The organism is Pantoea rodasii (genome assembly GCF_002095465.1).
Taxonomy (GTDB): domain Bacteria; phylum Pseudomonadota; class Gammaproteobacteria; order Enterobacterales; family Enterobacteriaceae; genus Pantoea; species Pantoea rodasii.
The window spans coordinates 287387-345057 of sequence record NZ_MLFP01000002.1 but is presented as its reverse complement, the minus strand read 5'-3'; the positions used below and the strand labels follow the sequence as shown (position 1 = coordinate 345057).

Sequence of the window (57671 nt, the reverse complement as noted above, 5' to 3'; positions counted from 1 at the left end):
CTGCATCAGCGTTTCCCGCTGCTGCACCCGCCGCTGCGGCATCACCGCCACCGCTCGCCTGTGCGCCATTGTTCCCGCTGCTCAGCGTATCAATCTGCTGATAGAGCTGCTTTTGGCGCTCAATCACCTGATTCAGTTGATAGCTGTTCTGCTGGATTTGGCCGCGCAGCGAATCGATATCGCTTTGGTTGTCACTCATCTGCTGCTGCAACTGCTGCAGAAGCTGAGCCTGGGCATTGGAGATACGTTCGAGATTGGTGACACGGTCTTCGACCGAGCCTGAGCCAACGTTACTGATTGACGCCTGGGCATTAGCGGCCCAGGGGGCCGCTACGCCAACCAGTAACGACAGACTCAATAGTTGAAGTCTGAAGTTACTAATCATGTGAGTCTCTTAGTAAACCAGTACGGCACGACGGTTTTTAGCGTAAGCCGCTTCGTCATGACCCGGTACAGCTGGTTTTTCTTTACCGTAAGATACGATAGACATCTGGTCAGCAGATACGCCTTTACCCTGCAGGTACATTTTAACTGCGCTAGCACGACGTTCGCCCAGGGCGATGTTGTACTCTGGGGTACCGCGCTCATCCGCATGACCTTCGATGGTCACTTTGTAAGACGGGTTGCCACGCAGGAATGCCGCGTGCTGATCCAGCATCTGAGCGTAGTCAGAAGCCACGTCATACTTGTCCAGACCGAAGTAAACGATGTTGTTCTGCTGCAGCTGCTGCATCTGCAGACGCGCTTGCTCATCAGAAGACATGTTGCCGTTCTGGCCAGCACCGTAAGCGCCGTTGTCTGCGCCCATACCAGTCTGGTCGTTGTTGTTGTTTTTGTGCGAGCTACATGCAGCTACCGCGATCACCGGCAGAGCCAGCATCAAACCCTTCAGCACTTTGTTCAGTTGCATTTCTTTATCCTATTATTTTGTTTGCTATACATCGTCATCCCCCGCTATGCAGGGGAGCCATGCATTACAGATACGGCGACCAGGCAGGGAATTTGACCTGTCCATCGGTTGCCGGAAGACGCGCTTTGAAACGCCCATCTGTTGAAACCAACTGCAACACGGAACCCATCCCCTGAGTAGAGCTATAGATTACCATCGTGCCGTTAGGCGCCAGACTTGGCGTCTCATCCAGGAACGTGTCCGTTATTGTTTGAACGGCTCCCGTTACCAGATCCTGTTTGGCGACATGCTGAGCACCACCGGCGCTGCTGATCATCACCATTGTTTTGCCGTCGGAAGACACATCCGCATCCTGGTTCTGAGAACCTTCCCAGGTAATACGTTGTGGCGCACCGCCGTTAACTCCAACTTTATAAATCTGAGGCGCACCCGCCTGATCCGAGGTGTAAGCCAGCGTCTGGCTGTCCGGGAACCAGGTCGGTTCAGTGCTGTTATAGCGACCATCGGTCACTTGACGCGTCTGACCTGAGGCCAGATCCATCACATATAAATTCAGGCTACCGGTTTTAGACAGCGCAAATGCCAGTTTCGAACCGTCCGGCGAGAAGGCCGGTGCACCGTTGTGGCGCGGGTAAGAAGCAACCTGACGGATGGCACCGTTGGCCAGCGTCTGTACCACCAGCGCTGATTTACCGCTCTCAAAGGTCACGTAGGCCACTTTGCTGCCGTCTGGAGACCAGGCCGGTGACATCAATGGCTGCGGTGAACGGTGAACCACGAACTGGTTGTAACCGTCGTAATCTGATACGCGCAGCTCATACGGGAACTGTCCGCCGTTGGTTTGCACCACGTAGGCGATACGCGTGCGGAATGCACCTTTGATGCCAGTCAGCTTTTCGAACACTTCGTCACTGGCGGTGTGTGCGGCATAGCGCAACCACTGCTTAGTCACTTTGTAAGAGTTCTGCGCCAGCACGGTACCCGGTGCACCACCGGTGTCCACCAGCTGGTAAGCAATTTGGTAGCTGCCATCTGGGTTAGGGGTAACCTGACCCACGACAACCGCATCAATACCCAATGCGCTCCAGGCGGCAGGCTGAACTTCCTGCGCGCTGGCTGGCTGTTGTGGCAAACGCGAACGGTCGAGCGGGTTGAATTTACCGCTGTTACGTAAGTCTGCAGACACAATGCCGCCAACGTCTTCCGGTGCCGCGCCAGGGCCAGCCCATTTGAACGGCACCACACCAATTGGACGTGCGGTGTTCACGCCCTGCGTAATTTCAATGCGCACTTCTGCGTGCAGCATCGCTGCCCACAGCAGTACAAAAAAACCTAAGGTGACTCGAAGTGCCTGCTTCATCTTTTCTCCCTTATCTGAACCTGAGTTCCCGATAATTCGCACAGTTCCTGAAAAACACGAGTGTTCATAAATTACGGCAAGCTAACCTTAGTTCAACCTGCCGTGGGTTACTGCATTATTCCGGTTTGAAACGCATTGGGGCATTTTTAAACACTTCATACACCGCTTGCGATGGAGGCTTAGGAATACGAGCCTGTTTCGCCGCGGTGATTGCAGCCTGACACAATGCCGGGTCGCCACCTTCTGATGTAACATCAATCAGCAAGCCGTCAGGTGCCAATTTAATACGCAGGTTACACTCTTTGCCCTTAAAGGTATCCGCATCGTAGAAGCGACTTTGAATCGCACCCACCACTTGTCCCATATAAGAGTTAATCTCTGCACCTGACGCACCTGCCTTCTTCTGATTCCCCTGCCCCGCAGCACCACCAGAAGCCGTGCCACTTTTCGGTGCATTCTTACCAGACGAGAGGCCACCTAACAGGTCATCAACGTCACTTTCGTTCTTCGCGGCTTCAGATGCGGCTTTCTTCTTGGCATCTGCTGCGGCTTTTGCTTTGGCTGCCGCATCGGCTTTCGCCTTCGCTGCTGCATCCGCTTTGGCTTTGGCTTCGGTGGCGGCTTTCTCTTTTGCCGCCTCAGCTGCCTTTTCCTTCGCGTCTTCTGCTGCCTGTTCTTTGGCTTCTTTCGCTTCCTGAGCGGCTTTCGCCTTCGCATCGGCGGCTGCCTGCGCTTTGGCCTCAGCATCTGCTTTTGCTTTAGATTCTGCCGCCGCTTTCGCCTGCTGCGCGGCTTTCTCTTTAGCTGCTTCAGCTGCCGCTGCTTTGGCCTGCTCATCCGCTTTCTTCTTTGCATCTGCAGCGGCCTGCTTGGCTTCTTCTACCGCTTTGGCTTTGGCATCTGCCGTGGCTTTAGCTTGTGCATCCGCCTCTGCTTTCGCATCCGACTTGACCTTTGCCGCCGCGGCTTCAGCTGCTTTCTGCTGATCCTGAGCTTGCTTCGCAGCCGCTTCCGCCGCTTTCTGCTGCTCGGCCTGCTGTTTCGCCTGCTCTTTCGCTTCCTGCTGGGACTGCAAACGTTCTTTTTCCATCTCTTTCAAACGTTGCTGCTCAGCGGCTTGCTTCTGCTGTAACTCTTCTGCCTGCTGCTGCGACTGCTTTTGACGCTGCTGCTCGGCGCGCTGGCTGTCACGTTGCTGATTCTGCTGGCGGTTGTATTGCTCAACCACGGCACCGGAATCGACCATCACCGCGTCAATATCACTGCCGCCACCGCCGCCGCTGGATTCGATCTTTTCGTTAAACGAGCTCCAAATCAGCAGGGCGATCAGCACGATGTGCAGAATCACCGAAATGATTATCGCGCGTTTTAATTTGTCGTTCTGCTCGGTTACCTTCGACACTCTCGGATCCCAAAAACGGTTCGCGTTAAATCGGCTGTGTCATCAAACCGACAGATTTCACGCCAGCCTGATGTAACAGGTTCAGCGCCTTGATGATTTCGTCGTAAGGCACATCTTTCGCACCACCAATCAGGAACACGGTCTTCGGATTGGCTTCGATGCGGCGCTGTGCTTCGCTCACCACCTGTTCCGGCGGTAACTGCGTCATGCGATCGTGATCCACCACCAGGCTGTACTGCCCTACTCCAGACACTTCAACAATGACGGGAGGGTTATCATCCGTTGAGACCGTTTTCGAATCGGTCGCGTCAGGCAGATCCACTTCCACGCTCTGCGTAATAATCGGCGCGGTTGCCATAAAGATGAGCAGCAACACCAACAGCACGTCGAGCAGCGGAACAATGTTGATTTCCGACTTAAGGTCGCGGCGCCCGCGACCACGGGTTCTGGCCATCGTTAACCTCGACTTACTTCGTGTTGTCGGTGGAGAAAGCCTGACGATGCAGGATAGCCGTGAACTCTTCCATAAAGTTGTCGTAGCCCTGCTCCAGCTTGTTGACGCGCTGGTTCAGACGGTTGTACGCCATAACGGCAGGAATGGCCGCGAACAAGCCGATGGCAGTGGCGATCAGCGCTTCGGCAATACCGGGCGCTACCATCTGCAATGTGGCCTGTTTTACCGCACCCAAGGCGATAAAGGCATGCATGATCCCCCACACCGTACCGAACAGACCGATATACGGGCTGATGGAACCGACGGTGCCAAGGAAAGGAATGTGATTTTCCAGCGCTTCCAGCTCTCGATTCATCGAGATACGCATAGCGCGGCTGGCGCCTTCCAGTACGGCCTCCGGTGCGTGATTATTCGCACGATGCAGGCGAGCAAACTCCTTGAAACCTGAGTAGAAAATCTGCTCAGAACCGCCCAGTTCATCCCGGCGTCCCTGGCTTTCCTGATACAGGCGCGATAACTCGATACCTGACCAGAACTTATCTTCAAATGCTTCGGCTTCGCGACTCGCCGCATTCAAAATGCGCGTGCGCTGAATAATGATCGCCCATGAGGCAATAGAAAAGCCGATCAAAATCAACATGATAAGTTTGACCAGAAGGCTCGCCTTCAGGAACAAATCAAGAACATTCATGTCAGTCACTGCTTGAACTCCGCGACAATAGACTTGGGAAGCGCAATCGGCTTCATTAGATGTGGGTTGATGCAGGCAATCAGGACTTCGGCTTCATTCAGCACTTTGCCCTCTGCATTCACGATACGCTGCGAAAAGGTCATGGTTGCGCGAGTCATGGCGGTCACTTCACTCTGGATATCCAGAAGATCGTCAAGACGGGCTGCGGCAACAAAGTCTATCGTCATGCGTCGTACCACAAACGCCACCTGCTCTTCTAACAGGGCTTGTTGGTTGAAATGGTGCTGGCGCAACATTTCGGTACGTGCTCGTTCATAGAAAGCAAGGTAGCTGGCGTGGTAAACCACACCACCAGCATCGGTGTCTTCGTAGTAGACCCGAACCGGCCAGCGAAACAGCGTTGTACTCACTCTACATCCCGGTCTCATTTTAAACGTTGCTACTATACGCAAGAGAGATCGGCTTGGGAATGGTCCGCCAGAGCCAGGAGAAAATAATTATCACACGTTAACAACTGGAAGGAATTTCAGGATATTTCTTGACCAGGCACTGACATAAACTCACGCCAGCACCTGAAATAGGCGGTTTCAAACAGCGGTGTGCAACTCAGTGATAGAACCAGTAAATCCCAATAATCAGCACAAGCATCGCGGGCAACGGAGAAAATAACGCCTGCCAACGGGTTTGTAATGGGCGAAACCCCGTGCCATGGATCACGCCGGCACACACCGCCCAAATCATCAACAGGCCATGCCAAATCGCTAAATCACTGGTACGTGCAGCAAAACGCGATGGCTGCCAAATGACACAGGCTGCCAACCACAGTGCCAGGATTAACGAAAGGGCCCGTAACGGGCCCTTGTCCATCAGACGGTAAAGCGTCCGAATCAGTGTGCGCATCAGTGCTGTTTATCCTTTGCGCCACTCTCTTCTGCTTGCTCAATCGCCAGCGCCGTAATCACGCCAAACGCACAGGCCAGCAGGGTGCCAAGAATCCAGGCAAAATACCACATGCTCAATCTCCTTAATCAGTACAGGGAGTGCGTATTGCTCTCAATGTGTTCTTTGGTGATACGGCCAAACATCTTGTAGTAGCACCAGCTGGTGTACACCAGAATCAGCGGAACAAAGATGATGGCGGCGAAGGTCATCACTTTCAGCGTCAGCAGGCTCGAGGTGGCATCCCACATTGTCAGGCTGGTGCCCGGAACGGTGCTGGATGGCATAACGAACGGGAACATCGCGATACCCGCGGTCATGATGACGCAAGCCAGTGTCAGTGAAGAGAAGACAAATGCCCAGGCGCCCTTCTCCATACGCGAACAGAGCACGGTCAGCAATGGCAACACCACGCCGAGAACCGGGAACAGCCACAGAATTGGCGTCTGTTCAAAGTTAACCAACCATGCACCGGCTTCTCGTACCACCTCTTTGCCCAGCGGGTTCGACGCGGCGTGATGATCGATAACGCTTTTCACCACATACCCGTCGATACCGTATTTCACCCACACGCCGGCCAACACGAAGCACACCATCATCACCAGCGCGCTGATTTGTGCCGTGCCGCGAGCACGCAGATGCAGATCGCCATTGGTGCGCATCTGCAAATAGGTTGCACCCTGCGTCAGAATCATCGCCACACTGATGACACCCGCCAGCAAGCCAAACGGATTCAGCAACTGGAAAAAGTTACCGGTGTAGAACAGGCGCAGATACTCATCCGCATGGAAAGGCACGCCCTGCAACAGGTTGCCGAAGGCCACGCCAATCACCAGCGGTGGCACAAAACTGCCGATGAAAATGCCCCAGTCCCAGGTGTTGCGCCAGCGCATATCTTCAATCTTCGAACGGTAGTCAAAGCCCACCGGGCGGAAGAACAGTGAAGCCAGCACCAGAATCATCGCCACGTAGAAACCGGAAAACGCAGCAGCGTAAACCATCGGCCAGGCAGCAAACAGCGCACCACCGGCGGTGATCAGCCACACCTGGTTGCCGTCCCAGTGTGGAGCGATGCTGTTAATCATGATGCGACGTTCGGTATCGGTACGACCAAGGATGCGCGTTAGCATCCCTACGCCCATATCAAAACCGTCGGTCACGGCGAAACCGATCAGCAGCACGCCGATCAGCAACCACCAGACAAAGCGCAATACTTCATAATCAAACATGGTTGCTCTCCTTATCCACGCACTGGCTGAGCAGCCGCTTTCACGGTCTCATGATGGTAGCGGCCGGTCTTCAGGCTGCTGGGTCCCAGACGGGCGAACTTGAACATCAGGTACATTTCCGCCACGAGGAAAATGGTGTAGAGACCGCAAATCAAAATCATCGAGAATAGGAGATCGCCGACGGTCAGTGAGGAGTTCGCCACGGCGGTCGGCAGCACTTCACCAATCGCCCAAGGCTGACGGCCATACTCGGCAACAAACCAACCTGACTCGATTGCAATCCACGGTAACGGAATGCCGTACAACGCCGCCTTGAGCAGCCAGCGGCTCTTACCGATGCGATTACGAATCACGCTCAGGAATGAGAGCGCGATAATGCCCAGCAGCAGCACGCCACACAGCACCATGATGCGGAAGGCGAAATAGAGCGGTGCCACGCGCGGGATCGAATCCTGCGTCGCTTTCTGGATCTGCGCTTCAGTGGCATTGGCCACATCTGGGGTATAGCGCTTCAACAGTAAACCGTAACCGAGGTCCTGCTTGCTGGCCTCGAACTGGCTACGCACCGTTGGATCTTTGCTGCCTGCGCGCAGTTCGTTCAACAACGCATAGGCTTTCATCCCGTTGCGGATACGCACTTCATGTTGTGACAGCAGATCTTTCAGGCCAGTCACCGGCGTGTCCACCGATCGCGTGGCGATCAGACCAAGCAGATACGGGATCTGAATCGCGTACTTGTTCTGCTGCGAGTCCTGATCCGGGATGCCAAACAGCGTGAAGGCGGCTGGCGCGGGTTGGGTCTCCCACTCAGCTTCAATCGCGGCCAGTTTGGTTTTCTGCACGTCACCCATTTCGTAACCGGATTCATCACCGAGGATGATGACAGAAAGGATCGCTGCCATGCCAAAGCTGGCGGCAATACCAAAGGAGCGTTTAGCAAAGGCCAAATCGCGACCTTTCAGCAGATACCAGGCACTGATGCCCAGCACAAACATCGCGCCTGCGGTGTAACCTGCCGCCACGGTGTGGACAAACTTCACCTGAGCAACCGGATTGAGCACCAGCTCGGAGAAGCTCACCATCTCCATACGCATGGTTTCGAAATTGAATTCGGATGCAATCGGGTTTTGCATCCAGCCGTTCGCCACCAGAATCCACAGCGCGGACATATTTGAGCCGAGCGCCACCAGCCAGGTGACCGCCAGGTGCTGAACTTTGCCCAGGCGATCCCAGCCGAAGAAGAACAGACCGACAAAGGTGGATTCGAGGAAGAACGCCATCAAGCCTTCGATGGCCAGCGGCGCACCGAAGATATCGCCGACGTAGTGTGAGTAATATGACCAGTTGGTGCCGAATTGAAACTCCATGGTCAGGCCGGTGGCCACACCCAGTGCAAAGTTGATACCAAACAACTTGCCCCAGAACTTGGTCATATCTTTATAAATTTGTTTCCCCGTCAGGACATATACGGTTTCCATGATCGCCAACAAAAACGCCATACCCAGCGTTAATGGTACGAACAGGAAATGGTACATCGCCGTCAGGGCAAACTGTAAACGCGACAGCTCGACAATATCTAACATGATGACTCCTTGCTCCTCGCATGAATTTATTCTGCGGCTGACAACGGTAAACAGCGAACATTGACGTGCAGAATAAGATCCAGGAACGACTGATTATTGATTCCAGTTTTGTTACTAGCAGAATAGAGAAATCTGTAGCCCGAAATGAGTGAGTAACAGTGGTGAAAATTTCCCGAAAAACCGATCGCTTCAGTCTGTTTCGAGCAGGAGCGTGATGTGAGGAGGCGGCAGAATTGCGCTAACAACGCCTGGCACAAACTCCTGAAAAATGTCGGAAAAGACTGAATTGATGCAGCGCAATTTATACCGTTTGTCGTGCATGATGCCAGTAGTAAAGTTTGTTATAACTCACGCTTTATTGATCTGGATTAAGACAATATTTTTTCAGATATGTAGTGTTAGAGTCGTTGTTAATTACTTGTCATAAACGGGTAATGCAATTAAGAAAATAATTACCTTTCCCGCAATTTTTTAACTTAGTGCAGGATGCATAGCGTTAATTTCTCAAGAAAAATCACGCACATTTTCTCATCTTTACCTTACCAACAAAGTAAGCATAGCCGCGGATTCTCAACCCGTAGCCTTTTTTCCCCTGCTTTTTACGTGGCTATGCGTGTCGCCGAACAGTGCGCATAAAAAAGGCCACCCGAAGGTGGCCTCTGTACATCATAAGATGCTGCTTATTTGATTGGCAGAACCGCTTTAACCGCGTCACCAATGTCAGCCAGGCTGCGCACGGTTTTCACACCGGCCGCTTCCAATGCTGCGAATTTCTCGTCAGCGGTGCCTTTACCACCGGCAATGATGGCGCCTGCGTGGCCCATACGTTTGCCTTTCGGTGCAGTCACACCGGCGATGTAGCCCACAACCGGCTTGGTCACGTGCTCTTTGATGAAGGCGGCCGCTTCTTCTTCAGCGCTACCACCGATCTCACCGATCATCACAATAACTTCGGTCTGTGCATCATCCTGGAACATTTGCAGGATATCGATGAAGTTAGAGCCTGGGATCGGGTCACCACCGATGCCGACGCAAGTTGACTGGCCGTAGCCGATGTCAGTGGTCTGCTTAACCGCTTCATAGGTCAGGGTGCCTGAACGAGACACGATACCGACGCGGCCTGGCTGGTGAATGTGACCCGGCATGATGCCGATCTTACATTCGCCTGGGGTGATCACACCTGGGCAGTTCGGGCCGATCATGCGCACGCCGGCTTCATCCAGCTTCACCTTCACGGTCAGCATATCCAGCGTTGGGATGCCTTCGGTGATGGTGATGATCAGTTTGATGCCTGCGTCGATGGCTTCCAGGATACCGTCTTTACAGAACGGGGCTGGAACGTAAATCACGCTCGCGGTCGCGCCAGTGGCTTCTACCGCTTCACGCACCGTGTTGAACACGGGCAGACCGAGATGCGTGGTGCCGCCTTTACCTGGGGTAACGCCGCCAACCAGCTGCGTACCATAGGCCAAAGCCTGCTCAGAGTGGAAAGTCCCCTGGCCGCCGGTGAAACCCTGGCAAATGACTTTGGTGTTTTTGTCGATAAGAATGGACATTATTTACCCTCCGCGGCAGCAACAACACGCTGCGCAGCGTCTGTCAGGCTGGTTGCTGCAATGATATTCAGACCGCTGTCGGCCAATTTCTTCGCGCCCAGCTCGGCGTTGTTACCTTCCAGACGTACCACTACTGGCACGTTCACACCCACTTCTGCTACTGCACCGATGATGCCGTCTGCGATCAGGTCGCAACGTACGATGCCGCCGAAGATGTTAACGAATACCGCTTTAACGGCATCGTCAGACAGGATGATTTTGAAGGCTTCGGTTACGCGCTCTTTGGTTGCGCCGCCGCCGACATCCAGGAAGTTAGCAGGCTGGCCACCGTGATGTTTCACAATGTCCATGGTGCCCATCGCCAGACCGGCGCCGTTTACCATACAGCCGATGTTGCCATCCAGCGCAACGTAGTTCAGTTCCCACTGTGTCGCGTGCGCTTCACGTGGATCTTCCTGACTTGGATCGCGCATTTCACGCAGCTCTGGCTGACGGAACAGTGCGTTGCCGTCTGCGCCCAGTTTGCCATCGAGGCAGATCAGATCGCCCTGCTTGGTGATCACCAGCGGGTTGATCTCAACCATCGCCAGGTCGCGTTCCAGGAACAGGGTCGCCAGACCCATGAAAATTTTGGTGAACTGGCTGACTTGCTTACCGGTCAGGCCCAGTTTAAACGCCAACTCACGACCCTGGTAAGGCTGAGGACCGGCCAGCGGATCCAGTGCCATTTTGTGGATCAGGTGCGGGGTTTCTTCCGCCACTTTCTCAATTTCCACGCCGCCTTCAGTTGAAGCCATGAAGATCACACGACGGGTTGCACGGTCAACTACCGCGCCCAGGTACAGTTCTTGATCGATGTCAGTCGCAGCTTCAACCAGAATCTGGTTAACCGGCTGGCCGTGTGCATCAGTTTGGTAGGTCACCAGACGCTTGCCCAACCAATGCTCAGCAAAGGCACGAATGTCTTCTTTGCTGTTTACGACTTTCACGCCGCCCGCTTTACCGCGGCCACCGGCATGAACCTGACATTTTACTACCCACGGACCTGCGCCAATTTTAGAGGCGGCTTCTTCTGCTTCACGTGGCGTAGCACAGGCGTAACCAGTCGGTGCCGGCATGCCATAGCGAGCAAACAACTGCTTCGCCTGGTATTCATGTAAGTTCATGATGTTCTATCCATTCAGATATGAGTTTGGGCGCACCTTCATGCGGTGCGCCCGGCGAAAATTAGACATCCAGCAGCAGACGAGCCGGATCTTCCAGCATCTCTTTCACCGCGACCAGATAGCCAACGGATTCACGACCATCAACCAGACGGTGATCGTAAGAGAGTGCCAGATACATCATTGGCAAGATCACAACCTGGCCATTCACCGCCATCGGACGCTCTTTGATCGCGTGCATACCCAGGATCGCGCTCTGCGGTGGGTTGATGATCGGTGTAGACATCAGCGAACCAAACACACCACCGTTGGTGATGGTGAAGTTACCGCCGGTCAGCTCTTCTACGGTCAGTTTGCCGTCGCGGCCTTTCACGGCCAGCTCTTTAATTTTCTTCTCGATGTCAGCCATGCTCAGCGCATCAACATCTTTCAGCACTGGGGTCACCAAACCACGCGGGGTAGACACCGCGATGCTGACGTCGAAGTAGTTGTGGTACACCACATCTTCGCCATCGATCGAAGCGTTCACTTCTGGATAGCGTTTCAGCGCTTCAACCACCGCTTTGATGTAGAAGGACATGAAGCCCAGACGCACACCGTGACGTTTCTCAAACGCGTCGCCGTACTGCTTGCGCAGATCCATGATCGGCTTCATGTTGATTTCGTTGAAGGTGGTCAACATCGCGGTGCTGTTTTTCGCTTCCAGCAGACGCTCAGCCACACGCTTACGCAGACGCGTCATCGGCACGCGTTTTTCGCTGCGGTTAGACACAGCAGCCTGCGGTGCAGCAGCGGCAGCGGCCGGAGCGGCTTTCGCGCCGTCGGCTTTCTTCGCGACATGCTTCTCAACATCTTCACGCGTCAGACGACCACCCACACCGGTGCCTTTGATCTGGCTGGCATCGAGGCTGTTTTCCGCGATCAGGCGACGAACCGCTGGGCTCAGCGCATCATTGCTCTCTTCTTCCAGAGACGCGGTTTTACGCTGCTCTGGCGTTGATTCATTGCTTTCGACTTTCGCAGAGGTCTCTTTTCCACCGCTGTTGCCTTCCACCAGGCGTCCTAACAGCTGGCGCGAAAGCACCGTTGCGCCTTCATCTTCCAGAATCGCTTCCAGTACACCGTCTGCTGAAGCAGGTACTTCCAGCACAACTTTGTCCGTTTCAATCTCAACCAGAACTTCGTCGCGACTGACCGCATCGCCGGGTTTTTGTGCCAGGTTGCAACCGTTGCGTCCGCTACGGATTCAGGCAAATCGGGAACCAGAATTTCTACGCTACTCATTTTCTTTCCTTTTAATTAACCAAGGTTCAGCGCGTCGTTAACCAGGTCTTGCTGCTGTTGTTGATGTACGGACATGTAGCCCACGGCTGGTGAAGCAGAAGCCGGACGACCTGCGTAACGCAGTGACGCACCGAAGGGAACCACTTCGCGGAAATGATGCTGACTGCAATACCACGCACCCTGATTCAGTGGCTCTTCCTGACACCACACGAAATCCTGCACATGGGCATAATTTTTCAGCACGTCCTGCACGACTTTGTGCGGGAACGGATAGAGCTGCTCGACACGTACGATGGCGACATCGGTCTGCTCATTCTTGCGACGCTGCTCCAGCAGGTCGTAGTAAACCTTACCGGAACACATCACCACGCGTTTCACTTGCTTCGGATCCAGATCGTCAATCTCACCAATCGCCGGCTGGAAGCTGCCATTAGCCAGATCTTCCAGGCTTGAGATGGCAAGCGGATGACGCAGCAGTGATTTCGGTGACATCACAATCAGTGGACGGCGCATACCGCGCAGTGCCTGACGACGCAGCATGTGGTAAACCTGCGCTGGCGTAGAAGGCACGCACACCTGCATATTCTGTTCAGCACAGAGTTGCAGATAACGTTCCAGACGCGCCGAGGAGTGCTCAGGACCCTGACCTTCATAGCCGTGTGGCAGCAACATCACCAGGCCACACATACGGCCCCATTTCTGCTCGCCAGAGCTGATGAACTGGTCGATAACCACCTGAGCGCCGTTAGCGAAATCGCCGAACTGTGCTTCCCAGATGGTCAGCACGCGCGGCTCTGCGGTGGCATAACCATATTCGAAGGCCAGCACTGCTTCTTCAGACAGCACAGAATCCCAGACTTTAAATTGTCCCTGGCCATTATGGACATGATGCAGTGGCGTATAGGTTGAACCGTTGGTCTGGTTGTGGATCACCGCATGGCGGTGGAAGAAGGTACCACGACCGGTATCTTCACCCGACAGACGCACCGGGATGCCTTCGTCAACCAAGGTTGCATACGCCAGATTTTCTGCGCCGCCCCAGTCGAACGGCTTGTTGCCTTCGGCCATCTCTTTACGGTCGTTGTAGATCTTCGCGACACGTGACTGCACTTCTACCGCTTCTGGGATGCTGCTGATGCGGCGTGCCAGTTCCTGCACACGTTTCAGTTCAACGGTGGCCGGATAGCTCTCATCCCACTCATGATTCAGGTAAGGCGACCAGGTGAAGGAGTGCAGGCTCATCGGACGCCATTCTGGCACCACGCACTCGCCTTCATCCAGCGCATCACGGTAGAGATTAACCAGTTCGGTGGCGTCTTCCTGCGTCGCGACGCCTTCGCTTTCCAGCTGATCGGCGTAGAGTTTGCGCGGCGTCGGGTGCTTTTTGATTTTCTGGTACATCAGCGGCTGGGTTGCGCTTGGCTCATCGGCTTCGTTATGGCCGTGGCGGCGATAGCACACCAGATCGATGAACACATCACGTTTAAAGGTGTTGCGATAATCCAGCGCCAGACGGGTGACGAAAGCCACGGCTTCCGGATCATCCGCATTGACGTGGAAGATCGGGGCCAGCACCATCTTGCCGATGTCGGTGCAATAAGGGGTGGAACGCGCATCTTTCGGGTTGGAGGTGGTGAAACCAACCTGGTTGTTGATCACGATGCGAACGGTACCGCCCACTTCGTAGCCACGTGCCTGTGACATGTTCAGGGTTTCCTGAACCACGCCCTGACCGATGACTGCGGCATCACCATGAATGGTAATCGGCAGAACTTTGTTGCTGCTTGGCTCTGCCAGACGATCCAGACGCGCACGCACTGAACCCATAACTACCGGGCTCACGATTTCGAGGTGCGACGGGTTGAACGCCAGCGCGAGGTGCACCAGGCCGCCTTCGGTTTCGACGTCTGACGAGAAGCCCATGTGGTACTTCACGTCACCGGTGCCGAGGTGTTCTTTATGCTTGCCGGAGAATTCGTCGAACAGGTCTTGAGGCTTTTTACCCAGCACGTTGATCAGGACGTTGAGACGGCCACGGTGCGCCATTCCCAATACCACTTCACGCGTGCCGCTTTTGCCCGCGTGACGAATCATCTCACGCAGCATTGGCACCAGCGCATCACCGCCTTCCAGCGAGAAGCGTTTGGCACCCGGGAATTTCGCGCCGAGGTATTTTTCCAGACCTTCCGCTGCGGTCAGCTCTTTCAGGAAACCTTTTTTCTCGTCGCTGCTGAAATTCGCATGGCCGACCACTGATTCCAGACGCTGCTGAATCCAGCGCTTTTCATCGGTGTTGTTGATGTGCATGTACTCTGCACCAATCGAGCCACAGTAGGTCTGCTGCAGCGCCGCGAACAGATCAGCCAGCTTCATGGTCTCTTTGCCAATCGCAAATGAACCTACGTTAAAGCTTTCCTGAAAATCGGCGTCGGTGAGGTCGTGATAAGCCGGCTCAAGATCCGCAACCCTATCCTGTTTCCACAGGCCGAGAGGATCGAGGTTAGCGTGCTGATGGCCGCGGAAGCGGAACGCATTGATCAGCTGCAGCACTTTAACCTGTTTGGAATTGGTGGCCGGATCGGTGACTGAGGATGTGTAACGGGTCGCATCTTTTGCCAGGCGGCGGAAGTAATCACGCGTAGTCGAGTGAAACTGCTCAGGTTTCACGCCGGTGCCAGGCAGCTGTTGGAACAGCTCACGCCACATTTCATCAACAGAGTCAGGATCGGTCAGGAAATCCTCATAGAGTTGCTCTATGTAGGATTGGTTCGCGCCGGCCAGCCAGGAGGAGTCCAGCCAGGGTTTCATCGCGCTGTTCTGCATTGTGATCCCTTAAGCATTAATCTGCTTTTTATGAGGTTTCATTTGTTGCCGCTTTCGCGGCTTGCCGTAGTGAGTTCAGCGATACGAACCTGTGCGCAACCGCCGCGTGGCCCGTAAGGGAACCTTTATAAGCGTGGTCATCACCGCGCTTATAAAGGCTTCCGTAAACTGCCGGGAACCTAAGTTCCCGGACAGTGACTTCAGTGTATTACGCCCCGCGTTGCAGCAGCATCGACTTAATATGGCCGATGGCGCGCGTCGGGTTTAGTCCTTTTGGGCACACGCTCACACAGTTCATGATGCTGTGACAGCGGAATACGCTGAAAGCATCGTTCAGATTGTCGAGACGCGCATCGGTTTCGGTGTCGCGGCTGTCGATCAGGAAACGGTATGCAGCTAACAAGCCTGCCGGACCGATAAACTTGTCCGGGTTCCACCAGAACGATGGGCAAGAGGTTGAACAGCATGCACAGAGAATACACTCGTACAAACCATCCAGATGCTCACGTTCTTCAGGCTTCTGCAAATGCTCACGCGCTGGTGGATTTTCCCCATTATTCAACAGGAAAGGCTTAATCTTCTCATACTGCGCATAGAATTGTCCCATATCAACAACCAGGTCGCGGATCACCGGCAAACCAGGCAGTGGACGGATAACAATTTTCTTCGTGCCATTACCCAGCGCGGAGATTGGGGTGATGCAGGCCAGTCCGTTTTTACCGTTCATGTTGAGGCCGTCAGAACCGCACACACCTTCACGGCATGAGCGACGGAAGGCCAGCGTAGGGTCCTTCTCTTTCAAACGGATCAGCGCGTCCAGCAGCATCATGTCGCGACCATCTTCGGATTCCAGGGTGTACTCCTGCATCCGCGGCTTGTCATCGACTTCCGGGTTGTAACGATAGATAGAAAATTCGAGTCTCATGATGATCTCCGCAATTAGTAGGTACGCGCTTTCGGCGGGAAGGCCGCACGCAGTTTCGGTTGCATGTTCACCTCACGGCGCGTCATGCTTTCCGTTTGCGGAACATAGAGGCTGTGACACAGCCAGTTAGCATCATCACGTTCCGGGTAGTCGAAGCGGCTGTGTGCGCCACGGCTTTCGGTACGGAAGTTTGCGGCAACCGCCGTGGCGTACGCTGTTTCCATCAGGTTATCCAGCTCAAGGCATTCGATACGCTGAGTGTTGAAATCTGGCGAACGGTCATCAAGACGCGCTGACTTCAGGCGCTCACGAATCACTTTCAACTCTTCCAGACCCTCACGCATCGCATCACCTTCACGGAACACCGAGAAGTTGTTCTGCATGCAGCGTTGCAACGCTTTGCGGATTTCAACAGGGTCTTCACCCGTGGTGTTGTTTTCCCAACGGTTGAAACGCGCCATGGCTTCATCGATGTTTTCCTGCGTGGCTTCACGCAGTTCACCCTGCTCTTCCAGACACTCCAGCAGGTGCACACCGGCCGCACGGCCAAATACCACCAGATCCAGCAGTGAGTTACCGCCGAGACGGTTAGCGCCATGTACCGACACGCAGGCGATTTCACCGACCGCGAACAGGCCCGGAATCACTTCGTCTTCGCCCTGCTCATTCACGCGCAGCGCCTGACCGGTCACTTTGGTCGGCACGCCGCCCATCATGTAGTGGCAGGTTGGGATAACCGGGATCGGTTCTTTAATCGGATCGACGTGAGCAAAGGTACGCGACAGTTCAAGAATACCCGGCAAACGGGATTCCAGCACTTCAGCGCCTAAGTGGTCGAGTTTCAGCTTGAGGTGCGGGCCCCATGGACCATCACAACCGCGACCTTCACGGATTTCCACCATCATCGAACGCGCCACCACGTCACGACCGGCCAAATCTTTGGCATTCGGCGCATAACGCTCCATGAAGCGTTCACCGTGTTTGTTCAACAGGTAGCCACCCTCGCCACGACAACCTTCGGTCACCAGCACGCCAGCACCGGCAATGCCGGTTGGGTGGAACTGCCACATTTCCATATCTTGTACCGGTACACCGGCACGCAGCGCCATGCCAACGCCGTCACCGGTGTTGATATGCGCGTTAGTGGTGGACTGGTAAATACGGCCCGCACCACCGGTCGCCAGAATGGTCGCTTTGGCTTTGAAGTAGACGGTTTCACCGGTTTCCATGCAGATAGCGGTACAGCCGACAATCGCGCCGTCTTCGTTTTTCACCAGATCCAGCGCATACCATTCTGAGAAGATGGTGGTTTTGTTTTTCAGGTTCTGCTGATACAGGGTATGCAGCAAGGCGTGGCCAGTTCGGTCAGCGGCCGCAGCGGTACGCGCTGCCTGCTCACCACCAAAGTTCTTCGACTGACCACCAAACGGACGCTGATACACGCGGCCATCATCAAGACGAGAGAAAGGCAGACCCATGTGCTCCAGTTCCAGAATCGCTTCTGGACCGACGTGACACATATATTCGATCGCGTCCTGGTCACCGATATAGTCGGAACCTTTAACGGTGTCGTACATATGCCATTCCCAGTTGTCTTCGTGGGTGTTACCCAGCGCAACGGTAATACCGCCCTGCGCAGACACGGTATGAGAACGGGTTGGGAAGACTTTCGATAACAGGGCACAGGTCTGGCCCGATTGTGAAATTTGCAGAGCCGCGCGCATTCCCGCGCCACCCGCGCCGATCACCACGGCATCAAATTCTCTGACTGGCAAACTCATTTACACACCCCACACAACAACGATTCCATAAATGGCATACGACAACAGCGCGACCACAATCACAAACTGCAGCAGCAAGCGGGTTGCTACCGGTTTAACGTAGTCGGTCAGGACCTGCCACATGCCAATCCAGCCGTGGATCAGAATCGAGAACAGCGTCAGTATCGTAAACACTTTTGTGAAGGCAGAGGCGAAGAAGCCGTGCCAGGCGTCATAGGTCAGAGTGCCGGTCATCACCACAAAACCAAGCAGGTAGATGATGTAGAGCGTCATTAAGATTGCAGCAGCACGCAGTAACAGCCAGTCATGAATACCGTTGCGTCCTAATGCAGAAGCATTGCTTACCATACGAGGACTCCAGCCAAAATTGAGAGCACGACAGTGATACCAAAAGCCGCTTGCGCGGAACGGGTTCCCACCTGCAGGGTTTCTTCCATAAAGCCAAAATCAGCCAACATATGACGAATACCGCCCACGACGTGATACGCCAGCGCAGTCAGGATGCCCCACATGATGAATTTGGCGAAGAAGCTGTCCATGATGGAAGCCGCTTGCTGGAAGCCTTCAGGAGAAGAGAGAGAGAGACCCAGTAACCAGAGCAGTATTCCGAGAGCGACAAAGGTGATCACGCCGGAGACGCGGTGGAGAATGGACGATATTGCAGTAACGGGAAACCGGATCGTCGAGAGATCCAAGTTAACAGGTCTTTGTTTTTTCACGGTTTTGCCCACACAGCTCTTTTTTATTTTGCTTCCTCCGGACCTGAGTCGCATCAGAGCACAGCGCGTGTTCAGACTGCAACCGCCACCAAAAAAGCAACATCCAGTGTTAAATGAAGCGAAAAAACGCTGGGTGGCTCCTGGTGTCAGGGTATTCCGGAGACCTGGCGGCAGTATAGGAGGATCACATTCTGATTACAATTCCCCTACAATCTCTTTGGTCACATTTAGGCTGAACAGTGATCCGACTCACGAATTTCACAATTCATACATTTTTAATTATCTGATTTGACAATAGATCAACATTTCAGTTACAAACAATCGCATTAAAGCCCTATGATGCACAAAAGTTATGGGGATACACTTTCCCCTAAGCTCAAGTTATGTAACATTGCCATTACGAGCAACACAAAGCATCAGGTTATTGGTTACCAAGAAGTTATGTCGTGACAGGATCTTTAACATCCGCGCTGTTCAGCATGTCATGCCCGAACGCCACCGACTGGCCCTAACGCATCTTTCGCTCTGTAACCCTGCACGACAAACGTTACCGCAGAGTGATACTGTGAAGATTGTGGTTTTACACAACATGAAGGCTATTCTGGTGTCTAAGATCCTTACCTACTAAGGCGCTATGGAGACGAAAAATGACAGATAAAAAAGTGACGCTAACCCTACAAGATAACGCTTCAGTTGAACTGGATGTGATGCAAGGTACGCTGGGACAAGACGTTGTTGATGTCCGCACACTTGGCAATCACGGCCTGTTCACTTTTGATCCCGGCTTCACCTCTACTGCGTCATGCGAATCTAAAATCACCTTTATCGACGGTGACGAAGGCATTCTGTTACACCGCGGCTTCCCGATTTCCGAACTGGCAACGCACTCCAACTATCTCGAAGTGTGTTACATCCTGCTGAATGGCGAAGCCCCGACCCAGGCGCAGTTTGAAGAATTCCGCACCACCGTTACCCGTCACACCATGATCCACGAGCAAATCACCCGTCTGTTCCACGGCTTCCGCCGCGATTCGCATCCAATGGCAGTGATGTGTGGGGTAACGGGCGCGCTGGCCGCGTTTTATCACGATTCATTAGACGTCAACATTGAGCGCCATCGCGAAATCGCTGCGTTCCGTCTGCTGTCGAAAATGCCGACCATGGCCGCGATGTGCTACAAGTATTCGATTGGCCAGCCGTTTGTCTATCCGCGCAACGACCTGTCTTATGCCGGCAACTTCCTGCATATGATGTTCGCCACACCGTGCGAAGAGTACAAAGTGAATCCGGTGCTGGAACGCGCGATGGACCGTATTCTGATTCTGCATGCTGACCATGAGCAGAACGCGTCTACCTCCACCGTGCGTACCGCCGGTTCTTCCGGTGCTAACCCGTTTGCCTGTATCGCGGCCGGTATCGCTTCTCTGTGGGGACCGGCACACGGCGGCGCCAACGAAGCCACGCTGCGTATGCTGGAAGAGATCAGCACGGTTGAGCACATTCCAGAGTTTGTTAAACGTGCGAAAGATAAGAACGATTCGTTCCGTCTGATGGGCTTCGGTCATCGCGTTTATAAAAACTACGATCCACGTGCCACCGTGATGCGCGATACCTGCCACGAAGTGCTGAACGAGCTGGGTATGAAAGATGACCTGCTGGAAGTGGCGATGGAGCTGGAACACATCGCACTGAACGACCCGTACTTCATCGAGCGTAAACTGTATCCAAACGTCGATTTCTACTCTGGCATTATTCTGAAAGCGATGGGCATTCCTTCTTCCATGTTTACCGTGATCTTCGCGATGGCGCGTACCGTGGGTTGGATTGCACACTGGAAAGAGATGCACGACGAAGGCATGAAAATTGCGCGTCCGCGTCAGCTGTACACCGGTTACACCGAGCGTCCATTCTCTTCGGCGCTGAAGAAATAAAAATGGAGGGCGGGTTATCCCGCCCTTCTCAATTCTGGCATCCGGGACACCAGTAAAACGGCCGTGATGACAACACGCCCTTCTCGATCACTGCACCGCAGCGCCGACACTTTTTACCCTGCCGATGAAACACCTCAAAACGAAACGCTGCCTCTTCGTGATACTTTTTCATGCTACCGCGCATCTGATACGACAATCGAGGCACCGCCAGCATCGCCGCACTTAAGGCATTGAGCTGTTCCTCGCTGAGATCCTGCGCCCGATGCGACGCCAGCAATCCGGCATGCCATAAAATCTCCACGCGCAGATAGTTACCCAATCCCGCCAGAAACGCCTGATCGAGCAACAATCCGCTGAACTGACGGCGACGAAAACGTGCCGATAGCAGCCGCTCACGCACCTCTTCCACCGTTAACGTGGCATCCAGCACATCGGGCCCCACGCGTTGTAGAAAGGGATGTGCGCCGACGGTATCCGCATTGAGCAGTTCAATATCCTACGCGCTGTACAGCAAAATAGTTTGATCGGCATTGGCCAGCCGCACACGCAGCTGGCGCGAGGTGTTGGGTTCAGTACCGGTCGGCACCACGCGCCACACACCGTACAGTTGGTTATGGCTGTAAAGGATTAAGCCATTAGAGAAGTGTGTCAGCAGTGCTTTGCCACGCGTTTCAAAGGCAGTAATGGTTTCCCCCATCAGTGCCGGTTCGTAGGTTTTCAGTTCAGGAAAGGCAAACCACACATCAGTGAGCGGTTTGCCTTCCATCGCAGTTGCCAGTTGATCCGCCGCGCGGCGGATCTCCGGTCCTTCAGGCATACCTTCTCCTGTTAATGCGTCGCCCCGCCGACCGCGCGAATGTCAGTTTCAGTGCTCAACATCACCTGCAGTGAGGTTTCCAGCGCCAGAATCACGCTGGCCGTCGCCATACTGGCTACGCCAGGATGATTCACCGCCTGTTCCGGCATATAGGGAATATGGATAAAGCCTCCCCGTGCCGGGCTGTGGGTGGTTTTCAACCAGTGCAGCAAGCTGTACATCACGTTATTACAGGTGAAGGTTCCCGCCGTTTGCGATACCGACGCCGGTACACCAACCTCACGCAGTGCCGCCACCATCGCTTTAATCGGTAACGTGGAGAAGTACGCATCGGGGCCATCGGCCACAATCGGCTGATCGATCGGCTGCTGCCGATCGTTATCCGGAATGCGGGCATCATTCACGTTGATCGCCACGCGCTCCACCGTGATATCGCTGCGGCCACCGGCCTGCCCCACGCACAACACGCGGTCAGGCTGAATCTCTTCCAGCGCTTGCGTTAACACCTTGCCGCAGGTGGCAAACACCACCGGCAGCTGGCGCACCACAATGCGCGCGCCAGCGATCTCTTTGCCATCAAGACTGCGCACCGCTTCCCATGAAGGATTGATACTTTCGCCGCCAAAGGGCTCAAAGGCCGTCATCAACACCGTTTTCATTGCAACCTCACAAGAACATCAGGAAGTAGAGCAGGAAAATATTCACCAACAACAGTAGCACACCGGTTGGCACCTGAGCCTTGATCACCGCATTACGGTCCGGCAGTTCCAGCAAGCGGGCCGGTACGATGTTGAAGTTAGCGGCCATTGGCGTCATCAAGGTGCCGCAATAGCCAGAGAACATACCTATCGCCGCCATCACCGCCGGATTGCCGCCGTGTTGCAGCACCAGAATAGGAATACCAATGCCGGCCGTCACAATCGGGAACGCCGCGAAAGCGTTGCCCATCACCATGGTCAGCAGCGCCATACCGATCGCATACACCGCGACGGCAATCAGACGGTTATCAACGGCAAGATACTGCTCGGTGAGATGTGAAATCGCGGTGCCAACGCCTGCGCTGGTGAACAGCAGGCCAAGGGTGGCGAGGATCTGCGGCAAAATAAACGCCCAGCCCACCGCATCCAGCAGACGACGGGTCTCCTGCATCGACTGCAGCGGTTTTTCATGGGTGATTTGCAACGCGATGATCCAGCCCAGCACGCAGCCGACCATCATCGAGAACAGGGTGACTAATGTTGAATGATTACCTGGGCCAAACACCGCATCCTGCAAGCCGGGAATATTGTTAAACGCCAGCACGCCAATCACCGTCACCACCGGAATCGCCAGCGCAGGCAGGAACAGTTTATTCCGCAAGCGCTGCGCACTTTCACGCTTCTGCTGGTCGCTGCGCTGATGATAGCTGCCGAGACGCACACCGCCGAAACCGGCAATCAACGCCATCAACACCACGGCAACGCCCACGCCAATATGTAGCATACGCTTGCCGGCGGCGGTATCACCCGCCCACTGACCGATTAATTGATACGCGCCATCACCAATCAGGAACATCAGGCCATACAGCGCCCAAAACAAACCGGTAGTGAAACGACGCGGATTGGCGCTGTCACGCCAGGAAAGCACAGCCACCACCAGCAGGATCACCCCAGCCAGCCACATCAAATATTGTTGTTGGAACATTATTTCCCGCCTTTGGCATGCAGCGCCTGCTGATTGATGGCACCCAGTTCACGCGCCAGCTGGCGATCAAGACGCACCAGACGCGCCGAATGGATCAGGAAGGCGCAGAGTGCGGTGGGTATCCCCCACAAGGCGATATGCAGCGGCTCGGTGCTGATACCCGCCGACTCCTGCATGAAGTTATGCATGAAGATGATGGCGCCGAAGGCAACAAAGATATCCTCGCCAAAAAACAGGCCAACGTTATCCGTGGCCGCTGACATCGCGCGCAGACGATGACGTACTTCTGGTGTGACCTCACCATAACGGTTTTCCGTCGCCCCTTCTGCCATCGGTGCCAGCAGTGGACGCACCATCTGCGGATGGCCACCGAGGCTGGTTAAACCCAGCGCCGCCGTGATTTCACGTACGAACAGATAAACGATCAGCAAACGGCCCGCTGTCGCGGTTTTGATCTGCGCGATCCAGCTTTGCGCGCGCTCCTTCAGACCGTGGCGCTCCAGCAAACCGATAACCGCCAGCGGCAGCAGCAAAATCAGCGGCAGGTTGCGGGTATTCAGGAAGCCGGAACCGAGCTTTTCAAGAATATCGGCCAGCGGCATATGCGCGGCCAGTCCTGTAACAAAACCGGCGACAATCACCACCAGCACCGGGTTAAAGCGCAACACAAACCCCAGTACGATGGCGGCAATGCCCAATAACGGCCAGAGATTGACCACGTTATCCATCTATTTCCCCTCATCTGAGAATTAAAAAAGCCCGACAGCGTGCCGGGCGAGTTGTTATTTATTATTCACTGGTGACCGCTATCTGATGACTGGCGAAAGCGGCTCGCAGCGCACGAGCAAATTGCAACGCGTGTGCCCCATCGCCATGCAGACAAACCGTTTCAGCGTTCACCGCTACCCACTCACCGCTGATGCTCTGCACCTGACGCTGTTGCACCATGGCCAGCGTTTGTGCCAATGCACGATCGGCTTCTTCAATCATCGCGCCCGGCTGGCTGCGCGGCACCAGTGCGCCCGTTGCCAGGTAGCCACGATCGGCGAACACCTCCTCACGCGTGCGTAAGCCATGATGTGCCGCCGCCGCAATCGAAGCACTTCCCGCCAGGCCAACCAGGATCAGCGCCGGATCCACTGCTTTGACTGCGCGCGCAATCGCGTCGGCGAGCACGGCATCCGCTGCAGCCTGGTTGTACAGCATGCCATGTGGCTTCACATGCACTAATCGCCCACCTTCACTCTCGGCGATGCTCTTCAGTGCGCCGATCTGATAGATCATCTGCGCATACACCGTTTCCGGCGGCAGCTGCATCGCAGTGCGGCCAAAGTTCTCACGATCCGGGAAACTGGGATGCGCCCCAATCGCCACGCCAGAAGCTTTAGCCCAGCGCACCGATTGCAGCATGGTTTGCGCATCACCGGCGTGAAAGCCACAGGCGATATTGGCCGAACTCACCAGTGTTAACAGTTCCTGATCGCTGGCGCTGCCTTCGCCAAGGTCAGCATTGAGATCAATCTTCATGTGCAAGCCCCCAGGCTATTTGATCAAAGGAGCGCTGTTGATGCTGCTTCGCCAGCAGCGCTTCTTCCAGTGTGCAATGGATAAAGTGGATCGGTTCGCCAAGGCGAATCTGCGCCAGTTGATAAAGGTCAGCTTCGATAACACAGGCGATACGCGGATAACCGCCGGTGGTTTGCGCATCGGCCATCAACACAATCGGTTGGCCATTAGGCGGCACCTGCACCACGCCGGGCACTAACCCGTGCGACAACAGATCACGCGTGGCTTTACGCTGCAGCTGACGGCCCTGCATGCGGTAACCCATGCGATTGCTCTGCGGGCTAAGCTTCCACGGGCTGCGCCAGAAACCTTCCTGCGCTTCACGGGTAAATTCGTTGTACTCCGGTCCCGGCAAAGCGCGAATACGATTGCCCCACAGCAGTTGACGCACGCCCGCTTTGCCTTTAAAGGTTCGCGAGGGTTTGCCCAACGGCAGCTGATCGCCATCCTGTAACTTACGGCCCTGAAAACCGCCAAAAGCCGCTTTGAGATCGGTACTGTGCGAACCGAGCATCTCATCAATGGCGAAACCACCATTGACCGCCAGATAGCTGCGCATGCCGCGCACCGGCATCGCCAGTGACAGTACCTGGCCTTTCTTCACCGGCAAACGCCAGCCGGTCCACACCGGTTTACCATCGAGATCGGCATTGCAGCCTGCACCGGTCAGCGCAAACCAGCCGTCACGCTTAAATTCCGCTTTGAACTGGCCAAGCACAATTTCGAGCACCGCGCTCTCGTCCGGATTGCCCACCAGCATATTGGCGGTGCGCATCGAAGGTTGATCGAGCGCCCCGCTGACGCTGATGCCATATTGCCGCCAGCCGGTACGGCCTTGATCCTGAATTGAGGTCATCAATCCGGCGCGTAGAATGTTTAACATACGCCCTCCTGTTGCGGCACAAAGCGCACGCTGTCACCGGGGCGCAGCAGTGTCGGCGGATGCTGTAAAGGATCAAACAGGCTGATGGGGGTATGTCCGATCAGTTGCCAACCACCCGGTGCGGCCAATGGATAAATGCCGGTCTGACTGCCGCCAATGCCCACCGAGCCGCTGGGCACAATGACGCGCGGTTCAGCACGGCGCGGCGTGTGCAAACGCTCATCCAGCCCGCCCAGATAAGGAAAACCAGGCTGAAAGCCGATGAAATAGACCACGTACTCAATACTGCTGTGCAGCTCGACCACCTGCTTTGGCGTCATGCTGGCGCCCTCTGCCACCACCTGCAGATCGGGACCACCCGCACCACCGTACACCACGGGAATTTCCACCCGACGCGATTCTGGAATCTGTTCTTCACTCTCTTCCCACCAGCGTTGAAGACGCTCAATGGCATCCAGCGCATTCAATTGCGGATCGCGCAGCAGCAGCGTCAGGTTATTCATTCCCGGAATCGCTTCCTGAACCTGTTCGTTGTGCTGCAGGCGTTGGCACAGTCCCCAGATGCGCTGCTGGCTGGCGAGTGAAACGGGCGGTTCCAGCTCCAGTACCACTGCTCGCTCACCCAGTAGATAACAACGTGCTCGTTGCAAAACCCACCTCCCGGTCGTGTTATAGGCGGACAAAAACGTCCGCAATGCGCTTTGCTTATGCTTAAAGTCAACAAGTTATGCGAAAGTGACGGAGATGTGTCAACCGATTTGCGCCCTTAACGTCAGTTAAGGGCGTGAGAAAGGAGAATCAGGCAGGATTATCGATATCGATAAAGGTGACATCCAGGCCGTGATGTTCGGCCAACCACTCACCTAAGGCTTTGATCCCGGCACGCTCGGTGGCGTGATGACCGGCTGCAAAGAAATGCACGCCTTGTTCGCGCGCGCTGTGAATCGTTTGTTCAGACACTTCGCCGCTGATAAAGGCATCCACGCCAAATGCCGCTGCGCTATCAATAAAGCCCTGACCGCCACCGCTGCACCAGGCGACGCGTTTAATCAGTGCCGGGGCATTATCACCGCAGTGCAATGGTTTCCGGCCTAAACGTTCGGCGATTTTGGCGGCGAGCGCTTCGCCGCTTAAAGGTTCTGTCAATTCGCCCCACGGCACCAGCGGTTGAATTTCCCCTTTCACCTCAATATCAAACAGCTTCGCCAGCTGCGCGTTATTGCCAAGTTGCGGATGCGCATCCAGCGGCAGGTGCCAGCCATACAGGTTGATATCATTGATCAGCAAGGTGCGCAGCCGCTGGCGTTTCATCCCTTTAATTAATGGCGATTCGCTTTTCCAGAAATAACCGTGATGCACCAGGATAGCATCCGCATTGCGCTTGACTGCTTCATCCAACAGCGCCTGACATGCGGTGACGCCCGTGATGACGGTTTTCACCTCCGCGCGTCCCTCGACTTGCAAACCATTAGGCGCATAGTCGCTAAAGGCGCTGGTGTTCAGCTGCTGGTTAACAATATGTTCTAACTCGACATGATTCATAGTACGGCTCCCTGAGCGCCTCAGGCCGCGCTTCGCGCGCGCTCAAAGGCGTCTAGTGTCTTCTTACGTGCGTCCTTATGTTCCACGATTGGCGTGGGATAATCGAGTTTCTTGTTATTTTTGTTCGCCCAGACGTGTGGCTGATGGATATCGCTATCCGGCACCGCTTGCAGCTCTGGTAACCATTGGCGAATAAATTCACCTTGTTTATCAAAGCGCTCACCTTGTGTAGTGGGATTGAAGATGCGGAAATACGGCGCGGCATCGGTGCCGGTTGACGCTGCCCACTGCCAGCCACCGTTATTGGCCGCCAGGTCGCCATCAATTAATTGCTGCATAAAATAGCGCTCGCCGTCATGCCAGTCGATCAGCAAATCTTTCACCAGGAAACTGGCAACAATCATACGCAAGCGGTTGTGCATCCAGCCCAGCGTATTGAGTTGGCGCATCGCGGCATCCACGATGGGGTAGCCGGTTTTACCCTGCTGCCAGGCCGTCAAATGGGCCTCATTTTCTGCCAGTCGACGTTACGCGTCCATTCCACAAACGGCTGATGCTTACACAGCGCCGGAAACGCCACCATCAGATGGCGGTAAAACTCACGCCAGATCAGCTCATTCAGCCAGGTAAAGGCTTTACCTGCATTCAGCGCATCAGGATGCTCTTTCAGGATACGATGCAAACACTGACGCGGTGACAACACCCCAGTGGCCAGATACGGCGATAAGCGGCTGGTGCCGTCCAACGCGGGCAGGTCACGCACCTCAGGATAAAGCTGCACTGATTGCTTGCCGAAATGCCGCAGTTGCTTCAATGCCGCCTCTTCACCCGCTGGAAACAGCGATGCATCGATCTCTTCAAACGGGTAATCAAAGGGCGGGATTTTTTTCCGACGCTTAGCGGCGCATCACCGCGGGCTTTTGGTGCGTGATGGCACTCTGGTAATCCCTGATGCAGCCGGCGGACAAAGGCGCGGCTGAATGGGGTGAAGACCTTGAACATAGTATTGCTGCCCGTCTGCACACTGCCGGGCGGCAACAACAGACTGTCATCAAAGCCCTGGCAAATCACACCCTGCGCATCGAGGCGCTTTTCGGCGGTCGCATCCCGCTCGCGCTCATTGATCTCATACTGATAGTTGTAATAAAGCGCATCCACCTGCTGTTGGGCGCAAAACTCGCTCAGATAATCCACAGACGCGCCGAAATCATCACACTGATGGTAATGCAGTTTGATACCGCGCTCGGCCAGCGAAGCTTGCAGTAAACACAGGTTCTGGTGGATAAACGCAGCCTGTTTCGGCGCCATATGATGCTGCTGCCACTGTTTAGGGGTGGCAATAAACAGTGCCAGCACGTTGGCATGGCTATCGCGGCACGCCGCAGCGAGTGCGGTATTATCATTGATGCGTAAGTCGTTGCGCAGCCAGACTAAATGGGTAGACATAATGCTCCGAAATTATTGCCCGTAGCGCAAACGTAACGCTTCCGGATAAGGGTCAAAATAACGCTGCTGCGCTAACCACGGATGCGGATACTCCGCCATGTAGTGTTTCAGCATGGTAATCGGGACCAATAACGGTTGGACACCGGTGCGATAGCGGTCAATCAGCTTTGCCAATTCCTGACGCTGAGGCGACGTCAGTTGAGGTCGGAAGTAGCCCTGCACGTGCATCAGGACATTGGTGTGATTGCGGCGTGAAGCCTGATGCGACATCAAATGCATCAGCCGGATGCGGTATTCAAAGGCATACGCCTCCAGCGAATCCCACTCGCCCATCGCCGCCACGAAACGCCCCATTTCCCGATATTCATCTTGCGCATGTGACAGCAGCAGCAGCTTGTAACGACTGTGGAAGACCATCAGCTTGTGACGCGTTAAGCCACTGCGCCACATCTCATTGAACTCATGCAGCGCATACACGCGCCCCATGAAGTTTTCGCGGATGGCGTCATCGTGCAAACGTCCATCTTCCTCAAGCGGCAACCAGGGCATCTCCCGTTGTAAAAACGAGGTAAATACACCGGTGCCTGCTTTGCGATTGTCATTGGTGTCGGGTTGGTAAACGCGCACGCGCTCTAGGCCACAGCTCGGTGATTTTGCACAGAGAATATAGCCGCACAGATGATGCAAGGATTTCACGCGATCGGCAGACCAACGTTGCATCTCATCAGTGACTTCCTGGCCACCATCCTTACTGAAGCAGAGATGGATCTGTTCATCCGACTCTTTCACCAAGCGCAACGCCGGTCGCGGCGTAGGCAAGCCAATCGCCATTTCCGGACAAACCGGCTCAAAGCGCACAAAGGGAGTCAGTTCTTCGGCTGCAAAAGCGAAACGCTTGTGGCCACCGTCGAAACGGACCTTATCCCCGAGCAGGCATGCACTGATACCAACAGGAATTTTTTCGCTCATACTTGTACAACCTCCAAAATCTTGTAGAGGTTTAAGTGTAGCTGAAATGGAAAGGGATAACAGCGGGAACCCGAGGAATAGCGATAAAGTTTAGAATAAAAAAAACCGGCGCTTCAATGAAGCGGCCGGTTTCTTCGATGCAGCGTTGGAACGCTTACCAGTGGATGCTGCCCACTGCTTCAGTCTGTGCCAACCAGACCGGTTTAGTACTGGTTTTACACCAGACGCGGTGCAAGTAGCTGTAAAAGCGTGCACGATCCTGGCGGAACAGCATCACCGGTAAAGCAAGCAAGCCGACCAATACCACCAGCACGCGGCGCAACACGATTTTATAGAGTGGAAATGCCTGATACATGATTGCCTCCCGTGATAATTTTTGCGTTGAAATGTGATCTGCCTCAGATATTACGCCTGGTTGTGTAATTTTACTACTCATCCGACCACTTATTTTGATCTTTTTTTGCGCTTCTCGGCTTTATCTGAAAGTAAGTTACATAATTGTAAATGAGGCGATAACTTCAGGTTACAAACATCCTGACGGACGCCGTGTCCGATTCTTGATAAAGTGCCGTGTTAACTTTTTATGCCGCAGGAGTCAGCGTGACGACCATCTTGATTGTTGAAGATGAAAAAGAGATTCGCCGTTTCGTGCGCCTGGCGCTGGAAAGCGAAGGCCTGAAAATTGTGGAAGCAGAGCAATTACAGCGCGGACTGATTGAAGCAGCCACGCGTAAGCCGGATTTGGTGATTCTCGATCTCGGGCTGCCAGATGGTGACGGCAACGACTTCATTCGCGAAGTACGGCAGTGGAGCAGCATGCCGGTGATTGTGCTGTCTGCGCGCAGTGATGAGCAGGACAAGATTGATGCGCTGGATGCCGGTGCTGACGATTACCTGACCAAGCCGTTTGGCATCGGTGAGCTGCTGGCGCGGGTGCGCGTGGCGTTACGTCGCCATCAAAGCAGCCAGCCAGAACCGATCGTGAAATTTGGGGAAGTGAGTGTCGATCTGGCTGCACGCCGCGTGCTGCGTAATGAGCAGGAGATCCATCTCACCCCGACCGAGTTTCGCCTGTTGAGTTTATTGCTGAACAATGCCGGGAAAGTGCTGACGCAGCGCCAGCTGTTGAGTCAGGTGTGGGGCCCCAATGCGGTGGAGCACAGCCATTATCTGCGCATTTATATGGGGCACTTACGGCAAAAGCTGGAAACCAATCCCACTCAGCCAGGTCATCTGCTGACAGAAACCGGTATCGGCTACCGATTTATGCCATAAAAAATGGCCCATGCAGTCACATGGGCCATTCTATTGAAAACGCGTGATAAAAGCGCACATAGTGCGCCTTTATGTTTAATTACGCGTTCTTCAGCACTTCACTGACAATTTCGACTGCTTCTTTCTCGATCTGCTGGCGATGCTCAGCGCCGAGGAAGCTTTCACAGTAGATTTTGTAGGCGTCTTCAGTGCCTGACGGACGCGCAGCAAACCAGCCGTTCTCTGTCATCACTTTCAGACCGCCAATCGACGCACCATTGCCCGGAGCCGCGGTCAGACGTGCAGTAATCGGATCGCCCGCCAGCGTGTCAGCACTCACCATTTCCGGTGACAGCTTAGACAGTGCTGCTTTCTGCGCAGAGGTCGCCGGAGCCTGCAGACGGTTATAGCTTGGCGCACCAAAGCGTTCAGCCAGTTCGTCATAATGCTGCTGCGGATTCTTGCCGGTAACGGCGGTGATTTCCGCTGCCAGCAGGCACAGGATGATACCGTCTTTATCGGTTGACCAGGCTGAGCCATCGAAGCGCAGGAAGGAAGCACCCGCGCTCTCTTCGCCGCCGAAACCGAAGCTGCCGTCAAACAGGCCATCAACAAACCATTTGAAGCCGACCGGGACTTCAACCAGCTTGCGGCCGATATCATTCACTACGCGGTCAATCATCGCGCTGGAGACCAGCGTTTTACCCACCGCCACATCTTTGCCCCACTGCGGGCGATGCTGGAACAGGTAATTAATGGCGACGGCCAGATAGTGGTTCGGGTTCATCAGGCCAGCTGGCGTGACGATACCGTGACGGTCGTAATCCGGGTCGTTACCGAACGCCAGATCGAACTTATCTTTGTACGCCAGCAAACCGGCCATCGCGCACTCAGACGAACAGTCCATGCGCACCACGCCATCTTTATCCAGATGCATGAAGCGGAAAGTCTGATCGACAGCATCATTAACGATGGTCAGATCCAGCTTGTAGTGCTCAGCGATGCGCTGCCAGTACGCGATACCGGAACCACCCAGCGGATCAACGCCGATTTTCAGGCCCGCTTTCTGGATTGCCGGGAAGTCGATGACCTCAGCCAGACCTTCCACATACGGTTGAATCAGATCCTGCTCAACGATATGGCCGCTTGCCCAGGCCTGATCCAGTGGCAGACGTTTCACGTCTTTCAATTCGCCCTTGATCAGCTGGTTGGCGCGATCTTCCACCACTTTCGTGACGTTGGTATCAGCCGGGCCACCGTTTGGTGGGTTGTACTTGATGCCACCGTCTTCTGGCGGGTTGTGCGAAGGCGTGATAACGATACCGTCAGCCTGCGCGCCACCACGTTTGTTGTGTTCCAGAATGGCATTGGAGATCGCAGGCGTTGGCGTGTAGCCGTTATCCTGCTGCACGATCACATCCACACCGTTCGCTGCCAGCACTTCCAGCACGGACAAGATCGCCGGCTCAGACAGTGCGTGAGTATCTTTTCCCACGTAGCAAGGGCCAGTGATGCCATTCTTTTTGCGCTCTTCTGCGATGGCTTGCGCAATCGCCAGAATATGCACTTCATTGAAGCTTTGACGTCCCGCGCTGCCGCGGTGGCCAGAAGTGCCAAATTTCACCGCATGGTCCGGGTTCGCCGCATCGGGCTTCAGGACGTAATACTGCGAGGTTAATTGTGCAACGTTAATCAAATCGCTCTGCTGGGCAGGCTGCCCGGCACGGGGGTGATTGGCCATTGGCGCTTCTCCCTGACGCTTCAGTTTAAATGGTGCCGCGAACTTTCTCTGTCAGTTCCTGAGGGAACTGCATAGCCATCATGATGTGTTCCACCATGCTGCATTTGCGGCCTGTATTGGTATTGGTGATCACCCAGTACGGCGTGCCGGGAACGTGCTTCGGCTTAGTATGGGTGCCATTTTGCAACAGCGTGTGCTCGTCGCCCGCGAAGTAAACGCGAGTACGGCCCTGCAACGAGGCAGTGGCTTCAGCAAATGCTGCTGGATCAAGACGATAGAGCGTTGACAGTACCAGCATAAAGCGATTAACCGCCTTATTCTGCTCGGCATACTCATCGGAAAGCAGCAGTTCACGCACGGCACGTACGCGATCCTGAGGACGCGCTTCGCTGCGCGCAGGCTGCGCTTCTTTCACTGAAGCACTGGTGGCAGGCGCAGCAGGTGCGCTCTGACCCGCCGTAAACTTCAGCATGCGGCGCAAAATATCGGAGGCGCTTTCACCAATGTGCTGCGTGTGGCTGGCAATATAACGGTAGAGTTCTTCGTCAACTTCAATCGTTTTCATCTTATTCCGTACAATTCTGGCAAATGACAGAACCACGCATTGTTGCAACCGCCTTAGCAAAATCGAGCAGTGCAAAACGTGAGCGGGCTCTAACATAAGGATTATAAAGTTAAATCCGTGGCAGCCGATAGCGCTGGCGTCGTTTCAGGGCAAAAGTCGGAATATGCCCTAATGCCTGGCCGGCTGGCTCCTGGACAGGTGAATCCATGATACCCTAAGCCAAGGTCACAACCGTAAGAACTTTAGCCATGATTTTGAACGCCCGTCTGCAAACTGAACAATCTACCCCTGACACCACGCCGATTCTGCTAATTCATGGCCTATTTGGTAGCCTCGACAATCTTGGCGTACTGGCGCGCGGCGTTCGCGATGCCCGTCCCACGCTGCAAGTGGATGTGCGCAACCACGGTCAGTCTGCACGCAGCGAAGTCATGCATTACGCTGCGATGGCACAGGACATTGTGGACACGCTGGATGCGCATAACATCGAACGTGCTGGCGTGATTGGGCACTCGATGGGCGGTAAAATCGCCATGGCCTTAAGCGCGGTAGCCCCGGAACGCATCGAGAAGTTAGTGTTAATCGATATCGCGCCGGTGGATTATCACATTCGCCGTCACGATGAAATCTTTGCCGGCATACGCGCCGTCTCAGCTGCTGGCGTTATACGTCGTGGCGAAGCCGCTGAGGTCATGCGCCATCACATCGCCGAAGAGGGTGTGATTCAGTTTATTCTCAAGTCTTTCGTGGACGGCGAGTGGCGTTTCAATGTGCCAGTGCTGTGGAATAATTACAGCATCATTTCTGGCTGGGAAGAGGTGCCGGCCTGGCCGCATCCTGCGCTGTTTATTCGCGGTGGCGATTCGCCTTATCTGGATAATCAGCACCGTGAGGCACTGCTGCGTCAGTTCCCGCAGGCGCATGCACATGTCATCAGCGGTGCCGGTCATTGGGTGCACGCTGAAAAACCGGATGCGGTGCTGCGCGCAGTTAGACGATTTTTTAACCTGTAAAAGCAAAAGCTTGCCGTTAGCGGTTTAGGGTTGGCGTCACAGATGACGCTGGAGTATGATGTCGCGCTAAAAATTTGCCGCGGATGGTTTTTCACCGCGGTCGGGCCGATAAAATATAAATCGCGCAGCGCCTTTCCGCCGTTCGCGCCCACTCAGTTTCGCAAATCATGGCAAAAGAACAGACAGACCGCACCACGCTTGATCTCTTTGCAGACGATCGGCGTCCCGGTCGCCCTAAAACCAGTCCGCTGACGCGTGATGAACAGTTACGTATCAACAAACGTAATCAGCTCAAGCGCGATAAAGTGCGAGGGCTGCGTCGCGTTGAGCTGAAGATGTCCAGCGAAGCGGTCGATGCGCTTAGCACGCTGGCCGAGCAACAAAACATCAGTCGTAGCGAATTGATTGAACAAATGCTGTTGGCGCAGCTCAAACTGTCGTAACGCGCGCAGACCGCACGCAGGAACACAAAGATCAGGCTTTACTCGTTCCTCAGTTTTTGACCGTCTGCTATCATTCGCATAAATGTGCAGTCAATTGACTTACTTTCACAATCAGGCTTTAAGAGGTTACTAAACCCATGGCAATCGTAGGCATTTTCTTCGGCAGCGATACCGGCAACACTGAAAACATTGCAAAAATGATCCAGAAACAACTGGGTAAAGATGTCGCCGAAGTGCATGACATTGCTAAGAGCACCAAAGAAGATCTCGCAGCATTCGACATTTTGCTGCTGGGCATTCCGACCTGGTATTACGGCGAAGCGCAGTGTGACTGGGATGACTTCTTCCCGACGCTGGAAGAGATCGACTTCAATGGCAAACTGGTCGCGCTGTTTGGCTGTGGTGACCAGGAAGATTACGCAGAGTATTTCTGTGATGCGATGGGCACCATCCGCGACATCATTGAGCCTAACGGTGCGGTGATTGTGGGACACTGGCCAACTGAAGGCTATCATTTTGAAGCGTCTAAAGGCCTGGCAGACGACAAACACTTCCTGGGTCTGGCGATTGACGAAGACCGTCAGCCCGAGTTGACCAACGAACGTGTTAACGCGTGGGTGAAACAGATTTTCGATGAGCTGCAATTGAAAGAGATCATCGAGGCCTGATTCCTGCCCTCCCCCAATGTGGGCGCTGGCTCACATTGGGACAAAGGAATTTCCTATAAAAATAATAGCTACGGTTTTTTAACTTTTCCCCGCAAATCTGTAGAATACCCGCAATGGTCATCCGCTTATTCCTCTGGCTATAGAATGAGGCTGAGTGAAATGGAAACCCAAACCACACCGTTCCGCGCTGACGTAGGCGATGTTTATCCTTACGACTTTTGTTGATTTGCGCGACACCCTGGTTTTCATTTCACTGCTTGAGTTCTATAATGAGACGCAAATGAGAATACGCGTGACCTAAACATTCAAGGCCCCTGCGCCGTAAGTGACAAGCAAAGTAACAGGACAATATCCGAATGACTGACAACAACTCCGCATTGAAGAAGGCTGGCCTGAAAGTCACTCTCCCAAGATTGAAAATTTTGGAAGTGCTTCAGGGACCCGGCCCCGAGTCCCATCACGTCAGTGCGGAAGATTTGTATAAGCGCCTGATCGACATGGGCGAAGAGATTGGCCTGGCGACGGTTTATCGCGTTCTGAACCAGTTTGACGACGCGGGCATCGTAACCCGTCATAACTTCGAAGGCGGTAAATCCGTATTCGAACTGACTCAGCAGCATCACCACGACCACTTAATCTGCCTGGATTGTGGCAAAGTGATCGAATTCAGCGATGAATCAATTGAAACGCGTCAGCGTGAAATTGCCACTCGCCATGGCATCAAACTCAGCAACCACAGCCTGTACCTGTATGGTCACTGTGCGTTGGGAGACTGCCGCGAAGACGATACGCTCCACGATAAGTAATTGAGTGTGCTATGCAATATAAAAAAACCGGTGCTCGTCACCGGTTTTTTTATGCCTGTTATCAAGCGATAAAGGTTTCGTGCAGATAACGCCAGCGGGGAATGGTGGTGCTGCAATCCAGCACTGCCAGAGAGATGCGTGTTTGATTGGTGCCGTTCAACATTTGTAACTCGCGATATTGAATCGTCACTTCATCACTCTGTTGTGAAATGATGGCATGTTCACTGGTCGCGATGCGCATCCCTTCACGCTTGCCGTGCAGTTGGCGAAACAGCACTTCGGTCTCATTCAGATCCAGCTGCTTGCCCAGCGGGGTCACCATTTTAAAGTCAGGGTGAAAGTAGGACAAAAGCAGTTCCATGCTGTCATCACTGCCTTCTGCCTGGTTAAAAACACGTTCAATAAGCTGATGTAATACCACCACGCTATGCTTAGCTTCCAGCGCGAGACTTGTCATTTTTTTTCCTTTGATAACCCGCAGAGCTCTGTTGAGAGCGCATAGCCTACCTGAAATACAATTTTTCACACTCGCAAATGGGTTAATTTTGCTAAAGTCAGATTAGTCGCAAACCCCGGTAACAAGCACATTTCGCCGCCTTCAGCATAATCAGCTGGCGGCCTGGAAATGCAGGCAATAAAAAAGGGCGATTGCTCGCCCTTTGATGATCATATTGTGCTATCGACAAGCAGAATCAATCACCGATTTTAGCAAAAGTATCACGCAGACCGACCGTGCGGTTAAACACCGGCTTGCCTGGCTGTGAGTAAACGCTATCGGCACAGAAATAGCCTTCACGCTCAAACTGATACGCTGCCGTCACTGCCGCATCTCGCAGACCAGACTCAACGAAGCCCTGTTTGATTTGCAGTGAATCCGGATTAATGGTGGTCAGGAAATCATCGGCTGCTGCCGGGTTCGGCACGCTGAACAGGCGATCGTAAAGACGGAATTCAGCTGGCAGCGCATGAATCGCTGAAACCCAATGAATCACGCCTTTCACTTTGCGGCCGTCAGCAGGATCTTTGCTCAGCGTATCGACATCACAGGTGGCATAGATGCAAGTAATGTTGCCCTCTTCATCTTTCGCCACGCGCTCTGCACGAATCACGTAAGCATTACGCAGACGCACTTCTTTGCCCAGCACCAAACGTTTGTACTGCTTGTTGGCTTCTTCGCGGAAGTCCGCGCGATCGATCCACACTTCGCGGCTGAATGGCACTTCACGCGTGCCCATCTCCGGTTTGTTTGGATGATTAGGCATGGTCAGCGTTTCTTCATGGCCAGCCGGCAGGTTTTCGATCACCACTTTCAGCGGGTCGAGTACCGCCATCGCGCGCGGTGCGTTCTCATTGAGATCGTCACGAATACAGGATTCCAGCGAGGCCATCTCAACAATGTTGTCCTGCTTGGTCACGCCGATACGGCGGCAGAACTCACGAATCGATGCCGCACTGTAACCACGGCGGCGCAGACCGGAAACGGTCAGCATGCGCGGATCGTCCCAGCCTTCCACCACTTTCTCGGTGACCAGCTGCGTCAGTTTACGCTTCGACATCACCGCGTATTCCAGATTCAGGCGCGAGAATTCGTACTGACGTGGATGCTGAGGGATGGTGATGTTGTCCAGCACCCAATCGTACAGACGACGGTTATCCTGGAACTCCAGCGTACACAGTGAGTACGTAATGCCTTCGATCGCATCCGAAATGCAGTGCGTGAAGTCGTACATCGGGTAGATGCACCACTTATCACCGGTCTGATGGTGATCGGCAAATTTAATGCGATACAGCACCGGATCGCGCATCACGATGAAGCTGGATGCCATATCGATTTTGGCACGCAGACAAGCTTTGCCTTCCTCGAAACCGCCATCACGCATCTTCTGGAACAGCGCGAGGTTCTCTTCCACGCTGCGATCGCGATACGGGCTATTCTTACCCGGCGCCGTCAGGGTGCCGCGGTATTCACGGATCTGCTCCGCAGACAACTCATCAACGTAAGCCAGACCTTTATTGATCAGCTCAACGGCGTAGTTAAACAGTTGGTCGAAATAGTCTGAGGAGTAACGAATGTTGCCGCTCCACTCAAAGCCCAGCCATTGCACGTCACGCTTGATGGATTCAACGAACTCCAGGTCTTCTTTAACCGGGTTGGTGTCGTCAAAACGCAGGTTGCACTGACCTTGATAATCTTGGGCGATACCAAAGTTCAGGCAGATAGATTTTGCATGGCCAATATGCAGGTAACCATTGGGCTCAGGCGGGAAACGGGTATGCACACTGCTGTGCTTACCGCTCGCCAAGTCTTCGTCAATGATCTGACGAATAAAGTTCGTTGGGCGGGCTTCAGCCTCACTCATCTCAAAATCCTCAAAACAATAGCGGGTGATTTGTACCACGAAGTAACGGAGTATGATCCACAAAGCGCAGGAGGGAAACAACCGTTTGTTGGTCGTTTTAAAACAAAAAAGGCAGGAATTGCTTCCTGCCTTCTGACTAAATCACAAGGACTTAGTTTTCACTTCATACAGCGGCGTTACACCTGCAACCACTGAACCGCTTGCCAGCAGATTCAGTCCGGCGAAATCATCGCTGTTGCTGACTACAACTGGGCTAATCATCGAGCGCGCGTTAGCGTTGAGGAAATCAAGATCCATCTCCAGAATCGGCTGACCCGCGGTGACGGTTGCGCCCTCTTCCACCAAACGCGTGAAGCCTTTACCTTCCAGTGCCACAGTATCCAGACCCATGTGCACGACGATCTCAACCCCGTTGGCAGCTTCCAGACAGAAGGCATGGTTGGTGTTGAAGATTTTCACCACGGTACCGGCAATCGGTGCCACCACGGTTTTGTCGGTTGGCTTGATTGCCAGACCATCGCCCACCGCTTTGCTGGCAAACGCTTCATCCGGTACGGCATCCAGCGCTACGATCTCACCGGTCACCGGTGCCACCAGCGTAGCAATCACGGCTTTTTCGGTGTTCAGCACCGCTTGAGGTTTCGCCGCAACCGGCGCACTCGCCACGGCAGGTGCCGCAGTAACGGCAGCAGCAACCGGGCCTTTACTCAATACCGTTTTCATTGCAGTCGCGATGCTTTCAGCCTGAGTGCCGACAATCACCTGCACACTTTGCTTGTTGAGACGAATCACGCCTGATGCACCCAAACGTTTCGCCACACCTTCATTTACCTGTGCAGAGTCTTTGACGTTTAGACGCAGACGGGTAATACAGGCATCGATGTTGGTCAGGTTTTCAGAACCGCCGATGGCAGCAATGTAGCGACGTGCCAGCGATTCAGTCTGGCTTTCACCGTTACCACTATGGTCGACGTTGACGTCGTAGCCATCAGTTTCATCGCCTGCAGACAGCTCACGGCCCGGCGTCATCAGATTGAATTTCTGAATAGTGAAACGGAACACCACATAGTAAATCGCAAAGAACACCAGACCCTGAGGGATCAGCATCCACCAGTTAACGGCCAGCGGATTTCGCGTTGACAGCACCATATCCACCAGACCAGCACTGAAACCAAATCCTGCAATCCAGTGCATGCTCGCAGCGATGAACACGGAAAGACCGGTCAATGCGGCGTGAATCACATACAGCACCGGCGCCACGAACATGAAGGAGAATTCCAGCGGTTCAGTGATACCGGTGAAGAAGGCAGCAAACGCAGCAGCCAGCATGATACCGCCGACTTTGGCGCGGTTTTCTGGACGTGCGCAGTGGAAGATAGCCAATGCAGCACCCGGCAGACCAAACATCATGATCGGGAAGAAGCCCGCCTGATAGCGACCGGTAATGCCCGGGATACCTGTGCCATTCGCGATAGATTGCGCACCGCCAAGGAACTTAGGAATATCGTTGATGCCTGCCACGTCAAACCAGAACACGGAGTTCAGCGCGTGATGCAGACCAACCGGAATCAGCAAACGGTTAAAGAAGGCGTACACGCCTGCACCCACTGAACCCATTTTCTGGATGTGCTCACCGAAATTCACCAGGCCGCCGAAAATGATTGGCCAGATGTACATCAGGATGAACGCCACAATGATCATCAGGAATGAGACGAGGATCGGCACCAAACGGCGTCCACTAAAGAACGACAACGCTTTGGGCAGTTCCACATGGCTAAAGCGGTTGTAGACCTCAGCAGAAAGAATACCGACCAGAATACCCACGAACTGGTTATTGATCTTACCGAAGGCAGCAGGCACCTGCTCGACCGGGATCTTCTGAATCATGGACACCGCGGCGGGTGAACACAGCGTGGTGACCACCAGGAAGCCGACGAAGCCAGTTAATGCGGCCGCACCGTCTTTATCTTTTGACATACCGTAAGCCACACCAATGGCAAACAGCACTGACATATTTTCGATAATGGCGGAACCGGATTTAATCAGCAGCGCTGCCAGCGCATTGCCTGCGCCCCAGCTATCAGGATCAATCCAATACCCCACGCCCATCAAGATTGCCGCTGCCGGCAGTGTCGCTACCGGCACCATCAGTGCACGGCCGACCTTTTGCAGATATCCTAAAATACTCACCTTTTTCTCCCCCTATGAGACTGGCGTTTTGCCGAGGCGCGGGTTGATTTTATTATCCCGGCGCCCGGTACCTTGATGACATCATTCACCACGAGGCGCAGTGTAAAGATAAATTAATTCGCCTCGCAAATTAAAACCACAGTAACTGTGACTTTAATCACCATATTCGACGTTTAATCCCGCGAAATGCTAGCCACCACCACAAACTTATTTTATGATGAAAAATATCAAGTCGCACTTTTCCCTGCTGGTTGCGCTTAAACGGATTACGCTTAAGGGCAGTAACCTAAACCCGCATCGGCGACCACACTTTCCTAATCTTAATTGAGGTGAAGACATGAGACTGATCCCCTTGGCCACACCTACCCAGGTGGGTAAATGGGCTGCACGCCATATTGTTAACCGCATCAACGCGTTTAAGCCTAGCGCAGAACGTCCCTTCGTGCTGGGTTTGCCCACTGGCGGTACGCCGCTGGAAGCTTACAAGCACCTGATCGATATGCACAAAGCGGGCCAGGTTAGTTTCAAGCACGTAGTCACCTTCAATATGGATGAATACGTTGGCCTGCCAAAAGAGCATCCTGAAAGCTACCACAGCTTCATGTACCGCAACTTTTTCGATCACGTTGATATCCAACCAGAAAATATCAATCTTCTGAATGGCAATGCGCCAGATATTGACGCAGAATGTCGCCAGTACGAAGAGAAGATTCGCTCATTCGGTAAAATTAACCTGTTCATGGGCGGCGTGGGTAACGATGGACACATCGCCTTTAATGAGCCGGCTTCTTCACTCTCTTCCCGCACCCGCATCAAAACCCTGACGCACGATACCCGCATCGCCAATTCGCGCTTCTTTAATGGCGATGTCGATCAGGTGCCAAAATACGCCCTGACCGTGGGTGTGGGTACGCTGCTGGATGCCGAAGAAGTGATGATTCTGGTGACGGGCCATCTGAAAGCACAAGCGCTGCAGGCTGCCGTAGAAGGTAACGTCAACCATATGTGGACCATCAGCTGCCTGCAGCTGCATGCGAAATCCGTGGTGGTGTGTGACGAACCGGCCACCATGGAACTGAAAGTGAAAACCGTGAAATATTTCCGCGAAATGGAAGCGGAAAATATGAAGGGTGTGTGAAAACACGTTGTAAAAAACCTGCTGCCTTAAGGTAGCAGGCTTAGCCGGGAGAGAAAAACGATGTACGCATTAGTGAACGGCCGGATTTTTACCGGTCATGAAATTCTGGACAATCATGCAGTGGTGATTGCGGATGGCCTGATTGAGCGCGTGTGCCCACGTGATGCACTTGACGCAACGATTGCACAGCAGGATGTGGCTGGTGCGTTTATCGCTCCCGGATTTATTGATTTGCAGCTCAACGGCTGCGGCGGCGTGCAGTTTAACGATGATATCGACGCGCTGAGCGTGGAAACGCTGGAAATTATGCAGCGCGCCAATGAAAAATCTGGCTGCACCAGTTACCTGCCGACGCTGATTACCAGCACCAATGCACTGATGAAGCGTGCGGTTGAAACCCTGCGTGCTTATCTGGCAAAACACCAGAATCAGGCGTTAGGCCTGCATCTGGAAGGGCCGTGGCTAAACAAAGCCAAGAAAGGTACCCATAATCCAGATCTGATTCGCCTGCCCGATGCGGAGATGGTGGATTTTCTTTGTGCCAACGCGGATGTGATCACCAAAGTGACGCTGGCTCCAGAAAACGCCGGTGCCGAGGTGATTGGCAAACTGCGCGCCGCGGGCATCATTGTCTCTGCGGGCCACTCAAACGCCACTTACGAAGAAGCCAAAGCAGGCTTTAGCGCGGGCGTGAGTTTTGCTACCCACCTGTATAATGCCATGCCGACCTTTGCGGGCCGTGAGCCGGGTCTGATCGGTGCGCTGTTTGATTCACCTGATGTATACTGCGGCATCATTGCGGATGGTTTACATGTCCACTACGCTAACGTGCGCAATGCGAAGCGCATTAAAGGCGACAAGCTGGTGTTGGTAACGGATGCGACCGCACCCGCTGGTGCGTCGATTGATAAATTTATTTTTGCAGGCAAAACAATATACTATCGCGACGGCCTTTGCGTTGACGAAAACGGTACCCTGAGCGGTTCTGCGCTGACCATGATTGAAGCGGTACAGAACAGCGTGGAACATTGCGGTATCGCGCTGGATGAAGCATTGCGCATGGCAACGCTCTATCCAGCCCAGGCAATGGGCGTGGAAAAACAGCTGGGTTCAGTGACAGCAGGAAAAGTCGCTAACCTCACTGTCTTTACCCGCGATTATCAAATCACTAAGACGTTAGTCAATGGAGACAACGTCCTCAGCGAGTAAGTACTGAATGACCACTGGCGGCCAGACTCAAATAGGAAATGTCGATCTTGTCAAACAACTTAATAGTGCAGCCGTTTACCGGCTAATTGATCAACAAGGGCCGATATCGCGTATTCAAATCGCCGATCTCAGCCAGCTTGCGCCCGCCAGCGTCACGAAAATTACGCGTCAGCTCATTGAGCGCGGCCTTATCAAAGAGGTAGAGCAACAAGCCTCTACCGGTGGGCGCCGCGCCATCTCCATCATCACTGAAACCCGCCACTTTCATACCATCGGCGTCCGCTTAGGACGCAATGATGCCACGCTGACGCTGTTTGATTTAAGCGGCAAATCGCTGGCGCAGGAAGACTATCCGCTGCCTGAGCGCACGCAAGAGACGCTGGAGAATGCGCTGTTCAATGCCATCACGGCGTTTATGGCCGCGCATCAGCGTAAGATTCATGAATTGATTGCGATTGCGGTGATCCTGCCAGGCCTCGTAGATCCGATTAACGGCATCATTCGTTATATGCCGCACATCACAGTGAGCCACTGGCCACTGGTTTCCAGTCTAAAAAAACGTTTTAACGTCACCAGCTTTGTCGGCCACGATATCCGCAGCCTGGCCCTGGCAGAGCACTATTTCGGTGCAAGCCGCGACTGCGCAGACTCCATTCTGGTGCGCTTACACCGCGGCACTGGCGCGGGCATTATCGCCAACGGCCATATTTTCCTCGGCAGTAACGGCAACGTCGGCGAGATTGGCCACATTCAGGTCGACCCTTTGGGTGAACGCTGCCACTGCGGCAACTTTGGCTGCCTGGAAACCATCGCCGCCAACGGGGCGATTGAAAACCGCGTGCGCCATCTGCTCAATCAGGGCTATCCGAGCACGCTGTCGCTGGATAATTGTCTGATGCCACAAATTTGCCGCGCCGCCAATCAGGGCGATGCATTAGCCTGTGAAGTGATTGAGTACGTTGGACGTTATCTGGGTAAAGCCATCGCGATTGCTATTAACCTGTTCAATCCGCAGAAAGTGGTGCTGGCCGGTGAAATCACCGATGCCGATAAAGTGCTATTCCCTGCCATCGAGGGCTGCATCAATACGCAGGCACTCAACGCCTTCCGCAAAAATTTACCGGTGGTGCGTTCTGAGTTGGATCACCGTTCGGCGATCGGTGCCTTTGCGCTGGCGAAACGCGCGATGCTAAATGGCATTCTGCTGCAGCATCTGCTGGAAGAATAATTGAAGCCTGCCCGCTGGCAGGCCTGACCGGAAACCCTCTATGACCATCAAAAGCGTAATCTGTGACATCGACGGCGTGTTGATGCACGACAATACCGCCGTAAAAGGCGCGAATGAGTTTCTGCAGCGCATCCTTGAGAAAGAGATGCCGCTGGTGGTGCTGACCAATTATCCGTCGCAAACGGCACAGGATTTGGCGAACCGCTTTGCCAATGCAGGCGTCGAGGTGCCGGACTCGGTATTTTATACCTCGGCGATGGCCACCGCGGATTTCCTGCGTCGTCAGGAAGGCAAAAAGCCTATGTGATTGGCGAAGGCGCACTGATCCATGAACTGTATAAAGCCGGATTCACCATCACTGACGTCAATCCAGACTTCGTGATTGTCGGCGAGACGCGCTCTTTTAACTGGGAAATGATGCACAAGGCGGCATTCTTTGTGGCCAGCGGCGCACGCTTTATCGCCACCAACCCCGATACGCATGCACGTGGCTACGTGCCAGCCTGTGGCGCACTCTGCGCCGGTATCGAAACCATCTCTGGACGCAAGCCGTTTTATGTCGGCAAACCCAGCCCGTACATCATGCGTGCTGCGCTGAATAAGATGCATGCTCATTCTGAAGAGACGGTGATTGTCGGTGATAACCTGCGCACCGATATCCTTGCGGGCTTCCAGGCCGGGCTGGAAACCATTCTGGTGCTGTCGGGCGTTTCGACGCTGAGTGACATTGATGCGATGCCATTCCGCCCCGACTGGATTTACCCTTCGGTGGCCGATATCGATCTCTTCTAAGTCTTCACTATCGCGTTTACTTATCGCCCTGCCCGCACGCTGTGTGAGCAGGGCGTTTGTTTTTACATCCCTTTATCGCGATTTTGGGCAGCGGTAATTGCTCGGGAAATCATTCAAAACGCCAATTCATTAGATACCATCTAATTTAATAGCCACTTCTTTAGATAAAATTCAATTTTAAAGCCATACCAACAATCTTTTTATCAAAAAAACGCAATTTTACTTGCACTAGCACCACCAGATAGCGCATTTTCTTATACATCACGCAGTCAAGGCTGCCGGACAAACGTAGAAATAACATCGCCGCAAGGTGAGATCAGGAGTCAGTTATGTGTTCGATTTTTGGTGTGCTGGATCTGAAATCCGATCCTGTTGAATTGCGCAAGAAAGCGCTGGAGTGTTCCCGTCTGATGCGCCACCGTGGACCTGATTGGTCTGGCGTATATGCCGATGACAAAGCCATTCTGGTGCATGAGCGCCTGTCGATTGTTGACGTCAACAACGGTGCACAGCCGCTGTATAACGCTGACCACACCCACGTACTGGCCGTGAACGGCGAGATCTACAACCATCAGGCACTGCGCGCTGAGTTGAGCGATCGTTATGCGTTCCAGACCGGTTCTGACTGCGAAGTGATCCTTGCGCTGTATCAGGAAAAAGGCCTCGATTTCCTCGACGATCTGCAGGGTATGTTTGCCTTTATTCTGTGGGACAGCGTGAAGCAGCAGTATCTGATTGGCCGTGACCACATCGGGATTATCCCGCTTTACATGGGCAACGATGAGCACGGCAACCTGTTTGTCGCCTCTGAAATGAAAGCGCTGGTGCCGGTTTGCCGCACCATCAAAGAATTCCCGCCGGGAAGCTTCCTGTGCAGCAGCGATGGCGAAATCCGTCGTTACTGGCAGCGTGACTGGATGGATTTCTCTGCGGTTGCTGAGAACACCACCGATGCTGCGGGCCTGAAGCATGCGCTGGAAGAGTCAGTGAAAAGCCACCTGATGTCTGACGTGCCTTACGGGGTGCTGCTGTCTGGCGGCCTCGACTCTTCAATCATCTCCGCCGTGACCAAGCGTTTTGCGGCGAAACGTGTGGAAGATGAAGATAAAAGTGATGCCTGGTGGCCACAGCTGCACTCCTTTGCTGTCGGTCTGGAAGGTTCACCCGATCTGAAAGCCGCCAAGTCTGTGGCTGAGCATTTGGGTACCGTGCACCACGAGATTCACTTCACCGTGCAGGAAGGTCTGGATGCCATCCGCGATGTGATTTATCACATCGAAACTTATGATGTCACCACCATTCGCGCCTCTACGCCGATGTATTTAATGTCGCGTAAAATCAAGGCGATGGGCATTAAAATGGTGTTGTCAGGTGAAGGTGCTGACGAAGTGTTTGGCGGCTATCTCTACTTCCATAAGGCGCCTAACGCCCAGGAATTCCACGAAGAGAACGTGCGTAAACTGCTGGCACTGCACATGTTTGACTGCGCGCGTGCTAACAAAGCCATGTCTGCGTGGGGTGTCGAAGCGCGTGTACCGTTCCTCGACAAGAAGTTCCTCGATGTGGCGATGCGTATCAACCCGGAAGATAAACTGTGCGGCAGCAACGGCAAAATGGAGAAACACATTCTGCGTGAGTGCTTCTCTTCTTACCTGCCGGAAAGTGTGGCATGGCGCCAGAAAGAGCAGTTCTCGGACGGCGTGGGCTACAGCTGGATTGATTCATTGAAAGAAGTGGCCGCGAAGCAGATCACCGATCAGCAACTTTCCACCGCGCACTTCCGTTTCCCGTACAACACGCCGAACTCGAAAGAAGCGTACTTGTACCGTGAAATTTTTGAAGAGTTGTTCCCGATTGCCAGCGCTGCAGAGTGCGTACCGGGTGGTCCATCCGTTGCCTGTTCTTCCGCTAAAGCCATCGAGTGGGACGAAGCGTTCAAGAACATGGACGATCCTTCTGGTCGTGCCGTCGGCGTGCACCAGTCAGCCTACAAATAAGCTTGTGAATGAGTAGGATAAGGGGTCTGAAAAGGCCCCTTTTTGTTTTAATCGATGATGTTGCGCTAGAAAACTGTTGAATAAATCGCCACCCTGGTTACAAGCCAGTCAAACAGGCGTTTTAAGGCAAAAAACGGCAAAAAACTTGTTGACGCTACAAAGCTCAATACGCATAATGCGCCCCGCAACGCCGATGAAGGTTAGCGAAAAAAGATGGCTACGTAGCTCAGCTGGTTAGAGCACATCACTCATAATGATGGGGTCACAGGTTCAAATCCCGTCGTAGCCACCATCTTTTTTTCGCGGGAGTGGCGAAATTGGTAGACGCACTAGATTTAGGTTCTAGCGCCGCAAGGTGTGCGAGTTCAAGTCTCGCCTCCCGCACCATTTCAGTCTTCGGCAGCCGGATGGGGTATCGCCAAGCGGTAAGGCACTGGTTTTGATACCAGCATTCCCAGGTTCGAATCCTGGTACCCCAGCCAATCCGATAGTTTCTCGTGGATACGAGTCGACAGATGGGATATCGCCAAGCGGTAAGGCACCGGTTTTTGATACCGGCATTCCCTGGTTCGAATCCAGGTATCCCAGCCATATCGGATGCAGTAAGCAGTAAACTCAGGCTACGTAGCTCAGCTGGTTAGAGCACATCACTCATAATGATGGGGTCACAGGTTCAAATCCCGTCGTAGCCACCAAATTTTTTGGGGTGTCGCCAAGCGGTAAGGCTCTGGTTTCTGATACCAGCATTCCGGGGTTCGAATCCCTGCACCCCAGCCATATTTAAGAAGAATTTGTAACACCATTAATTTGGGGTGTCGCCAAGCGGTAAGGCTCTGGTTTCTGATACCAGCATTCCGGGGTTCGAATCCCTGCACCCCAGCCAAATTGCACAATAAAGCCCGCTTCTGCGGGCTTTATTGTTTTCTGCGTTCGGGAAAATAAATGAGCGCCCTGCGACGCTCTGACATTTATAAGCCCAACGCGTATTTCAGCACCTGACGTTTCAACGCACCGGCATTCTCAGCCGCGATCAACCCCAGATTACGGAAAAAGCGCAGCGGCGGCAGTTTATTGCTGAAGGCGAAATAGAACAGATCCATCCCACCCTGCATCAGCAAATTATCTTTATAGCGTTGGCGATGATAGCGCTGTAACACCGCATCGGATGACCATAATTGCGCCTGGCTGCGCGCCTCAACCAGAGTATTGATTAAGGCGTCAACGTCGCGATAACCGAGATTAACGCCCTGGCCCGCCAGTGGATTGATCGTGTGGGCCGCATCGCCCACCAGCGCCAGGCCGGGCAGCACGTACCGCGTGGCGTGACGTCGCACCAACGGGAAGGATGCCGCTCGCTTCACCTGGAAACGCCCCACTCGCGTCGGGAAATGGGCGTGGATCTCTTTCTCTAGCTGTGACAATGGCATCGCCTGAAGCTGCCGAATACGCGCCGGTGCGTCGTACCACACCAGTGAAGCGTGGCGATCGAACAGCGGCAGGAAGGCGCGAGGTCCTTCTGGGGTAAATTGCTGCCAGGTCGAGTCACCGAACTCCTGTTCGCATTCAACACTGATTAGCATGCAGGATTGCGCATAATTCCAGCCGCGCACGCCAATCCCTGCCAACTGCCGTACGCGAGAGTTGGCGCCATCCGCCCCGACCACCAACCGCGTCTCCAGCGTGGTTCCGTTGTCCAGCGTGACCTGCCAGCCATGATGCTGCTGTTGTAAACTCTGCAAACTGGCAGGGCAAATCAGCGTGACGCCGGCTTCCTGCATCTTTTCCCACAGCGCGCGCTGGAGGACCGCGTTTTCCACCATATAACCTAACTCGGGCAGCCCCAGCGAAGCGGCATCAAAAGTCACGTGCGCGCTCTGCCACTCCCAGGTTTCCAGCTGGCGATAAGGTGCACAACGCATCGCCTCAACGCGCGGCCAGACATTCAGCTGACGCAGCAGCGCCACCGATGAGGCACCAATGGCAGAGATGCGCACATCGGGGGCGCTTTGGGCATCAAATGCGGCGGGTTCGGCGCGCTCAATCACCGCCACGCGAAATTGCTGTTCCGCCAGTCCACAGGCCAGCGCTGCGCCGACCATGCCACCGCCCACCACCACCACATCAAAATGTGAATCCTGCATTGACTCTAATCCTTCTGCTTGCCGTGATAGCTCACCTCATCACGTTGATAGATAAAGTGTACCGGAAATTGGCTGCACAATCTCAGGCCCTGCTGTGCTGGTCACAACAGCAGCAAAGCATTACAATACGCGCCCTGCACTTCCCTGCACTGAATCAATGGCTAGTTCGATGACCAAAAAACTGCATATTAAAACCTGGGGCTGTCAGATGAATGAGTACGATTCATCGAAGATGGCCGATCTGCTGAACAGCACCCACGGTTACACTTTAACCGATGATGCCGAAGAGGCAGACGTACTGCTGCTGAATACCTGCTCGATCCGTGAGAAGGCGCAGGAGAAGGTTTTCGCCTTATTGGGACGCTGGAAGAAATTGAAAGCGATCAATCCCGAGGTGATCATTGGCGTCGGCGGCTGTGTTGCTTCGCAGGAAGGCGAACGTCTGCGCGAACGCGCCAATTGCGTGGACATTGTCTTTGGTCCACAGACGCTGCATCGCCTGCCAGAAATGCTCAATCAGGTGCGCGGCACTAAAAGCCCAGTGATTGATATTAGCTTCCCGGAGATCGAGAAGTTCGACCGCTTACCGGAACCGCGCGCCGAAGGTCCAACCGCCTTCGTCTCGATTATGGAAGGCTGCAACAAATATTGTACTTTCTGCGTGGTGCCTTACACCCGAGGCGAAGAAGAGAGCCGCCCGAGTGACGATATTTTACTGGAAATAGCGCAACTGGCCGCGCAGGGCGTGCGAGAAGTGAATTTACTCGGTCAAAACGTCAACGCCTATCGCGGGGCAACTTTTGACGATCAGATTTGCAGTTTTGCCGATCTGTTACGCCTGGTGGCCGCCATCGATGGCATCGATCGTATTCGTTTCACCACCAGCCATCCGATTGAATTTACTGATGACATCATCGAAGTGTATCGTGATACGCCTGAGCTGGTGAGCTTCCTGCATCTGCCCGTGCAAAGCGGGGCCGACCGTATTCTGACGCTGATGAAACGCGCGCATACGGCGCTGGAGTACAAAGCGATCATCCGTAAGCTGCTGAAGGCGCGTCCTGATATTCAGATGAGTTCAGACTTCATCATCGGTTTTCCTGGCGAAACGCAGCAAGATTTCGAGCAAACCATGAAACTGGTCGGCGAAGTGAATTTCGACGTCAGCTTTAGCTTTATCTACTCTGCGCGTCCGGGCACACCGGCCGCCGATTTGCCTGACGATGTATCGGAAGAAGAGAAAAAGCAGCGCCTGTACATCCTGCAGGAGCAGCTTAATCAGCAGGCGATGGCCTGGAGCCGCCGTATGCTCGGCACCACCCAGCGTGTGTTAGTGGAAGGCATCTCCCGTAAAAATGTCATGGAGCTGATGGGACGCACAGACAACAACCGCGTAGTGAACTTTGCCGCGCCGGTTGAGATGATCGGCAAATTTGTCGATGTGGAGATTGTCGATGTTCATGCCAGCTCGCTGCGCGGCAAACTGATTCGCACTGAAGAGGAAATGGGCCTGCGCGTTAGCCTGAGTCCTGACGCTGTCATTGCCCGTACACGCCGTGAAAATGAGATTGGCGTGGGTCTTTACCAGCCTTAACACTTCTCTCGATTGAGCGGCAGCGCACAACGCGCTGCCGCCTGTTTCATCCCGAGCCCCTTGCATTCCGCGCGCAGCGCCCAAATATCGCTTAGGCAACTTGCAGCCGGGCGTTGCCCCATAAATAATTCCGTATAGATGCTTATGTCTGTGATGAAGCATTGGATACACCTTCTTCAACTGGCCCTGAGTGACCCAAAGGATTCATTTGAATATCGAAACTCGTGAAATCGCCCTTGAACCGGCAGATAACCGCCGACTGATGAGCCTGTGCGGTCCGTTTGATGACAATGTGAAGCAACTGGAAAAACGTCTGGGTGTCGAAATTAATCGCCGTGACAACCACTTCAAGCTGGTGGGTCGATCGCTCAGCGTCGACGCGGCCATTAATATTCTGCGTGACCTGTACGTGAGCACCGCGCCTGTGCGTGGCCAAATCCCGGATATTGAACCGGATCAGGTTCATCTGGCGATCAAAGAAAGCCGCGTACTGGAGCAAACCGCCGAAAGCGTGCCAGAGTTTGGTAAAGCGATACACATCAAAACCAAACGCGGTGTGATTAAACCGCGCACGCCAAATCAGGCGCAGTACGTCGCCAACATCCTCGACCACGACATTACCTTTGGTGTGGGTCCTGCCGGTACCGGTAAAACCTATCTGGCGGTGGCTGCCGCCGTTGATGCGCTGGAGCGCCAGGAAATTCGTCGTATTCTGCTGACCCGTCCTGCGGTTGAGGCGGGCGAAAAACTGGGCTTCCTGCCCGGCGATCTCAGCCAGAAAGTCGATCCTTACCTGCGTCCGCTATACGATGCCTTGTTCGAAATGCTCGGCTTTGAGCGCGTAGAAAAGCTGATGGAGCGCAATGTGATTGAAGTGGCTCCGCTGGCCTATATGCGCGGCCGTACGCTCAACGACGCCTTCGTGATCCTTGATGAGAGTCAGAACACCACCATCGAACAGATGAAGATGTTCCTGACACGTATTGGCTTCAACTCCAAAGCGGTGATCACCGGCGACGTGACGCAGATTGACCTGCCGCGCAGCACCAAATCCGGCCTGCGCCACGCGATTGAAGTGTTGGCAGAGGTCGAAGAAATCAGCTTTAACTTTTTCCAAAGCGAAGACGTGGTGCGTCATCCGGTTGTCGCACGCATTGTGAATGCTTATGAAGCATGGGAAGAAGCCGATCAGAAACGCCGTGACAAACTGGCAGAGGACCGCAAGCGTGAAGCGCTGGCGGTGCAGCTTGCCACCCCATCCAGCCCGCAGGAGCCTTCATGAGCGCGGTGATTTTAGATTTACAGTTGGCCTGTGCCGATGAAAAGGGACTGCCCGCGGAAAACGCCTTTCAGCGCTGGCTTGAAGCCGCCGTCACCCCTTTCCAGCCGGAAAGTGAGGTCACGATTCGTCTGGTAGACGAAGCCGAGAGCAATGAGCTGAACTTGACCTATCGCGGTAAAGATAAGCCCACTAATGTGCTGTCCTTTCCGTTTGAAGCCCCGCCGGGCATTGAGCTACCGTTACTGGGCGATTTGATTATTTGTCGCCAGGTGGTTGAGCAGGAAGCCGCCGAACAGGGTAAAACCGTAGAAGCCCATTGGGCGCACATGGTGGTACACGGTACGCTGCACCTGCTGGGCTACGATCATATCGAAGATGAAGAAGCCGAAGAAATGGAGGCGCTGGAGACCGAGATAATGCTTGCTCTTGGTTATCCTGACCCGTACATTTCGGAGAAAGAAGACGCCTGAGCCTTCGTGTTCAGGTTTTGCGCTGCTGGCGTCCACGCCAGCAGTTACTTTCCCTCACCAGAGAGAACGAAATAAAAACGCCATGAGCGACGACCATTCTCAAAACAGCGACGCACCCAGTAGTAAAAAGGGATTCTTTTCCCTGTTAATCAACCAACTCTTCCACGGTGAACCAAAAAATCGTGATGAGCTACTGGGACTGATCCGCGATTCTGAGCAAAAAGAGCTGATCGACCAGGATACCCGCGACATGCTCGAAGGGGTTCTGGATATTGCCGAACAGCGCGTGCGTGACATCATGATCCCACGCTCCCAGATGATTACCCTTAAACGTAACCAAAGCCTTGAAGAGTGCCTTGCGGTGATCATTGATTCCGCCCACTCGCGCTTCCCGGTGATCAGCGAAGATAAAGACCACGTCGAAGGCATTTTAATGGCCAAAGACCTGCTGCCATTTATGAGCAGCGCGTCTGAACCTTTCAGTATCGAAAAAGTGCTGCGCACTGCTGTGGTGGTGCCGGAAAGTAAGCGTGTGGATCGCATGCTGAAAGAGTTCCGCTCCCAGCGTTATCACATGGCCATCGTCATTGACGAATTTGGCGGCGTCTCCGGCCTGGTCACGATTGAAGATATCCTCGAATTGATTGTCGGTGAAATTGAAGATGAATATGACGATGAAGAAGATCGTGATATCCGTCAGCTGAATCGCCACACCTACACGGTGCGCGCGCTGACGCCAATTGAAGATTTCAACGATGTATTTGGTACCAGTTTCAGCGATGACGAAGTGGATACCATTGGCGGTCTGGTGATGCAGGGATTCGGCCACCTTCCCGCACGCGGTGAGAGCATCGACATTGATGGTTACCAATTCAAAGTCGCGATGGCTGACAGCCGCCGTATCATCCAGGTGCATGTAAAAATTCCGGAAGACTCACAACAACCGCAACTGGAAGACGAATAATTTTATGGCATTTGCCTCTCTCTACTCGCAGCAGCGGGTCCGCCTGCTGCTGGCGTTAATCACGGGTGCCGTTGGCACCCTTTCCTTTTCCCCCTACGATTTTTGGCCTGCGGCGTTAATTTCCCTCGCAGGTTTACAGCTACTGTTGCTGGATCGCCGTGCGCCACAGGCTGCGGCCATTGGCTTCGTCTGGGGCTTTGGTCTGTTTGGCAGCGGCATTAACTGGGTTTACGTCAGCATCGCTACCTTTGGCGGTATGCCTGGCCCGGTGAACATCTTCCTGGTGATATTGCTGGCCGCTTATCTCGCCATCTACCCGATGCTGTTTGCAGCAGTGCTTAACCGCCTGTGGCCTCGCGCCACGCTTTGGCGCCTGGCATTGGCGGCGCCGGCATTGTGGCAGATCTGCGAATTCCTGCGCGGTTGGATCCTCACGGGTTTTCCGTGGCTACAGTTCGGTTACAGCCAGATTGACGGCCCGCTAAAGGGCCTGGCACCGCTGGCAGGGGTCGAAACCATCACTTTCCTGCTAATGGTGATTGCTGGCCTGTTGGTGCACGCGCTTTATCATCGCACGGTGAAGAGCCTGATTGCTGCGGCTGCACTGCTGGTACTGCCCTTGCCGCTGCGCATGCTGCAGTGGTATCAGCCATTGCCGGAGCGCAGCGTTGATGTGGCGATGGTACAGGGTAATATTCCACAGTCGATGAAATGGGACCCGCAGCAATTACTCAATACGCTGCGTGTTTACACCGCCTTCAGCCAGCCGTTCATGGGCAAAGCGCCGATCATCATCTGGCCGGAATCCGCGATTACCGACCTGGAAAGTAATCAGCAGCCGTTCCTGAAATCGCTGGATGCCGAACTTCGCGAACGCGGCAGTACGCTGATTACCGGTATTGTCGATTCGCGCATAGAAGCGGATAACCGCTATCACGATTACAACTCCGTGATCGTGCTCGGTGGCGAGCAACCCTACAGCTACCAAAGTCACAACCGTTATCAGAAGAACCATCTGGTGCCGTTCGGCGAGTTCGTGCCGCTTGAGGACTTGCTGCGTCCACTGGCGCCGTTCTTCGATCTGCCGATGTCCTCTTTTAGCCGTGGCGCTTATGTGCAACCTCAGCTGAAGGTGGCCGGTTATGATCTCACCAGCGCGATCTGCTACGAGATTGTGCTGGGCGAGCAGGTGCGCGCGAACTTCCGTCCTGACACTAACTTCCTGCTGACGGTGTCTAACGATGCCTGGTTTGGCCACTCGATTGGTCCGTGGCAACACTTCCAGATGGCGCGTATGCGTGCACTGGAATTGGGTCGCCCACTGCTACGCTCGACCAACAACGGTGTGACTGCGGTAGTGAATGCCAACGGTGATGTTGAGAAAGCCATCCCGCAGTTCACGCGTGACGTGCTGGAAGCCAAAGTCACACCGACCAGCGGTGAAACACCTTATGCCAAAGCCGGCATCTGGCCAGTATGGATCCTGACGCTAATCGGATTGATCGTGGCGATGATTCGTCGCCGTCGCTGACAGCCGGTTCACACTTTGACAGGCGAAGTGCTCACTTCGCCTTTTTTGCGCTGTTTTCCGCTCCCCTCGGCTACGCTTTACCAGATTCTCTGCTGGCTTTTTCGCGCATTTCACCGTGCTGGCACGATCATTGCTATTTATTTCAGTAGTTTTATTAACATCAGCGTTTTGTCAGCGTAATGCCATGTTCACGCACTACGATCTGGCACTGACACGCACCGTTAAGGCGCAATGCTTTTTTATTGCCTCTTATTGGTGCGGAGCGGCTCGCAAAAAAGGAACTTTTTTGTTTCATTGCGTTAACAATTCGCTATGTTAATCACTATCCTGCGCGCAGTTGCGCTAAGGGATAACTAAAAAAGCAGCACGAAATACACACAACATCACAATCTGCGCAGTTTATGTTCTGCGCGACATCCATTCAAAGGAGTAGGAACATGCAGACACGCAAAGTGGCATTATCTCTTCTGCTGTTGGGAGCAGCAGCGGGAGCGGCCCAGGCGGAAGATCTCACCGGCACCCTGAAAAAAATTAATGATAGCGGCGTGATCGTCGTTGGGCATCGTGAGTCATCAGTTCCCTTTTCTTACTACGACAATCAGCAAAAAGTAGTGGGTTATTCGCAGGATTATTCCAACGCCATCGTGGCGGCGATCAAAGCCAAGCTGAACAAACCTGATCTGCAGATCAAAATGCTGCCGATCACCTCACAAAACCGTATTCCACTGCTGCAGAACGGCACTTACGATTTTGAATGTGGTTCTACCACCAATAACCTGGAACGCCAGCAACAAGCGGCCTTCTCCGACACAGTCTTCATCATCGGTACGCGTCTGCTGGTGAAAAAAGGCGGCGACATCAAAGATTTCGCTGACCTGAAAGGCAAAACCGTTGTCGTGACCTCCGGTACCACTTCTGAAGTTCTGCTGCACAAGCTGAACGACGAGAAGAAAATGGACATGCGCATCATCAGCGCCAAAGACCATGGCGATTCTTTCCGTACGCTGGAAACCGGTCGTGCTGTGGCCTTTATGATGGATGATGCTCTGCTGGCGGGTGAGCGCGCGAAAGCCAAGAAACCAGACAACTGGGAAATTACCGGCACACCGCAGTCAAAAGAAGCTTACGGCTGCATGCTGCGTAAAGAAGATCCGCAGTTCAAACAGCTGATGGATGACACCATTGCCAAAGCGCAGACATCAGGCGAAGCGGGCAAATGGTTTGAAACCTGGTTTAAGCAGCCAATTCCACCGAAGAATCTGAACATGAACTTCGAGCTGTCATCAGACATGCAAGCGCTGTTCAAAGCACCAAACGACAAAGCACTCTGAATTAACAACGACAACAAGGGCAGTTCCGCTGCCCTCTCGATTGCTGAACACGCGGTGCGGACAGACAAACTGTAACAGGCCGTTCCCCTGAAACAGTCAGCAAGACACCGCTCAACAATCTTATGGGTAGCTTCGCTACCCTTTTTTTACCGGAGCTTGTTATGGGTATCGATTGGAACTGGGGCATCTTTTTACAAGAGGCTCCGTTCGGCAATACGACTTACCTCGGCTGGCTGTGGTCCGGATTTCAGGTAACCATTGCGGTTTCCTGCTGCGCCTGGATTATTGCCTTCCTGGTAGGTTCCTTCTTTGGCATTCTGCGTACCGTGCCTAATCGGCTGCTGTCGACTATCGGCACCTGCTACGTAGAGCTGTTTCGTAATATTCCGCTGATCGTCCAGTTCTTCTTCTGGTATCTGGTCGCGCCAGAGCTGGTGGGCGAAAAACTGGGCATGTGGTTCAAAGCAGAACTGGACCCCAATATTCAATTCTTTGTTTCCTCGACCATTTGCCTCGGCTTGTTCACTGCCGCTCGCGTTTGTGAACAGGTAAGAGCGGCGATTCAATCACTGCCGCGCGGACAGAAAAATGCGGGGCTGGCGGTGGGTCTGACGCTGCCACAAACCTATCGTTATGTGCTGCTGCCTAACGCCTATCGCGTGATTGTGCCGCCGATGACCTCGGAAATGCTGAACCTGGTGAAGAACTCTGCCATTGCCTCGACCATTGGTCTGGTGGATATGGCGGCGCAGGCCGGTAAGTTGCTCGACTACTCGGCACACGCCTATGAATCCTTCACCGCTATCACCCTGGCTTATGTGGGCATCAACCTGGTGATCATGCTGATTATGAGTGTTGTAGAACGTAAAATTCGCCTGCCCGGCAATCTGGGAGGCAAATAATGTACGATTTTGACTGGAGTTCGATTCCTCCGAGCCTGCCCTATTTGTGGAATGGCTTGATCATCACCTTCAAGATTACCGCCGTGGCCGTGGTATTCGGCATTATCTGGGGCACGATTCTGGCGGTGATGCGTCTGTCGCCGTTCGCGCCGATTCGCTGGTTCGCCAAGCTGTACGTCAACCTGTTCCGCTCGGTGCCGCTGGTGATGGTGCTGCTGTGGTTCTATCTGGTGGTGCCCGCATTACTGCAACAGGTATTGGGACTGTCACCCAAAACCGACATTCGCCTGATTTCCGCCATGATCGCGTTTGCGCTGTTTGAAGCGGCCTACTATTCGGAAATCATTCGTGCCGGTATCCAGAGTATCTCGCGTGGGCAGTCTCATGCTGCGCTGG

51 protein-coding genes, 7 tRNA genes and 4 pseudogenes (2 of these 62 running past the window's edge) are annotated in these 57671 nt (G+C 54.0%); 26 read left to right on the top strand and 36 right to left on the bottom strand.

What is annotated here, in order from left to right:
• The 19 genes and pseudogenes from cpoB to sdhC form a co-directional block, all read right to left on the bottom strand.
• Nucleotides 1-385, bottom strand: the 5' end (the start) of a protein-coding gene (gene cpoB / locus HA45_RS04040) for a cell division protein CpoB (protein WP_100702424.1). 419 nt of this gene lie to the left of the window's left edge; the window shows 385 of its 804 coding nt (coding positions 1-385); it begins with the start codon at nucleotides 383-385; its stop codon lies off the left edge, out of view.
• Between the two features lie 9 nt (nucleotides 386-394).
• Nucleotides 395-910: a peptidoglycan-associated lipoprotein Pal gene (gene pal, locus HA45_RS04035; RefSeq protein ID WP_100702423.1), complete on the bottom strand. Its 516-nt coding sequence runs from the start codon at nucleotides 908-910 to the stop codon at nucleotides 395-397.
• Between the two features lie 64 nt (nucleotides 911-974).
• Nucleotides 975-2270 (bottom strand): Tol-Pal system beta propeller repeat protein TolB, encoded by a 1296-nt coding sequence (gene tolB / locus HA45_RS04030; protein WP_100702422.1) that lies wholly within the window; start codon nucleotides 2268-2270, stop codon nucleotides 975-977.
• Between the two features lie 115 nt (nucleotides 2271-2385).
• Nucleotides 2386-3672: a cell envelope integrity protein TolA gene (gene tolA, locus HA45_RS04025; RefSeq protein ID WP_100702421.1), complete on the bottom strand. Its 1287-nt coding sequence runs from the start codon at nucleotides 3670-3672 to the stop codon at nucleotides 2386-2388.
• Between the two features lie 25 nt (nucleotides 3673-3697).
• The gene (gene tolR / locus HA45_RS04020) at nucleotides 3698-4126 is read right to left on the bottom strand and encodes a colicin uptake protein TolR (protein ID WP_100702420.1); all 429 of its coding nucleotides are present in this window, start codon (nucleotides 4124-4126) and stop codon (nucleotides 3698-3700) included.
• A gap of 13 nt (nucleotides 4127-4139) precedes the next feature.
• Nucleotides 4140-4826 carry a Tol-Pal system protein TolQ gene (gene tolQ / locus HA45_RS04015; protein ID WP_100702419.1) on the bottom strand — a complete coding sequence of 229 codons (687 nt, stop codon included), beginning with the start codon at nucleotides 4824-4826 and terminating at the stop codon, nucleotides 4140-4142.
• Nucleotides 4823-5245, bottom strand: a complete 423-nt coding sequence (gene ybgC, locus HA45_RS04010) for a tol-pal system-associated acyl-CoA thioesterase (RefSeq protein WP_202404442.1) — start codon at nucleotides 5243-5245, stop codon at nucleotides 4823-4825. The genes tolQ and ybgC overlap by 4 nt, the downstream gene beginning before the upstream one ends.
• 178 nt (nucleotides 5246-5423) lie before the next feature.
• Nucleotides 5424-5717: a cyd operon protein YbgE gene (gene ybgE / locus HA45_RS04005; RefSeq protein ID WP_100702418.1), complete on the bottom strand. Its 294-nt coding sequence runs from the start codon at nucleotides 5715-5717 to the stop codon at nucleotides 5424-5426.
• Nucleotides 5717-5830: a cytochrome bd-I oxidase subunit CydX gene (cydX, locus tag HA45_RS04000; RefSeq protein ID WP_058962355.1), complete on the bottom strand. Its 114-nt coding sequence runs from the start codon at nucleotides 5828-5830 to the stop codon at nucleotides 5717-5719. Before cydX ends, ybgE begins: the two co-directional genes overlap by 1 nt.
• A gap of 15 nt (nucleotides 5831-5845) precedes the next feature.
• Complete coding sequence (gene cydB, locus HA45_RS03995; protein WP_100702417.1) at nucleotides 5846-6985, bottom strand: cytochrome d ubiquinol oxidase subunit II; 1140 nt, start codon at nucleotides 6983-6985, stop codon at nucleotides 5846-5848.
• 11 nt (nucleotides 6986-6996) lie between these two features.
• Nucleotides 6997-8568: a cytochrome ubiquinol oxidase subunit I gene (gene cydA, locus HA45_RS03990; RefSeq protein ID WP_100702416.1), complete on the bottom strand. Its 1572-nt coding sequence runs from the start codon at nucleotides 8566-8568 to the stop codon at nucleotides 6997-6999.
• Nucleotides 8569-9248: 680 nt separating this feature from the next.
• Nucleotides 9249-10124 carry a succinate--CoA ligase subunit alpha gene (sucD, locus tag HA45_RS03985; protein WP_100702415.1) on the bottom strand — a complete coding sequence of 292 codons (876 nt, stop codon included), beginning with the start codon at nucleotides 10122-10124 and terminating at the stop codon, nucleotides 9249-9251.
• The gene (gene sucC / locus HA45_RS03980) at nucleotides 10124-11290 is read right to left on the bottom strand and encodes an ADP-forming succinate--CoA ligase subunit beta (RefSeq protein ID WP_100702414.1); all 1167 of its coding nucleotides are present in this window, start codon (nucleotides 11288-11290) and stop codon (nucleotides 10124-10126) included. Before sucC ends, sucD begins: the two co-directional genes overlap by 1 nt.
• Before the next feature lie 61 nt (nucleotides 11291-11351).
• Nucleotides 11352-12571 (bottom strand): annotated as a pseudogene (gene odhB, locus HA45_RS03975) (2-oxoglutarate dehydrogenase complex dihydrolipoyllysine-residue succinyltransferase).
• Between the two features lie 15 nt (nucleotides 12572-12586).
• Nucleotides 12587-15394 carry a 2-oxoglutarate dehydrogenase E1 component gene (gene sucA, locus HA45_RS03965; RefSeq protein ID WP_100702412.1) on the bottom strand — a complete coding sequence of 936 codons (2808 nt, stop codon included), beginning with the start codon at nucleotides 15392-15394 and terminating at the stop codon, nucleotides 12587-12589.
• A 208-nt stretch (nucleotides 15395-15602) separates the two neighbouring features.
• Nucleotides 15603-16319 (bottom strand): succinate dehydrogenase iron-sulfur subunit, encoded by a 717-nt coding sequence (locus HA45_RS03960; RefSeq protein WP_100702411.1) that lies wholly within the window; start codon nucleotides 16317-16319, stop codon nucleotides 15603-15605.
• Between the two features lie 14 nt (nucleotides 16320-16333).
• Nucleotides 16334-18100, bottom strand: a complete 1767-nt coding sequence (gene sdhA / locus HA45_RS03955; protein ID WP_100702410.1) for a succinate dehydrogenase flavoprotein subunit — start codon at nucleotides 18098-18100, stop codon at nucleotides 16334-16336.
• Nucleotides 18101-18448, bottom strand: coding sequence for a succinate dehydrogenase membrane anchor subunit (gene sdhD / locus HA45_RS03950; protein WP_034829147.1), 348 nt, complete (start codon nucleotides 18446-18448; stop codon nucleotides 18101-18103).
• Complete coding sequence (gene sdhC / locus HA45_RS03945; protein WP_176505733.1) at nucleotides 18442-18873, bottom strand: succinate dehydrogenase cytochrome b556 subunit; 432 nt, start codon at nucleotides 18871-18873, stop codon at nucleotides 18442-18444. Before sdhC ends, sdhD begins: the two co-directional genes overlap by 7 nt.
• Nucleotides 18874-19466: 593 nt before the next feature.
• On the opposite strand from sdhC, the gene HA45_RS03940 reads away from it, so the two are divergent.
• Nucleotides 19467-20750, top strand: a complete 1284-nt coding sequence (locus HA45_RS03940) for a citrate synthase (protein ID WP_100702409.1) — start codon at nucleotides 19467-19469, stop codon at nucleotides 20748-20750.
• A 28-nt stretch (nucleotides 20751-20778) separates the two neighbouring features.
• On the opposite strand, the pseudogene nei reads toward HA45_RS03940, so the two are convergent.
• The 11 genes and pseudogenes from nei to HA45_RS03885 all read right to left on the bottom strand — a co-directional run bounded on the left by nei (nucleotide 20779) and on the right by HA45_RS03885 (nucleotide 30011).
• Nucleotides 20779-21567 (bottom strand): annotated as a pseudogene (gene nei / locus HA45_RS03935) (endonuclease VIII).
• An 11-nt stretch (nucleotides 21568-21578) separates the two neighbouring features.
• Nucleotides 21579-22226: a pyroglutamyl-peptidase I gene (gene pcp / locus HA45_RS03930; protein WP_100702408.1), complete on the bottom strand. Its 648-nt coding sequence runs from the start codon at nucleotides 22224-22226 to the stop codon at nucleotides 21579-21581.
• 7 nt (nucleotides 22227-22233) lie between these two features.
• Nucleotides 22234-23250 (bottom strand): DUF979 domain-containing protein, encoded by a 1017-nt coding sequence (locus HA45_RS03925; RefSeq protein WP_100702407.1) that lies wholly within the window; start codon nucleotides 23248-23250, stop codon nucleotides 22234-22236.
• The gene (locus HA45_RS03920) at nucleotides 23250-23978 is read right to left on the bottom strand and encodes a DUF969 domain-containing protein (protein WP_100702406.1); all 729 of its coding nucleotides are present in this window, start codon (nucleotides 23976-23978) and stop codon (nucleotides 23250-23252) included. The genes HA45_RS03925 and HA45_RS03920 overlap by 1 nt, the downstream gene beginning before the upstream one ends.
• 61 nt (nucleotides 23979-24039) lie before the next feature.
• The gene (gene pxpA, locus HA45_RS03915) at nucleotides 24040-24777 is read right to left on the bottom strand and encodes a 5-oxoprolinase subunit PxpA (RefSeq protein ID WP_100702405.1); all 738 of its coding nucleotides are present in this window, start codon (nucleotides 24775-24777) and stop codon (nucleotides 24040-24042) included.
• Entirely contained in the window at nucleotides 24767-25699 is a 933-nt protein-coding gene (pxpC, locus tag HA45_RS03910) for a 5-oxoprolinase subunit PxpC (RefSeq protein ID WP_100702404.1), read from the bottom strand. The genes pxpA and pxpC overlap by 11 nt, the downstream gene beginning before the upstream one ends.
• Nucleotides 25693-26349, bottom strand: coding sequence for a 5-oxoprolinase subunit PxpB (gene pxpB / locus HA45_RS03905; protein ID WP_100702403.1), 657 nt, complete (start codon nucleotides 26347-26349; stop codon nucleotides 25693-25695). Before pxpB ends, pxpC begins: the two co-directional genes overlap by 7 nt.
• 148 nt (nucleotides 26350-26497) lie before the next feature.
• Entirely contained in the window at nucleotides 26498-27241 is a 744-nt protein-coding gene (locus HA45_RS03900) for a type 2 GTP cyclohydrolase I (protein ID WP_100702402.1), read from the bottom strand.
• 20 nt (nucleotides 27242-27261) lie between these two features.
• Nucleotides 27262-28687 (bottom strand): annotated as a pseudogene (gene phrB, locus HA45_RS03895) (deoxyribodipyrimidine photo-lyase).
• A 12-nt stretch (nucleotides 28688-28699) separates the two neighbouring features.
• The gene (locus tag HA45_RS03890) at nucleotides 28700-29656 is read right to left on the bottom strand and encodes a YbgA family protein (RefSeq protein ID WP_100702400.1); all 957 of its coding nucleotides are present in this window, start codon (nucleotides 29654-29656) and stop codon (nucleotides 28700-28702) included.
• 154 nt (nucleotides 29657-29810) lie between these two features.
• Nucleotides 29811-30011, bottom strand: a complete 201-nt coding sequence (locus HA45_RS03885) for a DUF2517 family protein (RefSeq protein ID WP_100702399.1) — start codon at nucleotides 30009-30011, stop codon at nucleotides 29811-29813.
• 245 nt (nucleotides 30012-30256) lie between these two features.
• On the opposite strand from HA45_RS03885, the gene kdpE reads away from it, so the two are divergent.
• Nucleotides 30257-30931: a two-component system response regulator KdpE gene (gene kdpE / locus HA45_RS03880; RefSeq protein ID WP_100702398.1), complete on the top strand. Its 675-nt coding sequence runs from the start codon at nucleotides 30257-30259 to the stop codon at nucleotides 30929-30931.
• Between the two features lie 79 nt (nucleotides 30932-31010).
• Here kdpE and pgm read toward each other — a convergent pair whose 3' ends face one another.
• Both pgm and seqA read right to left on the bottom strand, forming a co-directional pair.
• Nucleotides 31011-32651, bottom strand: a complete 1641-nt coding sequence (pgm, locus tag HA45_RS03875) for a phosphoglucomutase (alpha-D-glucose-1,6-bisphosphate-dependent) (RefSeq protein ID WP_038648250.1) — start codon at nucleotides 32649-32651, stop codon at nucleotides 31011-31013.
• Nucleotides 32652-32676: 25 nt separating this feature from the next.
• Nucleotides 32677-33216: a replication initiation negative regulator SeqA gene (gene seqA, locus HA45_RS03870; RefSeq protein WP_100702397.1), complete on the bottom strand. Its 540-nt coding sequence runs from the start codon at nucleotides 33214-33216 to the stop codon at nucleotides 32677-32679.
• A gap of 248 nt (nucleotides 33217-33464) precedes the next feature.
• On the opposite strand from seqA, the gene ybfF reads away from it, so the two are divergent.
• The 4 genes from ybfF to fur all read left to right on the top strand — a co-directional run bounded on the left by ybfF (nucleotide 33465) and on the right by fur (nucleotide 36146).
• On the top strand, nucleotides 33465-34229 hold the full coding sequence (gene ybfF / locus HA45_RS03865) for an esterase (RefSeq protein WP_100702396.1): 765 nt from the start codon (nucleotides 33465-33467) through the stop codon (nucleotides 34227-34229).
• 167 nt (nucleotides 34230-34396) lie between these two features.
• The gene (gene ybfE, locus HA45_RS03860; RefSeq protein WP_100702395.1) at nucleotides 34397-34672 is read left to right on the top strand and encodes a LexA regulated protein; all 276 of its coding nucleotides are present in this window, start codon (nucleotides 34397-34399) and stop codon (nucleotides 34670-34672) included.
• A 137-nt stretch (nucleotides 34673-34809) separates the two neighbouring features.
• Nucleotides 34810-35340 carry a flavodoxin FldA gene (gene fldA, locus HA45_RS03855; RefSeq protein ID WP_100702394.1) on the top strand — a complete coding sequence of 177 codons (531 nt, stop codon included), beginning with the start codon at nucleotides 34810-34812 and terminating at the stop codon, nucleotides 35338-35340.
• A 356-nt stretch (nucleotides 35341-35696) separates the two neighbouring features.
• Nucleotides 35697-36146 carry a ferric iron uptake transcriptional regulator gene (gene fur, locus HA45_RS03850; protein WP_007890672.1) on the top strand — a complete coding sequence of 150 codons (450 nt, stop codon included), beginning with the start codon at nucleotides 35697-35699 and terminating at the stop codon, nucleotides 36144-36146.
• Between the two features lie 61 nt (nucleotides 36147-36207).
• On the opposite strand, the gene HA45_RS03845 is transcribed toward fur, so the two are convergent.
• The 3 genes from HA45_RS03845 to nagE all read right to left on the bottom strand — a co-directional run bounded on the left by HA45_RS03845 (nucleotide 36208) and on the right by nagE (nucleotide 40690).
• On the bottom strand, nucleotides 36208-36603 hold the full coding sequence (locus HA45_RS03845; protein ID WP_100702393.1) for a hypothetical protein: 396 nt from the start codon (nucleotides 36601-36603) through the stop codon (nucleotides 36208-36210).
• 235 nt (nucleotides 36604-36838) lie between these two features.
• Nucleotides 36839-38506 (bottom strand): glutamine--tRNA ligase, encoded by a 1668-nt coding sequence (gene glnS / locus HA45_RS03840; RefSeq protein ID WP_100702392.1) that lies wholly within the window; start codon nucleotides 38504-38506, stop codon nucleotides 36839-36841.
• A 141-nt stretch (nucleotides 38507-38647) separates the two neighbouring features.
• Nucleotides 38648-40690: an N-acetylglucosamine-specific PTS transporter subunit IIBC gene (gene nagE, locus HA45_RS03835; RefSeq protein ID WP_128598889.1), complete on the bottom strand. Its 2043-nt coding sequence runs from the start codon at nucleotides 40688-40690 to the stop codon at nucleotides 38648-38650.
• Nucleotides 40691-41033: 343 nt separating this feature from the next.
• Between nagE and nagB the strand changes: the two genes are divergently transcribed.
• The 12 genes and pseudogenes from nagB to HA45_RS03775 all read left to right on the top strand — a co-directional run bounded on the left by nagB (nucleotide 41034) and on the right by HA45_RS03775 (nucleotide 47943).
• Nucleotides 41034-41834, top strand: a complete 801-nt coding sequence (gene nagB, locus HA45_RS03830) for a glucosamine-6-phosphate deaminase (protein ID WP_100702391.1) — start codon at nucleotides 41034-41036, stop codon at nucleotides 41832-41834.
• Between the two features lie 60 nt (nucleotides 41835-41894).
• Nucleotides 41895-43043, top strand: a complete 1149-nt coding sequence (nagA, locus tag HA45_RS03825; RefSeq protein WP_100702390.1) for an N-acetylglucosamine-6-phosphate deacetylase — start codon at nucleotides 41895-41897, stop codon at nucleotides 43041-43043.
• Nucleotides 43044-43050: 7 nt separating this feature from the next.
• Nucleotides 43051-44271, top strand: a complete 1221-nt coding sequence (gene nagC / locus HA45_RS03820) for a DNA-binding transcriptional regulator NagC (protein WP_100702389.1) — start codon at nucleotides 43051-43053, stop codon at nucleotides 44269-44271.
• 40 nt (nucleotides 44272-44311) lie between these two features.
• Nucleotides 44312-45063 (top strand): annotated as a pseudogene (locus HA45_RS03815) (HAD-IIA family hydrolase).
• Nucleotides 45064-45392: 329 nt separating this feature from the next.
• On the top strand, nucleotides 45393-47060 hold the full coding sequence (asnB, locus tag HA45_RS03810) for an asparagine synthase B (RefSeq protein ID WP_100702387.1): 1668 nt from the start codon (nucleotides 45393-45395) through the stop codon (nucleotides 47058-47060).
• Nucleotides 47061-47275: 215 nt separating this feature from the next.
• Nucleotides 47276-47352 (top strand) — tRNA-Met (locus HA45_RS03805).
• 10 nt (nucleotides 47353-47362) lie between these two features.
• A tRNA-Leu gene (locus tag HA45_RS03800) sits at nucleotides 47363-47447 on the top strand.
• 21 nt (nucleotides 47448-47468) lie between these two features.
• Nucleotides 47469-47542, top strand: a tRNA-OTHER gene (locus HA45_RS03795).
• A gap of 34 nt (nucleotides 47543-47576) precedes the next feature.
• Nucleotides 47577-47651 (top strand) — tRNA-Gln (locus tag HA45_RS03790).
• Nucleotides 47652-47678: 27 nt separating this feature from the next.
• Nucleotides 47679-47755 (top strand) — tRNA-Met (locus tag HA45_RS03785).
• 7 nt (nucleotides 47756-47762) lie between these two features.
• Nucleotides 47763-47837, top strand: a tRNA-Gln gene (locus HA45_RS03780).
• Between the two features lie 31 nt (nucleotides 47838-47868).
• A tRNA-Gln gene (locus tag HA45_RS03775) sits at nucleotides 47869-47943 on the top strand.
• Between the two features lie 85 nt (nucleotides 47944-48028).
• Here HA45_RS03775 and ubiF read toward each other — a convergent pair.
• Nucleotides 48029-49201 (bottom strand): 3-demethoxyubiquinol 3-hydroxylase, encoded by a 1173-nt coding sequence (ubiF, locus tag HA45_RS03770; protein WP_100702386.1) that lies wholly within the window; start codon nucleotides 49199-49201, stop codon nucleotides 48029-48031.
• A 169-nt stretch (nucleotides 49202-49370) separates the two neighbouring features.
• On the opposite strand from ubiF, the gene miaB reads away from it, so the two are divergent.
• The 8 genes from miaB to gltK all read left to right on the top strand — a co-directional run.
• Complete coding sequence (miaB, locus tag HA45_RS03765; protein WP_100702385.1) at nucleotides 49371-50795, top strand: tRNA (N6-isopentenyl adenosine(37)-C2)-methylthiotransferase MiaB; 1425 nt, start codon at nucleotides 49371-49373, stop codon at nucleotides 50793-50795.
• Nucleotides 50796-51003: 208 nt separating this feature from the next.
• Nucleotides 51004-52077 carry a PhoH family protein gene (locus HA45_RS03760; protein ID WP_100702384.1) on the top strand — a complete coding sequence of 358 codons (1074 nt, stop codon included), beginning with the start codon at nucleotides 51004-51006 and terminating at the stop codon, nucleotides 52075-52077.
• On the top strand, nucleotides 52074-52547 hold the full coding sequence (gene ybeY, locus HA45_RS03755; protein ID WP_100702383.1) for an rRNA maturation RNase YbeY: 474 nt from the start codon (nucleotides 52074-52076) through the stop codon (nucleotides 52545-52547). The genes HA45_RS03760 and ybeY overlap by 4 nt, the downstream gene beginning before the upstream one ends.
• A gap of 82 nt (nucleotides 52548-52629) precedes the next feature.
• The gene (gene corC, locus HA45_RS03750) at nucleotides 52630-53511 is read left to right on the top strand and encodes a CNNM family magnesium/cobalt transport protein CorC (protein ID WP_100702382.1); all 882 of its coding nucleotides are present in this window, start codon (nucleotides 52630-52632) and stop codon (nucleotides 53509-53511) included.
• A 4-nt stretch (nucleotides 53512-53515) separates the two neighbouring features.
• Nucleotides 53516-55042, top strand: a complete 1527-nt coding sequence (gene lnt, locus HA45_RS03745; protein ID WP_100702381.1) for an apolipoprotein N-acyltransferase — start codon at nucleotides 53516-53518, stop codon at nucleotides 55040-55042.
• Between the two features lie 437 nt (nucleotides 55043-55479).
• Nucleotides 55480-56373 (top strand): glutamate/aspartate ABC transporter substrate-binding protein, encoded by an 894-nt coding sequence (locus HA45_RS03740; protein ID WP_100702380.1) that lies wholly within the window; start codon nucleotides 55480-55482, stop codon nucleotides 56371-56373.
• A gap of 161 nt (nucleotides 56374-56534) precedes the next feature.
• Complete coding sequence (locus tag HA45_RS03735; protein WP_100702379.1) at nucleotides 56535-57275, top strand: amino acid ABC transporter permease; 741 nt, start codon at nucleotides 56535-56537, stop codon at nucleotides 57273-57275.
• Nucleotides 57275-57671, top strand: the 5' portion of a protein-coding gene (gene gltK / locus HA45_RS03730; protein WP_100702378.1) for a glutamate/aspartate ABC transporter permease GltK. The gene runs 281 nt beyond the window's last position; 397 of the gene's 678 nt are visible here — the first part of the coding sequence; its start codon is at nucleotides 57275-57277; the stop codon falls past the right edge of the window. The genes HA45_RS03735 and gltK overlap by 1 nt, the downstream gene beginning before the upstream one ends.

Coding starts and splice junctions, on each gene's coding strand:
- pal (WP_100702423.1), bottom strand. CDS start 910: ATGCAACTGAACAAAGTGCTGAAGGGTTTGATGCTGGCTCTGCCGGTG.
- tolB (WP_100702422.1), bottom strand. CDS start 2,270: ATGAAGCAGGCACTTCGAGTCACCTTAGGTTTTTTTGTACTGCTGTGG.
- tolR (WP_100702420.1), bottom strand. CDS start 4,126: ATGGCCAGAACCCGTGGTCGCGGGCGCCGCGACCTTAAGTCGGAAATC.
- ybgC (WP_202404442.1), bottom strand. CDS start 5,245: ATGAGACCGGGATGTAGAGTGAGTACAACGCTGTTTCGCTGGCCGGTT.
- ybgE (WP_100702418.1), bottom strand. CDS start 5,717: ATGCGCACACTGATTCGGACGCTTTACCGTCTGATGGACAAGGGCCCG.
- cydX (WP_058962355.1), bottom strand. CDS start 5,830: ATGTGGTATTTTGCCTGGATTCTTGGCACCCTGCTGGCCTGTGCGTTT.
- cydB (WP_100702417.1), bottom strand. CDS start 6,985: ATGTTTGATTATGAAGTATTGCGCTTTGTCTGGTGGTTGCTGATCGGC.
- cydA (WP_100702416.1), bottom strand. CDS start 8,568: ATGTTAGATATTGTCGAGCTGTCGCGTTTACAGTTTGCCCTGACGGCG.
- sucD (WP_100702415.1), bottom strand. CDS start 10,124: ATGTCCATTCTTATCGACAAAAACACCAAAGTCATTTGCCAGGGTTTC.
- sucC (WP_100702414.1), bottom strand. CDS start 11,290: ATGAACTTACATGAATACCAGGCGAAGCAGTTGTTTGCTCGCTATGGC.
- sucA (WP_100702412.1), bottom strand. CDS start 15,394: ATGCAGAACAGCGCGATGAAACCCTGGCTGGACTCCTCCTGGCTGGCC.
- HA45_RS03960 (WP_100702411.1), bottom strand. CDS start 16,319: ATGAGACTCGAATTTTCTATCTATCGTTACAACCCGGAAGTCGATGAC.
- sdhA (WP_100702410.1), bottom strand. CDS start 18,100: ATGAGTTTGCCAGTCAGAGAATTTGATGCCGTGGTGATCGGCGCGGGT.
- sdhD (WP_034829147.1), bottom strand. CDS start 18,448: ATGGTAAGCAATGCTTCTGCATTAGGACGCAACGGTATTCATGACTGG.
- sdhC (WP_176505733.1), bottom strand. CDS start 18,873: ATGCGACTCAGGTCCGGAGGAAGCAAAATAAAAAAGAGCTGTGTGGGC.
- HA45_RS03940 (WP_100702409.1), top strand. CDS start 19,467: ATGACAGATAAAAAAGTGACGCTAACCCTACAAGATAACGCTTCAGTT.
- pcp (WP_100702408.1), bottom strand. CDS start 22,226: ATGAAAACGGTGTTGATGACGGCCTTTGAGCCCTTTGGCGGCGAAAGT.
- HA45_RS03925 (WP_100702407.1), bottom strand. CDS start 23,250: ATGTTCCAACAACAATATTTGATGTGGCTGGCTGGGGTGATCCTGCTG.
- HA45_RS03920 (WP_100702406.1), bottom strand. CDS start 23,978: ATGGATAACGTGGTCAATCTCTGGCCGTTATTGGGCATTGCCGCCATC.
- pxpA (WP_100702405.1), bottom strand. CDS start 24,777: ATGAAGATTGATCTCAATGCTGACCTTGGCGAAGGCAGCGCCAGCGAT.
- pxpC (WP_100702404.1), bottom strand. CDS start 25,699: ATGTTAAACATTCTACGCGCCGGATTGATGACCTCAATTCAGGATCAA.
- HA45_RS03900 (WP_100702402.1), bottom strand. CDS start 27,241: ATGAATCATGTCGAGTTAGAACATATTGTTAACCAGCAGCTGAACACC.
- HA45_RS03890 (WP_100702400.1), bottom strand. CDS start 29,656: ATGAGCGAAAAAATTCCTGTTGGTATCAGTGCATGCCTGCTCGGGGAT.
- HA45_RS03885 (WP_100702399.1), bottom strand. CDS start 30,011: ATGTATCAGGCATTTCCACTCTATAAAATCGTGTTGCGCCGCGTGCTG.
- pgm (WP_038648250.1), bottom strand. CDS start 32,651: ATGGCCAATCACCCCCGTGCCGGGCAGCCTGCCCAGCAGAGCGATTTG.
- seqA (WP_100702397.1), bottom strand. CDS start 33,216: ATGAAAACGATTGAAGTTGACGAAGAACTCTACCGTTATATTGCCAGC.
- ybfF (WP_100702396.1), top strand. CDS start 33,465: ATGATTTTGAACGCCCGTCTGCAAACTGAACAATCTACCCCTGACACC.
- ybfE (WP_100702395.1), top strand. CDS start 34,397: ATGGCAAAAGAACAGACAGACCGCACCACGCTTGATCTCTTTGCAGAC.
- fldA (WP_100702394.1), top strand. CDS start 34,810: ATGGCAATCGTAGGCATTTTCTTCGGCAGCGATACCGGCAACACTGAA.
- fur (WP_007890672.1), top strand. CDS start 35,697: ATGACTGACAACAACTCCGCATTGAAGAAGGCTGGCCTGAAAGTCACT.
- HA45_RS03845 (WP_100702393.1), bottom strand. CDS start 36,603: ATGACAAGTCTCGCGCTGGAAGCTAAGCATAGCGTGGTGGTATTACAT.
- glnS (WP_100702392.1), bottom strand. CDS start 38,506: ATGAGTGAGGCTGAAGCCCGCCCAACGAACTTTATTCGTCAGATCATT.
- nagB (WP_100702391.1), top strand. CDS start 41,034: ATGAGACTGATCCCCTTGGCCACACCTACCCAGGTGGGTAAATGGGCT.
- nagA (WP_100702390.1), top strand. CDS start 41,895: ATGTACGCATTAGTGAACGGCCGGATTTTTACCGGTCATGAAATTCTG.
- nagC (WP_100702389.1), top strand. CDS start 43,051: ATGACCACTGGCGGCCAGACTCAAATAGGAAATGTCGATCTTGTCAAA.
- asnB (WP_100702387.1), top strand. CDS start 45,393: ATGTGTTCGATTTTTGGTGTGCTGGATCTGAAATCCGATCCTGTTGAA.
- ubiF (WP_100702386.1), bottom strand. CDS start 49,201: ATGCAGGATTCACATTTTGATGTGGTGGTGGTGGGCGGTGGCATGGTC.
- miaB (WP_100702385.1), top strand. CDS start 49,371: ATGACCAAAAAACTGCATATTAAAACCTGGGGCTGTCAGATGAATGAG.
- ybeY (WP_100702383.1), top strand. CDS start 52,074: ATGAGCGCGGTGATTTTAGATTTACAGTTGGCCTGTGCCGATGAAAAG.
- corC (WP_100702382.1), top strand. CDS start 52,630: ATGAGCGACGACCATTCTCAAAACAGCGACGCACCCAGTAGTAAAAAG.
- lnt (WP_100702381.1), top strand. CDS start 53,516: ATGGCATTTGCCTCTCTCTACTCGCAGCAGCGGGTCCGCCTGCTGCTG.
- HA45_RS03740 (WP_100702380.1), top strand. CDS start 55,480: ATGCAGACACGCAAAGTGGCATTATCTCTTCTGCTGTTGGGAGCAGCA.
- HA45_RS03735 (WP_100702379.1), top strand. CDS start 56,535: ATGGGTATCGATTGGAACTGGGGCATCTTTTTACAAGAGGCTCCGTTC.